This window comes from Bacillus sp. CGMCC 1.16607 (assembly GCF_042683745.1).
Lineage (GTDB): Bacteria > Bacillota > Bacilli > Bacillales > Cytobacillaceae > Pseudoneobacillus.
Window position 1 is genome coordinate 1 of the sequence record NZ_JBHUJX010000016.1, and the last position, 55,321, is coordinate 55,321.

The following is a 55,321-nucleotide window of genomic DNA, read 5'->3' on the forward strand; positions in this document are numbered from 1 at the left end:
TTATAATCATGATAGATATCAAAAACGATTAAACGGCCTTAGCCCTATGGAATATAGAGCTAAAGCCGCTTAAATCATTTTATTATTTCCACTGTCTACTTGACAGGGGGCAGTTCACTAATGGTGGGGATTTTTAATAAAAGGCTTGATAAGTATAAATGGACATTGTAAAATAGGAAATGGTCACTTTTTGTATTTAAAAGATGATGTTAATAAATATCCTATAATAACATTATCACAAAAAGAAATGAATGTCAAACATTTTATCTTAATTTTTCTGGGAGTGTGGTTAGATGAGTAAGAGCATAGAGTGGAAACAAGAGCAACAACAAGTGAATCAATTAATTGCGGTTGTTGAACAAAAAGCGAAAATACTCAAACAAAAAAATAGCCAAGTGAATTCTGATGTAATTGAAATTAAGTCCACTTTCTGGAATGATGTTACCATCAACCTAGACGAACCAGACGATATTATTGAAACCTACTATAGTATTAAGCAACAAGCTCAATTGCTATCAGAGCGAGAAAGAACAAGAGGGTTAATAGATAAACAATTAAAGACATTAGATAAATTGAAAAATTCTCCGTATTTTGGAAGGATTGATTTTCAAGAAGAAGGTGAAAAATCCGCTGAAAAAATTTATATAGGAATTTCTTCACTAATGGATGCAACAGACGAGAACTTTCTTATTTATGATTGGCGCACCCCAATTGCAAGTATGTATTACGATTTTTCACCAGGTCCGGCAAAGTACAATACACCGGGCGGAATCTACGAAGGCGAAATAACATTAAAACGTCAATATATAATTAGAAATTCAGAATTACAAGCGATGTTCGATACAGGAGTAACGATAGGGGACGAGATGCTTCAAGAAGTGCTTGGGAATCAAGCGGATACGCAAATGAAAAGTATTGTAGCAACGATACAGAAGGAACAAAATCAAATTATTCGTAATGAAAAAGCAAAATTACTTATTGTTCAAGGAGTTGCAGGGAGTGGGAAAACGTCTGCAGCATTGCAACGTGTAGCTTATTTATTGTATCGATACAAAGGAACACTCCATTCGGAAAATATTATGCTGTTTTCACCAAACACACTGTTCAATAGTTATGTAGCAACCGTATTACCTGAATTAGGCGAAGAGAATATGAAGCAAACAACATTCCAAGAATATTTAAATAGTCGGATTGATCGTGATTTCTTTCTTGAAGATTCTTATGACCAAATGGAATATTTATTGACAGCTATAGATCAAGAGGATTATGTAACAAGACTTGCAAGTATACGTTACAAAGGAAGTATCGAATTTAAAAACCTAATTGATTCTTATGCGGAATCCCTACAGGAGAATGGAATCATTTTTCATGATATCAAGTTTCAACGAAAAACACTTATTACAAAAGAAGATATTCATCGTTATTATTATAATTTAGATTCACATATTTCGATTCCGAACAAAGTAGAATTAGTGAAAGCTTGGCTTTTAAAAGAGTTAAAAAAATGCATGAAAGCTGAGCAGTCGGAGCCATGGGTCGAAGAAGAAATTCAGTTTTTAGATAAAGAAGATTATTTAGATGCATTCAAAAAATTACAAGAGAAACAACGATTTTCTGCTAATTCATTTGACGATTATGACCGGGAACAAGCATATTTAGTTGAAATGGTCGTCATGAAGCGTTTTAAAAGAATCTTTAATTCGTTGAAAAAACTAAAGTTTGTCAATATGATAAGAATCTATAAGGAACTCTTTAAGATCGAAAATCAATCGTACCAAAGTTGGCAAGATATTAGTTCTTATACAATCGGAAGATTGAATGAAAGGTTTATAAGTTATGAAGATGCAACACCTTTCGTTTATCTTCAGGATTTAATTTTAGGAAGAAAATCCGATACTTCCATTCGACATGTATTTATTGATGAGGCACAGGACTACTCACCTTTTCAATTTGCATTTATAAAACAGCTTTTTCCCTATAGCAAAGTAACATTGCTTGGAGATATCAATCAAGCGATTTATTCGGGAGTAACCCAATCGGAAACAGTTTTATCAAGTTCAGACGATGGGGAAGAGACAGAAACCATTGTCCTTACTAAAACTTACCGTTCAACAAAGGAAATCGTTGAATTTACAAAGGGATTAATTGAAAATGGCGAATTGATTGAGCCTTTTAATCGTGAAGGGAGTAAGCCGACTTTTAAAATCGTTCCGGACAACTTTGAATTAGAAAAGGAAATGATTAAAAAAGTTCATGAGCTCCAACAAATGGGTCATAAAACAATAGCCATCATATGTAAAACGGCGAAAGAAAGCAAAATGGCCTATGATTCATTGCAAAACGAGTTCTCTGTTCGTTTGATTGAAAAGGGGACTCTAAATTATGAAGAAGGCACGTTAATCATCCCTGCTTATTTAGCTAAAGGGATTGAATTTGATTCCGTGGTTATTTATGATGCAGCACAATATACAAGAGAAGAAGACAAAAAACTATTCTATACTTCTTGTACAAGGGCGATGCATGAATTACATTTATTTGCAATTGATAAGTCATGCCCATTGCTTGAACGTATTAAGAAGGGGACATATGAACTAATGTGAGGTAATGAATTATTCAAAGTCAAAAACCCCCAGGCGACCGTCACGATGAGCAGCGCCAAGAGGTTAAGTAGTTGGCATAATTACCAACTTATAAATAGTATACCTTTTTTCTCCAAAGGATTAAAGAGTAGAAAAGATAAAAACAGCTGCCAATGGTTAGCTGTTTTTATTTTGGCAGCACTATAGAAATTTACATTTAAATGTTAGGGCAATAGCGGACAACCATTTTGTTTTCAAGCATAGAATAATATAAAAGGGAATTGGAGGGTTAAAAGTGATCAATTGGAAAGTTCGTTTGAAAAATAAAGGCTGGGTAATGGCTTTTGCATCACAAATTATCATCATGGTGCAAATTATTTTGGCTACCTTAAATTCTTATGGAGTAGTAGATTTTCAAATAACGGATCAAATCAAAGGTGAAATTCTCACTTTAATTAATAGTGCATTCATTATTCTTTCGATGTTAGGTGTTGTGCAAGACCCTACAACAAAAGGTCTTGGAGACAGCAAGAGAGCTTTAGATTACGAAGAACCGCAATAAAAATTTATTTTGGCAATTTGCTGGAGGCAGGGGGCATTGTGGGAACCTCTGCTTATTTTTTTGTAATAGGAAAAATGTGAAATATGCGACTAGCCCCTTAAGGTACTGCCATTTATTTGGTTGTGAAAAGTTAATGTCTTATCCCAAAAGGAAGGAAAAAACTGAAGCAGTGCTTTTATGTTCTCTTAAGATTCGAGGGCACGTTTTATATTTATTAAACGATCACTTTCTTCTTGTATTATGATTTTGGTGATGAACGGTTTGGTGATGAACATGATGATCCCACTTGTTTTTATTTCGCATTGAAAATTAACTAAGGTCCCGTTAGGAATTTCGCTTAGGTGATAATGATAAGTTACTTTTAAACCATTTGCTTCACTTGTTGCGGAAAACGCTTTTAAAGAGGTATATTCTATAACTTCAATAGTCGCCTCTGTATTTCTGCCTCTTATGATTTTCGTTTCTTTAAATTTGGTACCTATCTCAATGGGACCTTCAGTAAGTTTCTCAACTGACAGGATATCCTCATTCATCTTAGACCCATTTCTTAAATCTGAAATAAATTCAAATACTTCTAGTTTCGGAACGTTTATCATAATTTTGTCTGTAAATGCTGGTTTCATAAAAATCTCCTCTAAGTAAATTTTAATTAAGCATCCATTTTGATTATAGCATTGCTAGGATTGATTGTAGATAGGTTCGATTCTTTGTAGAATTCGTAATGCTATAAAAATAATAAATGGCAACTTTCAATAAGAACTACTTTGCCTAATCCTATCGTTAAATCCTCATTCTTGTAACAAAAATTTAATTCGAAAATCAACTGTAATTATATGTTAATATAGAAAAATAGAGCAAATATAGCAAACTTAAACGAACAAGATTTATTCATAAAGAGGTGTAGCATGAACCAAATACCAAGTAATGTTCAAACAATTATAAATGATTATATTCGCCTTTTCGATGAACATCTACCAAATGCACTTGAAGGATTGTATCTTCACGGTTCGATTGCTTTAAATGCTTATGAGGGTGAGTCAAGTGATATTGACTTTATTGCGGTTACAAATAGACGACTAACTGAATATGATTTTGAAAACTTATCTATTATCCATAAAAAGATAGAAATTAAATATAAATCAGAGATGGATGGGGTCTATATCCTTTGGGATGATATAGGAAAATTACATTCTATAAACTCAGTTGAACATTTTCTATTTTATAACGATAACGAATTAAGCTATGGACCTTATTTTAATTTTAACCCAATCACTTGGTTTCTTTTGAAAAACAAAGGGATTAATGTGCTTGGGCCAATGCCTTCAACCTTTCAATACAGTGACAAATCACTGGATATCGTCTCTTATGTAAAAGAAAATATGAATACATATTGGGCAAGTAGAATCACATGGATAGAAAATTCGTATGAGGAACTAATTAAACTTCCTTCTTCCCAAATAGAGGTCGAAATTGAATGGTCTGTATTAGGGATATTACGACAATTTTACACACTTAAGGAAAATGAAATTATTTCTAAAATTAACGCAGGAGAATATGGTTTGCTTCATACGACTGCAGAATCACATAACATCATAAAAGAAGCAATACTAATCCGAAAAGGTGAAAAGAAAACTTTATTCCATTCAAATGAAGAACGCATTCAATCTTTTATAAGATTTTCAAAGAATCTCATAGAATATTGTAACAAGCATTTTTCAGTAAGATTAGAATAGATATGTCTATTAACTTATTATCAATACATAAGTACTATGATTTTAGCTGTCAAAAGGGGTAGCTTTTTATAATAGGGAGCTGAGGAATTTGGAAGATGAGATGCTTAGAATATACGATGAACAAGGAAATCCACTTGGCGAAGCTACACGTGAAGAAGTACATAAATTAGGGCATTGGCATAAAACCTTTCATTGTTGGTTGATAAGTAGGGAAGAAGGAATAGATTACATCTATTTTCAAAAACGGAGTTCATCAAAAAAGGATTATCCTAATCTACTAGACATAACAGCAGCTGGTCATATTTTGTCTCATGAAACCGTTGACGATGGAATAAGGGAAGTAAAGGAAGAATTAGGAATTGACCTATCAATGGAAGAACTTATTCCACTTGGTGTCATCAAGTACTCTGTTAGTCAAGGAGAACTAATTGATAAAGAATTAGCTCATAATTTTCTTCTTGATTATAAACTGGGGATGAATGATTTTAAACCGCAAAAAGAAGAAGTGTCTGGGATTGTAAAAGCACAGTTTACTCATTTTTCTGATCTTTATCTAAACGGTGTTTCTGAAATAAAAGTTGTTGGTTTTGAAATAAATGAAGAAGGAGAAAATATCCAAATTAATAAATATGTAACTAAAAGTGAATTTGTTGCTCATGAACATTCTTATTACGAGGAAGTAATTAAATTAATTGATTCGTATATAAAATGATACATAAAAGATGGCTACTCACGGTGGGAGAGTAGCCATTTTCTCCTACGATAATTGTTTAACCACTTTTGGATGACGCTGCATCGAAACAAATAATACTAATGCACTTAATAACAAGATCGAACTAGTCGTAAAAAATACGGAAGATATTCCGAAATAACCAGCAATCATTCCGCCCATCATAGGACCAATGACATTCCCTAAAAAAGTTAAGCTTGTATTGTAACCTAAAACTTCACCCTGCATCGTGATAGGAGCAGCTTGGCGAATATAAGCAACACGAAGAGGAATGAGTCCACCTAATGAAATGCCAAGTGCAAAACGGATGAACATTAATTGCCAAATATTATTAACAAATGCTCCAGGAAGATAGACGATCCCTCCTACAAGGAGAAGAATGATGAGTACTTTAATATAGCCAAATCGGTCTGCAATGTCTCCCCATTTTCTAGTCATCATTAAGTTTCCAGCCCCAGCAGCCGAAAAAACGATACCTGAAAACAATGCAATATTTTCTGGTCCATGTAACTCTTTCACATAAAGTGAAAGAATCGGTTGAATACTGAAGTGGGCAATTTGAATAAATGTTGAAATGATTAAAACCGTCAACAAAATTGGATTTTTGAAAATATGAAGTAAAACTTCTTTTCGCGAATACATTAACTTTGTATCTTTTTTCATATCAATTCTGAATTCCTTCGTCGTCATGACAAGGATAGCTGATATAAAAATCGTGACAGATGTCCATTGGAAAGTAGTTGAATACCCAAAATGATCAGCAAGAACCCCGCCAAGTAATGGTCCTAGCAACGAACCGGTTATATTTCCTGTTTGTAAAGTACCTAGTACGCGTCCGGCGATTTCTTTCGGTGTTTGGGTGGAAATATAGGCTTGTGACATGGAAATAAATCCAGCGAATATACCCATAAACAATCGTAGGGTAAATAACTGAGGAACAGATGTTACAAATCCCATTAAAAAGATGGAGAAAGCCATTCCTAAACCAGAAAAGATAAGGATTTTTTTCCTACCGATTCGATCACCTAGTCTTCCCCATATCGGAGAGAATAGAAATGCTGTCACAAATGTAATTCCGAATGTTAATCCTGACCAATGTTGTACATAACTTTCTGTATAATTTCCTAGTGTTCCAATGTACAAAGAAATAAAGGGCAGAACCATCGTCATACTTCCGGCAATGAAGAAATTAGCGAACCACATAATCAGTAGGTTTCTCTTTGCCATTTGATGTGAATTCATTTTGATAACACTTCTTTCGCTTTTTTAATATTTCGATTACCTAAATATAATATTACCGAAATTTCACTCTGAAATAAATACTTATTTCCAAAGTGTTGTAATAAAATTCTGAATCCTTGAAAAATTTTCCTTACAAGCCTATAATCCTATTATATTTAAAGAGAAAAGGAGAGCATCTATGATTCGACGTTTTTTTACTTATTATTTACCTCATAAAAAGTTATTCATGCTTGATTTCAGTAGTGCTGTTGTGGTTGCAGTATTGGAATTAGCCTTTCCACTAGCGGTTTCATGGTTTATTGATTCTTTATTGCCTAGCGGAAATTGGTCGATGATTGTTTCAGTAAGTATTGGTTTATTGCTTTTATATGTGATGAGCATGTTTCTTCAATTTATAGTCAATTATTTAGGGCATAAATTAGGGATTAACATTGAAACAGATATGAGGCAGCAGCTTTTCCAACATGTCCAGAAACAATCATTTAGATTTTTTGATAATACAAAAACAGGACATATTATGAGTCGTATCACCAATGACTTGTTTGATCTTGGAGAGTTAGCTCATCATGGTCCAGAAGATTTGTTTATATCTGTCATGACTTTTGTTGGAGCATTTTGGATTATGTTAACGATTAACGTGAAACTAGCATTCGTCACGATAATAATCGTTCCATTTTTAATTTGGTTAATTACCGTTTGCAATTTTAAAATGAACAAAGCTTGGGATCGGATGTATGGGAATATTGCTGATGTAAATGCACGTGTCGAAGACAGTGTTTCGGGCATAAGAGTAGTACAATCCTTTACGAATGAAGAATTTGAGATTTCTAGATTTAAAACAAATAATCAAAAATTTCGTCAGGCAAAGCTTTCAGCCTATAAAGTGATGTCATTTAGTTTGTCAGGAATTTTTATGATGACAAGACTGATGATTTTGGTTGTTCTAGTTTATGGTGCTTGGTTAAGCTTTACCAATCAAATGTCATACGGAGAATTAGTCGGATTTATACTGTACACCAATGTTTTATTTAAACCGATAGATAAAATTAGTGCACTAATGGAGCTTTATCCGAAAGGAATGGCTGGATTTAAAAGATTTACAGAACTAATTGATACGGAACCTGAAGTGGAGGATGTAAAGGATGCTGTTGAAATATCTTCTTTAAAAGGGGATATTATTTTTAAAGATGTAAGCTTCAGTTATGATGATACAAAGCCTGTTTTAAAAGGAATTGATTTGCATATCCCTGCTGGGGAAACAGTTGCTTTTGTAGGACCATCAGGTGCAGGGAAAACAACGATTTGCTCGCTGATTCCGAGATTTTATGATGTAAATGAAGGGTTTATTTCCATTGATGGCATTGATATTCGGCAAATGACGAAAAACTCTCTCCGTTCGCAAATTGGGATTGTCCAGCAAGATGTATTCTTATTTACAGGGACTTTACGAGAAAATATTGCCTATGGAATGTTAAGTGCAACGAATGAACAAATTTTCAAAGCGGCCAAAAGGGCTCATTTGGAAGATTTCATAGCCTCCTTACCAGAAGGCTATGAAACACAAATAGGGGAGAGGGGATTGAAGCTATCTGGTGGTCAGAAGCAACGACTTGCTATTGCTAGAATGTTTTTAAAGAATCCTCCAATCTTAATTTTGGATGAAGCTACTTCGGCATTGGATACAGAAACTGAATCGATTATTCAAGCTGCATTAACAGAGCTTGCAAAAAATCGGACTACACTTGTCATTGCCCATCGTTTAGCAACGATTCGCAATGCTGATCGTATTGTTGTTGTCACCGAGGATGGGATCGCAGAAGAAGGTCGTCATGACGAACTCATTGAGCAAGGTGGAATTTTTGCCAACCTACACAGGGTACAGTATCAGAAGTAAAGGTAAAAAAGAAAACGCTTATAAGCGTTTTCTTTTTTACTTTATGAACATGAAGTTGATATCGAAACGATTACTTTTTTACAGACAGAGAAGCTAAAGCAGATTCGTTAAATCCTTTAACAATAAGCCATACGGCTAAAATCATTTCATTAGCTGCAATTGGAAGTGCAAAAATAGCACCCAAACCAGAAATTTGTTGAACAACATCGAACATAACTAATAAGGCACAAATAAATACGAGAATTGCTCCTGACATTCCCAGAATGGATATAAACCTCGGTACGAGCTTGGATTTATAAAATATATAACTGTACATTATCGTATTAATACCCAACATAAATAGGGGGCCAAGCATAAATGTCCAGTCGTGTATAGCTATTAATATTATACCCGAAGTATGATATGAGGCGATATCTGGGGCTCCTGCTGCTACAAATTCTCGGCTTAAAGTCAGAAGGGACAGTACGCTGATCACACCAACCGTAATGATAATCGCTTCAAGAAACCTGAAGCAAACATGCCAAAGAGCTATGGTTTCATTATATTTTCTTAAAATTGGAAACATGGTAGTTGCTGTACCTACTGCTGAAACAACTAGAATTAACTCCATAAGTGCTCCTAATATCACTTGATTGGCGTGTTCGGAACCTTTGATCAGGTAATTAGGATCCTTTAGGATGGGATCGTATAAAAGAAGTCCGATTATCGCAGTAACGGCTGCAAGAATAAACAGTACTCCCACAATTTTTTCTGCTTTTTTGTTTGAATTCATTTTCATCTCCGCCTTTTAATAAATTCATAAACGGTAAAGCGTAAACAATCCTAGTACTCAGAGTTGGGTATTGTCTCCATAAAAGAATACCTCTTCCAATGGTAAGTTAAAGGCGTGTGCAATGCGAAAAGCCAGTTCTAGAGATGGGGAGTAGTTTCCCTTTTCAAGAGCCACGATTGTTTGTCTTGTTACACCCACCTTGTCAGCTAATTGCTGCTGGGTCATTTCATCATGGTTGAATCGTAATTTACGGATGTGATTGCCGACAAGATTTTTACCCACTCTTACACTCCTCTCCGATAGTGATAAAATTTCGTAATAGAACCAGTCACATCGGAAATGAATCCTGAAGTGATCAGAACAATGAACATCATCTGTGAAGGCTGATAGATTATTAGTGATCCCATTGCTAGGATAAAGCCGATAATAAACACGAAAAATGAATTTCGGAATGCCTTCAATTCAATTAGTTTATCTAGTTCATCCGCAAATTTAGGTTCTTTTTCTCTAGTCATGATTCTAAAGATGATGTTAAAAATAATGCTGATAATAATGTGAGAAACAATTGAAACCAAAGTCAAGATGAGGACGAAGGTACCCCAAAAACGAAAGGTTTCCATTGATTCTAGACCCCCTTCAGGGAACCTTGGGTACATATACAACCAATAAGATCCAAAAATAACTATGGCGCTAATCAACGAAACAATGCTCTTCTTTTCTTGATAAGTCATTGTTTACACCCCCTGTATATTTTGTTTTACACTAGGTAAAGTTTTATATACTTAATGTAATATAAATTTTACATTAAGTCAACTATAGATTACGTAAAAAAGACCGGACATCACCTATAAAGGAAGAGTTCCGGTCAATCATTAGCAATAATTATTCATTGTCAATACAGTATTACTGAAATAGAAAAGGTAAATACTATTGTAAAAGGAAAAGAATAAATACTATTATTTCATGAGGAGATATTATGATAATAACTTTTTATTTATTGAATAGTTGGATCATGGTAGCCCTCATTTTATTTTATCAAAAAAGATCAAAAACATTAGTACGTGATACCTTCTTTCTATTGCTTTTAAGTGTACTTATCAATTCGCATTTCTATCTTGGGATACTCGAAACATTGGAATTGATTAAGACAACTACAAACGCTAAATTGTACGTTTCTTTTCTGTTATATCGGAGTTTAATTGTACCTTTTTTCATTACCTATTGTTTGAACATATTTTATGAGACACAATGGAAAATAGTTGCCCTTGCAGTTTTCATCGCTATTACTCTTTCTTTAGAGAAATTAGGATCACATTTAAAGTTGTATCAATTTATCAAATGGAATATTTTTTATTCGGGGATTTATTATCTTTTTATTTTTATCTTATTGGCTATTTTACTTAAATGGTTTAAGAAGCTTGAAAATATTAGTTGATGGTGGTAAATCAATGAAATTTGTTGAAAATAGTTTCGGATTAAATGATTATTTTATCCTTATTTTAATAGTCGTATTATGGGCAATCTATTTTCTATTGCCTATTAAATTTTCGAAACAAGTATCAATTCTAATTGGACTATATTGTATAACCGTTTCAAGTGTTTTAGATAATACGTTCGGGGCACTTGCATTCGACTATTATGACATCATGGATGGTCCTGACTATACTATTATGGATATAGCAGTCTATCTCATTTATCCACCATTCGGATTGTTCTTTATTTACTTATTTGAAAAATTACGTATTTCACGAAAAACCTATCTTCCCTTTATTTTTGTTTGTTCATTATTTTCGCTTGGGTTTGAATGGTTTTCCCACTTAATGAATGTGTTTGAGTATAAAAATGGATATGGTATTCGATATTCCTTGTTTATCTATATCATTGTTCAATCCTTATTTATTGCATTTTATAAAAAAATACGAAAATTACCAATATAATTGAAATTTTTAAGATAACAAAAAATGCCAAGATATTCGTCTATGGCATTTTTACTTTAATTATGATGTTTTTTTGGTAATTCAATATGAACCGTTGTACCTTTATTTGGCTCGCTATCGAAATGGATCAATCCATTATGTGCTTGGACGATTTTAAAGCTTACTGTTAAACCTAAACCTGTTCCTTTTTCTTTTGAGGAGTAGAAGGGTTCTCCCATTTTTTCTAAACGCTCTTTTGATATTCCACAACCATTGTCGTGGATTGTGATGGAAATATCATTATTTATATTCAGTTCTAAACGAATAGAAACCGTACCACCTTTATCATAAGCTTCAATCGAATTTTTGATGATATTGATAAACAATTGCTTTAATTGATTAGCCTCACATTCCATCCAAATTTCCTTTTCTGAAGAGATGAAATCAATTTGCACATTGTGTAAACTTGCCTCTGTATTTAATAATGAAATCACATCAAATAAAAGTTTATGGATGTCAGCTTTTGAAAATGTCATTTCTTGTGGTTTAGCTAACATGAGTAGTTCTCCAACAATATGATTAATTCGATTCAATTCATCTAACATGATTTGATAATAGAATTGATGTTTCTTATCCTCCATTTGTAAAAGCTGGACAAAGCCTTTAAGTGATGTTAGAGGATTTCTAATTTCATGGGCGACACTGGCAGATAGCTCGCCCACTACAGAGAGTTTTTCTGTTCTTCTTAATCGCTCTTCCGCTTGCCTTAAACTTGACACATCCTTCCCATAGCCGATGACACCAGTAACATTTCCATCGACAATGATAGGGAGAGCATTGCAATAAAGGGTTATCAAGTTCCCGTTTTTATGTTTTATCTCAACTTCATATATTTGCGGTAATTGACTCTCAATTACATTGTCAATATAATCTTTTAGGGGTTCACGATATTTTTCTTCTACGATGTTCAGAACAGAACATCCGATGAAATCATTAATTTTGTGACCAGTAAGTACTTCAAATTGTGGATTTAAGTTAGTGATTTTTCCGTTTAAATCAAAAATATAAACGATATCAGGACTATATTCAAAAAGTGAATTATATTGCTGTCTACTTTCCTCTAATAGTTTTTCAACGATTTTTCTTTCGGTTATATCTCTTCCGATGATCACTAATCCTTGACGACTCCCATCAGGATTGAAGAGGGGAACTTTAATGGTATCGAACGTTTTTTTTGTACCATCTGGTAAAGGAATGACCTCTTCCACTCGACTAATTCCCCTTTGATTCCATGCTTCCTCATCTGAAACCTCACAATATCGAAGAGCATCTGAATAAAAGGATGTATACTCTGCTAGTTCAGAATCCTTTTTCCCTCTATAGTCAACATGATCGATTTGAAAAAGCTTTAAGCCAAATTCATTGGCTTCAATCCATCTTCCTTCGCCATCCTTAAAGTTGACAAAGTCTACCATCGAATTAATCAAGGTAGATAGTCTTTTTTCATCCTCTTTAGTGGCGTTCAATTCGTCAGTTTTGATGATGAAAAAATAAAAAAAGCCACCTGACACAAAAACGTAGACAATTTCTTTAAAACGCTCGACAAAATGAATATAATCATTGGAGATTAATTCCTCAAGTAAATAATTTGTACCATAAATCCAAATGAAACTTGCGATAAAATAAAAGAATAAAAGCTTTTTTTTCCTCATATTTAAAGTAAACTCCTGTTCTGAAGGGAGGATAATATGTAAATATTATACTACATGAGTAATGCTATTTTTGGAACGTTTGAACCGAAAATAGAGAACATGTATTTTAAGGAAGAAAATTTAACAGCAAAGAAACATCCCATTATAAATGAAGGGATGTTTCAAAAGCTATTCGATCTCTTTATTCGGCTTTTTCACCTTTTGAATGAGCTCATCGATCGTTTTACCTAAATCATACATCATTTTATCGAAGGATTCTTTCCATTTAGGTGATTCTTCTTTGATTTTATCCTCTAAAATGCTTGTGTTTTTTTTCAGTTCTTTTTTAAATTTGGCAACCTGATCTTCTAAGGCTTTTTGAGATTTGTCCATCTGCTCATCATCATTAAGTCTCTCTTTTATGGAAGCCACTTCAAACTTTTCAGTTTTCAGAAAGGGCTTTGATTGTTCCATGATTGCCCTAAATATAGGCACAACATTTTCTGAGCTACTATTTGGAAGGTAATGTTCCTGATCCGTTTTATCATAGCCAAGCCAAATCGCACCGACTAAGTTTGGTGTATACCCGACAAACCATTGATCCTTTGTTCCGTTTATATTCTCGTAAGGGAGCTGAGTCGAGCCAGTTTTTCCAGCTATTTGCAAACCAGAAATCCGAGTACCTTTTCCAGTTCCAGATTCAACAACATTTAATAGCATGGAAGTCATTTCCTTTGTGACTGCTTTTGAAGTTACTTTAACGGTCTTTGTCTTATGCTCTGCAATAACGTCACCAGTTGGACCAATGATTTTAGTAATAAGATGGCTATCACGACGTTTTCCACCGTTTGGAAATGTGGAGTAGCTTTCAGCTAATTGAAGTGGTGAGATACCATGATGCATCCCACCTAGAGCTAGCGCCAGATTTTCATCTTCTTTTTCTATCGGAATACCAAAACGTTTAGCTGAATCGATTCCTTTTTTTAAACCAATTTGGTCAAGAAGCCACACAGTTGGAATATTAAGCGATTTTTCAAGTGCTGCATACATTGTGACTTCACCCTCGTACTGTTTTGAAAAATTTTCAGGTTTGTATTCTCCAAACGTGGTAGGTTCATCGACAAGCAAAGAAGTTGGATCGTAGCCTTCTTCTAAAGCAGGTGTATATACGGCGAGTGGCTTCATCGTCGAACCAGGCTGAGCCTTTAAATGGGTTGCTCGGTTAAATCCACGAAATACGTTATCGCCTCGACCGCCAATAAGAGCAAGAACTCCACCAGTTTCAGGATTTAATAATACAGAACCACTTTGGACTATTTCTCCTGATCTTCCTCTTGGGAAAAGGGAGTCTCGCTTATAAACTTTTTCAAGAGAAGTTTGCAAATTTTGGTCCATTTCCGTATAAATCCGATAGCCCCTTGTTAATATGTCTTCTTGTGTTAAGCCGTAAGTGTGAATCGCTTCATCTAGGACGGCATCAACATAATATGGATATTTTCTATCGATAAAGCTGCCGCCTCCATCCTCCAATTTGATTTTTTCAGCTTTGGCTTTCTTATAATCTTCAGTTGTAATCATATGATGTTCCTTCATTTTATCTAATACCATATTTCTGCGGTTCATTGCTCGATCATAGTGTTTGTAAGGGTCAAGAGCACTAGGAGCTTGCAAAAGAGCGGCAAGAGTTGCTGCCTCACTGATCGATATATCGTTAATATCTTTATTAAAGTATTTTTTTGAAGCTTGACTGATTCCCCATGATCCACTACCAAAATACACTTGGTTCAAATACATTTGTAATATTTCATCTTTTTTGTAGACCTTTTCAATTTTAATAGCTAAAAATAGTTCCTCTACTTTACGTGTATACGTTTTTTCGCGTGAAAGGAGGGCATTTTTCGTTAGCTGTTGGGTAATCGTGCTCCCACCACCTGTAATACTTCCCGAAAGTAGATTATGAAAAAATGCTCGGGCAATTCCTTTTATATCAAATCCACGATGCTCACGAAAACGTTCATCTTCAATAGCAATAACAGCATCTGAAACATGTTTAGGTAACTTTTCAATTGTTACACCTTCCGTTCGATTTGTTAAAACATTGCTAGCAATCTTACCATTTTTATCATAAATAACTGTTGGTTGACTAAGTCCTTCCTTCAATGAAGAAATATTGACTCGACTAGCAGTCCAAACAAAATAGAGTAAGATGAGTAAAAATATCGTTAAAAATAATAACATGATGAACTGTGTAATATGTTTCTTTTTCCAAAAACGTCCAATCGCTTCCCAAACTGGCTGCAATCGTTCCATACTATCTCCTAGCTTTCTTTAAGGATTATCGTCCTACTTATTATAGATGATTTAAAGACAAGAGGGGAAATGGAATGAGTTAATTATTGAAGGAATCAGGAGGTTTTTGTCGAAATATAAAAGAGAAATGATAGCAAATTGGAGGATTCATGTGGAAAAAGGTAAAATTGTATTCTTAAATGGAGTGTCTAGTTCTGGAAAATCAACTTTGTCAAAGGAATTGCTAAAGAAGCTTCCAAATTATTTTCATTATAGTATAGATGATTTTGATATGGTGATTGAAAGAATGGAAGATCGAGAAAACGAACGTCTAATACCTGTACCTACAGAGTATTTCTTTCATCGAACAATAGCGATGTTTTCCGAAAAAGGGGTTAATTTGATTATTGATCAAATTCTTCATGATGAAGTTACCATAAACGATTGTTATGAAATCTTATCAGATTACCCGATTCTTTTTATTGGGGTTCATTGCCCCGAAGAAGAATTAGAACGTAGAGAAATATTAAGAGGTGATCGGACAATTGGGCAAGCAAAAAGACAGCTTAGTTTTGTCCACCAACAAAATGAGCAGTATGATTTAGAAATAAACACTTTCCTTGATAGGTCAGAGATGTCTGTTGAAAAAATTATTCAAAAACTAAATAGCAAAGATGAATTTACTGGTTGGAAAAGAACGATTGAAAATAAAAAAAGTAATGAAAGAGTTAACTAATATAATTTTTATTCGTTAAAGCAAAAGTCTGGACAATCCGGACTTTTTTAATTGGAAATAATTAGTTTCTACTTCAAAAATATAAACTACATGACGATATAAAAATAAGACATATTTCGACAACATCTTAGGGAGAGAGCGCAATGTCACTTAAAATGAAAATCATGAGTTTCTTTGGTGTATTCTCATTATTAATTATCATAACTATTTCGACAGTTTTATTTTTTACTAAAACAAACGTAAATAATGATATTCAAGAAGAATCAATCTCGATGAATGAAAGAGCTGAGGAAGAAGTTACCGAAAGCTTGGAAGGTTTATCGTTAAGTATTTCGAATGAAGTTGTGAAGTTAGAAGATTCATATGATCAAAGTATGCTAAATGCATCTTTTGCCATACAGGAGCTTGTACAAAATAAAGATATTACAAATAAAGATTTAATACAATTACTATCTAAATTCAATATGGATAATTTTTATATAACAGATAAGACTGGTAAATTTACTGTTTCGACAGATCCGAAAAGTCTTAATCAAAATTTATTTACTATTGGAGAATATTACAAGAAATTGCTTACTGGTGAAGAAAATGTTATGCAGTCTCCTTTAATTGTGGCTGTAGGTTCAAGTGATATATTCAAGTTTACTGCGATTCCGAAAGCGGATAAATCAGGGATTATTGAAACAGCTTTAAATGCAAATAGTTTTGAAGAGGTGCTTCAAACTTACATTACAAAAGGAAATGGTGTAAAAGTTATCCATTTAATTGATCCTCAAAATATTGTATTGTCTGAATCCACCGGTAAAGGTATTGAACCGAAATGGAAGAAATCTGACAAAGTTAATAATGATAACATAAATGAGGTCGTTAAAAAAACAGAACCAAAAATGATATTGAAAGATCATACCGCGACTATGTATTATCCAGTTATGGCGGGTGGAACACTACGTTATGTATTGTATATGGAAATTGACACGACACCTTATTTTGCAGCTTCAAAACAAGTAGAAAAGTCATTCGATAGTATTGCCGACCACTTTTCGAGAACATCATTATTAGTCATTTTAATTACAATCGGTGTCACGATAATAACACTTGCCTTAATACTTTGGATTCTTCAAAGAAGTATGATGCCATTAACGGAGCTTACCGAAACGGCTAAAGTTCTTTCAACAGGTGATTTAACTGTAAAATTAGTTGAGACAAAGAAAAATGATGAAATTGGAAAGCTTACGAATTCTTTTTATCAAATGGTTACAAATATTAAGGAATTAGTAAGAGACTCAAGTCAGATTTCTTCTACTGTCGAAGAAACAACTAGTATTTTAAAAGAAATGCTGAATCAAACAACCGCTTCAATCGAACAGGTTTCACATGCTGTCAGTGAAATTGCTTCAGGGACCACAGACCAAGCCCATCAAGCGAATGAAGGTGTTGCAAAATCTGAAGAGTTAAAAATGAGTATAGAAACCGTGAAACAAAATGCCGATAAAATGCTTAACATGACAGTGGAAATGCAAGAAAATAATCAAAATGGGAAGTTAAGTATTGACTCATTATTAGTACATCAGCAAACAAGTAAGAAATCTGTAGATGAAATCTATCAGATGGTTCAAAATCTAGGTGAAAAAATACAAAATGTACGAGAATTTACGACTATTATTTCAGGAATAGCAGATCAAACGAATCTATTAGCTTTAAATGCTTCTATTGAAGCAGCACGCGCAGGGGAATCGGGTAAGGGGTTTGCGGTTGTTGCTAGTCAGGTTAGAAAACTTGCTGAGGAATCACAGAAATCATCATTAAATATTCAAGAGATCATTGAAGCAATTGCAAATGTTGCTCAATTAACGATATCGGTAGCGAAAGAATTAACAGGTAACTTTATCGTTCAAAATCAGTCAGTTGAAACAACAAGTGAAGTCTTTAGCAAAATTGGCGATTCTATCAATAGTTCAGTAGAACGAATAAATGAGGTTCATAAACATATTCAAGTACTAGATCATTCTAAAGGTCAGGTATTGAGTGCCTTAACTGAAATAAGTTCTGTTACAGAAGAAACAGCTGCCTCGACTGAAGAGGTGTCTGCTTCTATTGAAGAGCAAACAGCCTCAATGTTAGAAATTAATAATCGGATGATGGAACTATCTAAAGCAACAGAAGAACTTAAAAACAATATTGCTCGTTTTAAATTGTCATAAATAAAAATGATTGTTAATGTATAAAGGTAAAATAAGCTTCCAGGATAACTTGGATGCTTATTTTTTTGAATTTGAAGATTGTTAGTGTTAAATTATTTCGGATAGAATGTAAATATATTATATTAGGGAAAGAGGCCTATGGATGAAAGAGCATATCCTTGAAATCCTAAAACAAATTGAAGTAGATTATCAGGTGAAAATATTATATGCATGTGAATCTGGAAGTAGAGCATGGGGGTTTCCTTCAAAAGACAGCGATTATGATGTAAGATTTATTTATGTTCATCAAAGAGATTGGTATTTGTCAATTGATGACAATCAAAGGGATGTCCTTGAAATTCCTAAACATGATTCTATTTCCATTCCAATTCATGAACTTTTAGATGTTAGCGGGTGGGAGTTAACAAAGACGTTAAAGCTATTTAGAAAATCTAATCCACCTTTATTAGAGTGGCTTAACTCTAGTATTATTTACTATCAAGAGTTTTCAACCGTAGATAAAATGCGAACGATCGCATCGAATATTTTTACACCTAATTCTTGTTTACATCACTACTTTAATATGGCCAAAAGGAATTACCGAGATTATATCCAAGGATATGAGGTAAAAATAAAAAAATATTTTTATGTATTGCGCCCCATTCTAGCTGCAAAATGGATTGAAAAATATGAATCAATTCCTCCTATTGAATTCCATAAGTTGCTTGAAAATATTATCACAGATGATATTCTGAAAGAATCTATTCAAAATTTACTGAGTCGGAAAATGGCAGGGGAGGAATTAGAATTAGAACCAAAAATAGTGGAAATTAATGAATATTTGAATAACGAGATCGAACATTTGGAGTTATACGCTAAAAATCTAACTATTAACATAAACAATCCAACTGAACTACTAAATCAACTATTTAGAGCGACTTTAGAAGAAGTTTGGACTTAGATTAAATAGTTTATTGCACAAATTTTCTTGTCGTTTAGGAATCTGGTTTATGTTTAGATTTTTGAAAATTGAAAGTGAGTAGATAAAATGGGGAAAGTGATTGCCATTGGTGGTGGCTATAATGGTGGAGACTTTGATATAGAGTTAGAGAAGAAGATTAGGCATTTCGTATTAAAAGACAAGCCAAAAGTGGTTTTTATACCGTATGCCTCGGACGAGTTTTATGACAACTATCATGATTTTAAAGATATTTATGAATCTTTAAGCTGTGAGGTAGATTTGCTCCAACAAGGAAATGAAAAGATCATGCTTCATGCGGATTTAATCTATATCGGTAGAGGTCAGACAATACCATTAATGGAAAAGCTAAATGAGACATATACTCGTTCAATATTATTACAAGCACTCGAAACTGGTGCGATTGTAGCTGGATTTAGTGCAGGGGCACATAGCTTATTTACTATTGCGGGAAGTAACGAAGAGGAGATTGGTTATACACTGGTTGAAGGTTTGGGTCTTATTAATGAATGCATGATTTCTCATTATAATTATGAAGATAGAGCTGAGGCCTTCCATCAACTACTGCTTAAAAGAAACTTGGCGGGTATTGGCTTAGAGGATCATACGATGTTAGTCTACAATAATGGTCAAGCTACTGTTTACTCGTCAAAGGTAGATTCCCATGCTTATTTGATCAAACCAGGTGCATCTAGTCATTACATTCAGCCTTTTGAAAATAATGTGGAATTCCCACTTTCTTTAGGAAAGTGAAAGAATCGTTTATAATGATTCGATATGTTACAATAGTAAGGTTCTTTTCCTGATATTTAGATGGTAAATTGGACAATAATGTAATATGGATTATTAATTAGAAATAGGATGTGTATGTTTATGATAAAAATTGAAATACCATCTCCCGATTTAGAGATTACTAAAAGTAATCAAGTTGGAGACGAAAGTGAAGGCGATTTAAGTAGTGTATATGGTTTTACGAATTACCGTGAAATTCCAAGGGATAAAGGCGGTATATTCTTATTTTTTGACAGGAATGAACAATTGCTATATGTAGGCAAGGCGAGGAAGCTTAGACAAAGAATCAAGAAAAGTTTTGAGGATAATTTGTCTCCGATCAGAAAATATCGTGACGAAGTTTATAAGATTACAGTATTCGTTGTCGATAATCCGATGGATAGAGAAATTTATGAAACATACATCATTAATACTCTTGAAGCTAAATACAATATTGACAAAGTATTTTATAAGTAAAATTCATTAAACATCAACACGGCAGTCTTTCATAAGATTGCCGTGTTTTAGTGAAGAATCATTATTTGGGTAATCCATCATGATCAACTAATTGATCATACCAAGCTTTTACTACTTCAGAATCTTTGGAGTTTATAAAAATTTTCTTTTTCTCCATTTCAATATATAAAATAGGAGAATATCCTCTTCGAACAAATAGTAAACTACTGCCATATCCCTTTACTTTGAAAGCACCTTTAGCCATTGTCGATGTACCAAACCCATTTTGTTTGCTTGTCACTTCGGGCATTTTCTCAAGCAATTTAATCTCTTTAATGTCTTCAAGCTTCCATTTATCTCCGTACATTCCCGTAATTTCAAAACGATTGTCAGTAATTTTCAAATCATAATTTCCATACCCAAGAAATGTTGTATATCCGATAATTCCAATTAAGACAACAAAGATACTGATTGAAATTGTATAGCTACGTTTTCGTTTTTGTGGGATTTCATATTTAGACAAATAAATTAAACCTGACATTAAAAAGACAAGCATAAACGCGAATTGAATCTCGACTGCATATTGGAAAGGTGTAAACACCAATGGTAAAAGTAGCAGCATACCAATAGCAGTGGCAATAAATAAAGCACCCGTTTTTTGTGGAGACCCGTTTTTGATTAACTCTTCTTGTTCCACCTTCGGTCTTGTCATGAACCCAGAGATTAGCCAGTATGCCTGCTTTTTCCGGATGGCCCAGCCAAAAATAAGAAGAATAATCGCGATAATTATTTGTGTAAAGATAATGATTGACATAAATACCCCCTGTTTAAAAAAACTTTCACTATTTTTCTAAATGACTAGTTTTCAATAATACTATTATAGCCTAAATATTCCTATTTCTGAAAGTTTGTGAACATTTCGTGAACAAAATCTGTCAATTCTGAAAAGTATACAGTATAATAGAAAATACATCAGAGTGATCGGAGGGATTGATGTTGGGTAAATGGCTTATGTATCTTTACTTAGCAATCGCCACTTATTGTATTGTGTTTGTTTTTATATCGTTGAAGGAGGAAGCCTACCAACTTTCGGTATTATTACTCTTTTTAGCCTTATTCAATTTAGCGCTTTTTACAATATTCCGAAAAGAAGTGAAGCGTCGAAAAATGAAATCGATAATGGGATAACGTTAAAATAGCAAGAAAAGCGGTCAACTTAGTTGACCGCTTCAGATTGTCGACAAAAGACATCGAGAGGACTCCCTCTCGATGTCTTTTGTCATTTTGAATGGAATGGTGGCTAATAAACGTTGATTTCCGCTCCAGGTGCTTGCTTTCCGGGGGGCGTGCGCCGAGCCTCCTCCTCGCTAATCGCTCGTGCGGGGTCTCGCCTGTCACGCTACTCCCCCAGGAGTCAAACACCTTCCGCTCCAATCAACTAGATTGGCTCATTCAAGCAGACTTCCACGTCCAAGTTGCCATTTGATTTATATTGCCGAAATCCTTCCTTCGATGTCGTCACGTACTTTAAGACCTGTCCTTGCGGGCAGAGATAACAATCATAATCCTCATCATACACATAATCATGCTTTTTGAAGAAACCATCTTTCGTTTTTTGGACGCGTGTAAGGAGGACAGGTAACATTTGATTCTCTAGTCGAAATTTTGCGATCGCTGGTTTTTTATAAGCTGCATCTGCAGCGATGGCAAGTGGCCTCTTTACTTTTTCGACAATCTTCTCGACAAGAGGTTGTAACATATGACTATCATGTACATTTCCCGGAGTCACTAGCGTGCCTAATACAAATCCTTTTTCATCTGTAGTTGCATGGAATGAATAGGCAAACTGCTTGGTTCGTTCATCCTTCACATAGTAGCCACTTTCAGGGTCTGTCGTACTTTCCTTAATTTCTTTCCACTCATCTTTCTCGAATTTCTCAGGAGGAAATAGCTTTTTCCCATGTTCTTCTCGGTCTAAATTGAGTTCCAGTTGAAGTTTCTCTTCATAGGCACGAGTTTCCTTACGAACAACTTTCTTATCATACTTGCGTTTATTAGCACTGGCTTTTACATGTGTGGAATCTAAGAATAAATGGTCAGCAGACAACAACCCTTTATCCATAATTTCTTTCAAAATATGATAGAAGATGTCCTCAAACACATCGGTATCGTGAAAGTGGCGCACATAATTTTTACCGAAGGTAGAGAAGTGAGGAACTTCTGTGTAGAAACCAAACCCTAGAAACCACCGATAGGCCATGTTTGTTTCAATTTCTTTAATGGTTTGGCGCATGGAACGGATGCCAAATATGTATTGTATGAATACCATCTTAAACAAAACGACTGGATCGATACTTGGACGACCGATCCCTGAGTAAAGGTTTTCAACCAAGGGATAAATGAATGAAAAATCAATGGCAGACTCTAGTTTACGTACTAGGTGATCTTTAGGAACTAATTGATCGATAGTCAACATTTCTAATTGTTCACGTTCTATGGATTGATTTTTCGTCATCATGGTAGGACACCTCTTAATTATTTCTGGTTACTTAGTTGATTGGAGCGGAGGGCGACGACTCCTGCGGGAAATAGTGTGAGTCTTAAGACCCCGCAAGGAGCAAAGCGACTGAGGAGGCTAAAAGCTCACACCCCGCGGAAAGCGCTCGCCCGTAGCGGAAATCAACGGTTATTTAGTATAAACTAATTTTAATAGTAAAAAGACTGTAGGCATACTCGAAATTCTTCGAGTATGTCTACAGTCTGAAGCGGTCAACTTAGTTGACCGCTTTTCTTATAAATGAGAATGCCCCGAAGACATTACCCATATAGATCCTGCCACAATCACGACGGCAGTAAAGATCGCATAGATGATATTGATTGATTGTATCTTACCGTCTTTGCCTTCATTCATATGCATGAACATATAAAGTTGAAGACTAGCTTGAATGATGGCCAATCCACCGATAATGATGAGAATCGTGTTAAAAGTAAGATTAGTCTTTAATGCGACCCAAACTGCGAAGAATGTTAAGGCCAAGGATGAAAGAAACCCGATAACATGACTAATAGGAAACTTATTTGTATTTGTATGATTCGCCATTTATGACACCATCCCTGCTAAATACACAAAGGTAAATACAAAGATCCAAACGACATCTAAGAAATGCCAGTATAGACCTATGATAAATGTTTTGCGAGCTGTTACAGGTGTTAAGCCACGTGTAAGGAGCTGAATAATGATCAAGGTCGCCCAACCAATTCCCATTGTAACGTGGAGCCCGTGAGTACCAACTAGGACAAAAAAGCTAGAGAGAAAGGCGCTTGTCTGAAGTGTGGCTCCTTCATGAACATAATGGGTAAATTCATTTATTTCTAAGAAAAGAAAGCTAGCACCAAGTAAGAGAGTAACCACGAGCCAGGTGAGAAGACCTTTTAAATTTTGACGACGCATTTCAAAGATAGCCAACCCGCAAGTAAAGCTACTCGATAATAAAATGACGGTCATAATCATTGCATCTTTAAAAACAAACAAATCTTGTTGCGTTGGTCCACCTGCATGACGATGACCTAAAACACCATAAACGGCAAACAAGGTAGCAAATAAAATCACTTCCGCCCCAAGGAAAATCCAGAAACCAAGAATGTTTAATCGGTTTTGTTCTGTCTGATATTCTAATGGTAAAGTGGTATCTACATTAGCTGACATGATTATTCACTCCTTTCTTTGAGGTTCTCCATTTATTTTCCGTTTCTCTAATTTCATCGATTTTCACATGATAGCCGTCATTGTAATCAAAGGAGCGAACAATTAGACCGGCAATAATTCCGATTGTTGCAACGAGAGCTGCGCTTTTCCATTCAAACACAAGGAAGAATCCAGCCACGCCAAAGACGATTGCCATTATAAAAGGAAGTCCAGAATTACTTGGCATATGAATTTCTTCCAATTCATTTTCTTTCAAACTTAAATCTTTATTTTGCTTCTTTAAATTCCAAAATGCATCAAGCGACTTGATTTCAGGCACTTTGGCAAAGTTATAATGTTGTACTGGTGTAGCTGTCATCCATTCTAGAGTTCTAGCATCCCATGGATCATGAGAAACTTTACGATCAGCATAGCGTGCACTCCAATATATGTTATAGCAAAATAATGCAAAACCGATTGCTAGGATGACTGACCCGATTGCTGAAAGCATGAACAAAGGCGCAAATCCTGACTCGGCTGAATAGGTATAGGCACGTCGAACCGCTCCTTTTAAGCCTAAGAAGAACATCGGCATAAATGTTAAGTTAAAACCAATGACAAAGAACCAGAAATGTAGTTTACCAATTTTTTCGTTTAATAGATGTCCAAACATCTTAGGCCACCAATAATAGAGTCCAGCAAAAACTGCGAATACAACCGCAGGAATTAATACATAGTGGAAATGGGCTACAAGGAAAAGGGTGTTATGGTATTGAAAATCTGCTGCCCCCATCGCAAGCATTACACCTGTTACGCCACCAATTACAAAGCATGGTACGAAGGCTAAAGCCCACAACATTGCAGTCGTAAACTTGATTCGGCCTTTACGCATAGTAAACAACCAGTTAAATATTTTTATACCTGTAGGAACAGCAATCATCATGGTAGTAATAGAAAATACTGAATTCACTGCTGGTCCAGAGCCCATCGTATAGAAATGGTGAACCCAAACGAGCATACTTAAAAAGGCAATACCAACAATCGACACAACCATTGATTTATATCCGTAAAGCGTTTTACGAGAAAAGGTTGAAATGACCTCGGAAAATATTCCAAATGCAGGCAAGGCAACGATATATACCTCAGGGTGTCCCCAAAGCCAGAACAAATTCGCCCAGAGCATATCCATTCCGCCACCAGCTACAGTAAAGAAATGACTTCCGAAAATTCGATCAAATGTCATTAATGCTAAAGCTACTGTAAAAATAGGGAAGGCAGCCACAATGATAATAGAGGTAATGAATACCGTCCATGTGAACATTGGCATTCTCATTAATGTCATGCCTTTCGTACGCATTTTCAAAATCGTTACGATAAAATTAATCCCAGTCATCAATGTACCAATTCCGGCAATCTGTAAGGCTACCGCATAATAATTATTACCGATTCCCGGAGTAAATTCTTTCCCAGCAAGAGGGAAGTAAGAAGTCCAACCAGCATCAGGTGATCCACCAATGACAAATGAAATATTAAATAACATCGCACCACTAAAGAATAACCAAAAACTTAAAGCATTTAATTGTGGGAAAGCTACATCCCTTGCACCAATTTGCAGCGGAATTATTACGTTCATTAATCCAATTAACATCGGCATTGCCATGAATAGGATCATAATTACGCCGTGTGTGGTGAAAATTTCGTTATAATGCTGGGCATTCAGAAATTCCATTTCTGGTCGAGATGTTTGAGCTTTCATTAAGAGCCCATCCATGCCACCACGGAAAAACATAAGAACAGCTGCAAGGATGTACATGATGCCAATTTTTTTATGGTCAACGGTCGTGATCCATTCTGTCCATAACCATTTCCATTTTTTAAAATAAGTGAGTCCGGCGACTATTCCTAACATCGTCATGAGAATCGCTATTTGTGAACCAAGAATAAGAGGGTCACCAGTAATAAAGAATTCATCCCATTTAATGCCCACTATGTCCACCTCCATTTGAATCTTCGTCGTTCATACTGTGACCATCATGATTGCTATTGTTATCTTCTATTTGAGCTGGTTCGTCAAAAATTTCTCCCTGATAGCCATGTCCTCGATAGCTCTCTGGACTTGTATAATTCTTCGAGTTTAATTCTGCATGGTTGACCCAGTCCAGATGTGTATTTGAAAATGTCATACGCCCGAGATGGGTCGGTTTTAACAGTTTTTCATATTCTTTTTCTGTTAGTTTAGGAGAGGTTTTCTTTACGTCTTTTACCCATTGATCAAAATCTTCTTGCGTTTGGGCTAGGACTTCAAATTCCATTTCGGTATAACCTTTTCCGTTAAAATTAGAGTTTCGTCCAAGGTAAGAACCTGGATTGTCAGCAACTAAAATTAATTCTGTTTCCATTTTGTTCATCGCATATTTTTGTCCACCGAGGGCTGGAACCCAAAAGGACTGCATAGTACCGGCAGATGTTAGCTTGAAATGAACAGGTCGATCTTCAGGAATATTCACGTAATTAATCGTTTCAACATTTTGTTCAGGATAGCTGAAAATCCATTTCCAATCTGCCGCAGTAACATTAATAGTGATTGGTTCTTTCTTTTCATATCCTTTAGGTACTTCTTCTAATGCATATAAGGTTTTAACAGTTGGAATGGTTAAAGCAATTAAAATTAATATCGGGATAGCTGTCCAAATAATCTCTAAAACAATACTTCCATGTTCTTCGGGAGGCTCGTAATCTTTATTTTCTGGTTTTTCACGATATTTCCAAACGATAAAACCAAACATGACAAACACAACGACAACGACAAGAAGCATCCAAATTAGAGACCAATTAATTAAGTCCATAATACTTCTTGCAGCTGGACCTTGTGGTTCAAATACAACCATATTGGTTTCACAACCACTAAGCAGCACGAGAGAAAAGATTCCCACAAGTGAAGCAATCATACCTTTAAACTTCATGTTGACAACTCCTTTCAATGGAACAAAAACATTTTAATAGATTTGCATATTTGTTCAAAAAATGTTCAAAAACAAATTTTGTTTGTTCATTTCTTCACAATCTTGAACAAAATATAAGAGTGAAAACCGCGGTATATTGAGTTATCACTACACCTATGATGATAACACACCTATTCAATTTTATTTGTGACAATATTAGCAAGGAAATAAATGGAAGTTTACTCAAGAGGTTATTTTATGTTAGGGGGGAATTTCATGCGAAATATATATTTAAATAAACGAAACCGTCATGAATTTTTCAAAAAAATAATGTAAAATAAGCTGAAGCATTGATCGTAATAGAAGGGGTGTTGTAGATGGATCTGGAACACGTATTTTCTAAATTGCAAAATCATACTCCCATTATTCTTGGCAGTGAGAATTTTTCTAAATATGCCGTATTATTACCGCTCATTCATAAAGATAATGAAATTCATGTCCTATTTGAAGTTCGCTCACATCAATTAAGAAGACAGCCTGGAGAAATTTGTTTTCCCGGTGGAAGAATAGATGCAATGGATGCAGATGGGCAAAGTGCAGCTATACGTGAGACGAATGAGGAATTAGGGATTGAAAAAGAAGATATATCAAATGTACATCCGTTGAATTTTTTATTTTCTCCATTTGGAATGATTGTTTATCCATATGTTGGTTACATTACTAGACCCGATAAGATAAATCCAAATGGTGACGAGGTGGAAGAGACTTTTTCTGTTCCACTTACTTTTTTTATTAACACAAAGCCAAAAATCTATCGAGTGAATTTCAAAGCAGATCCTGAGGAAGACTTTCCGATTGAGAATTATAATTGGCGAGCAAGACAAATCGAAGAGTACTTTTATCATTATGAAAATAGGGTGATTTGGGGGCTAACAGCTAGAATTCTCGCTCACTTTATTGATTTCTTATATTAAACGAATTCCTTCAATAAAAGGGATTCTTTTTTTTGACAATATATGATAGATTAAGAATAATAGATTTAAAAAATTACAAAAAATCTGAAAATGTGATAAGAATTGATAAAAGGGGTAATGTGAATGAAAAATAGCACCTTTTCGGTTAGAAAAAAATTATATTTTGGTTTTCTAGCTGTTCTAGTACTCATGGGGATTCTGGGGGGAGTATCCAACTGGAGTATGAGTCAAATGGACAAAAAAACAGATCAAATTACGGAAAAATGGTTACCGAGTGTGGGATCTATTAACCAAGTTAGTACATTAATGGAACATGTCAACACGCTAGAATACTCTTATATTTTACAATCCAGTGACCAAAAACTGAATTCTATTGAAAAAGAAATAAATGCTACAATGAAAGAAATTGACAAAACATTTAAGGAATATGAAAAGACGATCAATTCTAAAGAGGAAAAGAAATCTTTTCAACAACTTCAAGACAGATGGAAATCATACCAATCCCTTCACCAAATTTTTATGGATGAAGGAAGAAAAATGGGTATTTTAAATGGAGCTGGAGAAGGAGATGGAATTACCCTTCTGGAAAATTTAGATTATGCCGAAATGGCATACGCTGAAATGCAAACTGATATTGATGCTCTTATAAAACTAAACAATAATGGTGCAAAGAAAGCTAGTAATGACGTTCAATCTTTTTTTAGTATTGGCAGAATTTTGAATATATCTCTTCTTATCGTGGCAATCGTTTTAGGTCTTGGCATTGCTTTTATTATTGGGCAAACAATTTCACGACCACTTTCGTGGGTAACGAAGAACATCAAACAAGCAGCAGAAGGCGATCTTTCAATGGATCGTATTTCTATTAAAAACAAGGACGAAATTGGGGTTCTGGCAGATAGTTTTAATATAATGGGTACAAATTTAGCTAACTTGATTCGACAAATTCGTTCTAGTACAGGAATGGTAGCATCATCTACAGAACAATTACTTGCAAGTTCGGAACAAAATAGTCGAGCAACTGAACAAATTTCTTTAGCCATTCAAGAAGTAGCAATTGGTTCTGAAAAACAAGCTCAACATTCATCTCAAGCGAACCAAGTGGTTGTAGAAATATCAAAAGGGATGGAATTAGTTGCCTCCTCAATACAAAAAGTTGTCGATTTAAGCTTGTCTGCTAATCAAAAAGCTGAATCTGGAACGGTCATTGCAAAAGAGACAGTTAGACAAATTAATCAGGTACAAGAGTATGTTGGGAATACTTCTGAAATTGTAAATGAATTAGGTGAAAGATCGAAAGAAATTGGACAAATCGTAGATGTTATTTCGCAAATTTCCTCTCAAACCAACTTATTAGCTCTCAATGCAGCAATTGAAGCTGCTAGAGCAGGTGAACATGGAAAAGGCTTTGCGGTTGTTGCTGATGAAGTTCGAAAGTTAGCAGAACAGTCAAACGCGGCATCAAATTCGATTAGAGAAATCATTATACAAATTCAAAATGAAATTAAACATGTCGTGGAATCAATGAATGACGGAAAGGAATCTGTGAAAACGGGTATCCAGAACGTTTATGAAACGGAAAAAGCCTTTACTGAAATTCTAGCCATGATTACAGGGATTTCCGCTCAGACTGAAGAAGTTTCTTCAGTTGTAGAAGAAGTAAATGCAGGAGCAGAAGATATGGTTACGGTGATGGGTGAAATATCGACTATTTCCATTCAATCTTTAGGAAATACCCAAAATGTAGCAGCAGCGGCGGAAGAACAGGATGCATCAATGGTAGAAATCGCTGCATCGATTCAGTCTTTAAGAGAACTTACAAAATCATTACAAAAAGAAATTGAAAACTTTAAGGTTTCCTAATAGGTATAAAAGTTTTGAATAGCAGAAAGGACTTCCAAAAGCGGAGGTCCTTTTCTTATAGCTTACTCTTTAAGTTGTTTCATAAATCGTTTAAAATGTTATAATCATAGTACATTTGATTTAAAATTTTCGTAGAAGGAAGATTTTTAAAAAGGAGTGAGGAAGTGCGACTTATTAAATCCATCCCCAATATGCTAACACTTGGGAACTTATATTGCGGCTTTTTATCTATCGGCTTTGCTGCAAATGGTCAATTCAAGAACGCTGCTATCCTTGTATTAATTGGAATGATGTTGGATAGTATGGATGGTCGGGCAGCTCGAATGTTAAAGGTTGATAGTACTTTAGGAAAAGAGCTAGATTCACTTGCTGATGTTGTAACATTTGGCGTTGCACCATCGTTTTTAGTTTACTATACATATTTTTATCAATTTGGTCTTTTAGGTTTAGCTGTAGCTGGTTTATTCCCATTATTTGGTGCTTATCGCTTAGCCAGGTTTAATATAAGCACGGATAAATCTTCATTAAATTATTTTATTGGTGTTCCAATCACAGCTGCAGGTGGGATATTAGCTTTATTAACGCTTTTTGGTGATAAGATTCCAAATATCATTACTACTGTAGTCTTCACAGGCTTATGTTTCTTAATGGTAAGTAGAATACGAATTCCTAGTTTTAAAGAAATACCTTTGCCGAAATATGGAACGATTGTCACTCTATTTCTTGGTTCGTTATTATTTGTCATATATAAAAAAGGAACACATGGACAATTCCCGTATTTAATTTATATCGCAACTCCATTGTATATAGCCTATTTGCTTTATCGATTTGTAAAAGGCAAAAATAAGAAACAAATTGATTAAAGTTTTTTTTGAATCGATTTGCTTATTCTAACTATTACTGTTATGATAAGAAAGAATTATTTTTGTTCAGTTTGTAAGGAAAGAACAAGTTTCCAAACTTTTCACCTGAAATAACATTGAGCAAGGATAGTAATAACAATGTGCAAGTAGCACTAGGAGGCAACACAAATGGAACAAGGTAAAGTAAAATGGTTTAATGCAGAAAAAGGTTTCGGATTCATCGAGCGCGAAGGTGGAGAAGATGTATTCGTACATTTCTCAGCTATCCAATCTGAAGGATTCAAAACTTTAGATGAAGGTCAAGCAGTGACTTTCGAAGTTGAACAAGGCCAACGTGGACCACAAGCAACTAACGTGCGTAAAGCATAATTAATATAGCATTAAACGGCAGACCCTCTTGTAGGGTCTGTTTTTTTTGTGGTAAATAAATTATAATTAGAATATTAAAAAATTTAGAGGTAGTAATAAATATGAAAATTCAATTTAATGAAATCTTAAGAGAAGAACTGACTATAAATGAAATTCAAGTGGCAATGGAGAAAGGTGAAATAACTTCAAGGGAATTGGTTTTATACTATCTTTCAAGAATAGCTAACATTGATCAAGATAGTCCAAAAATTAATTCCATTTTAGAAATAAACCCTCATGCGATTTTTATTGCAGAAGGATTAGATCAAGAAAGAAAGACAAAGGGTGTGAGGGGGCCGCTTCATGGTATACCCGTCCTTCTTAAAGACAATATTGAAACATGTGATTCCATGCATACAAGTGCAGGAACGATATTCTTGGAAAACTATTTAAGCAGTAAAGACGCTTTTCTCGTGAAGAAACTACGAGCTGCAGGAGCCATTATATTAGGAAAAACAAATATGACAGAATTAGCGAATGGGATGTCATCGGAAATGTGGGCTGGTTATAGTTCTAGAGGAGGACAAACATTAAACCCTTATGGCCCTGGTGAATTTTTTGTCGGAGGATCAAGCTCTGGTTCAGCAACATCTGTAGCAGCGAACTTGACAGTATTATCTATTGGAACAGAGACCGACGCGTCCATTTTAAGCCCTGCTGTACAAAATTCAGTGGTAGGGATTAAGCCTACTGTAGGTTTAATAAGTCGTTCGGGGATCATACCATTTACCTACTCACAAGATACTGCAGGACCTATTGCAAGAAGCGTTACAGATGCAGCCATCTTATTGGGAGCTCTAACAGGTGTGGATCCGCAAGATCCAGCCACTTTTAAAAGTGAAGGTATTGCAGAAATGGATTATACAAAATATTTACAAAAAGATGGATTAAAAGGCGCTCGAATTGGTGTGTTCAAAGATGTACCAGAGAGTTATTTTATGCCTGGAGAGTATGATAAGCGTCTCTTCAATGAGGTCATACAAACCTTCCGAAAAGAAGGGGCAGAAGTCATCGAAGAAATTGAAATCCCTTCGTTTCATAGAGAATGGAGCTGGGGAGTGAACTTTTATGAATTGAAACATAGCTTTGAAAACTTTTTAACAGGCTTACCATCCCATTATCCGATACATAGCTTTTCTGAGTTGATTCAATTTAACCAAATGCATGAAGAAAAAGCATTAAAATATGGACAGGATAAACTTGAACATCGAGACGGGCTTTCAAATACTTTAAGAGATTCTGATTATTTAATAGCAAAAATAGAAGATTTATATTTTTCACAGGAACAGGGGCTCGATTTTGCATTAAAGAAATATAATCTTGATGCCATTCTTTTCCCAGCTTATATCGGGTCTACAATTAGTGCAAAAGCAGGGTATCCAACAATCGCTCTTCCCGCAGGGTATATGGAAAATGGTAGACCTTTTGGAATAACTCTTGCATCTGGAGCTTTTAGTGAAGGGGTATTAATCAAACTAGGTTTCTCGTTTGAACAAGCCACAAAGCATAGAAAACGTCCTAAGCTAACTTAATTGAAAGTACGAATTGAAAAATTAAAAAACTAATAGAAATAGACCTATTCATGTTTCAAGGATAGGTCTATTTCTCGTTTCAAATAAAGACACCTATTTTCAAAGAAAATTACATTCTCAGTATGTTTGCCTTCATGAATAATCTCAAACACTATTTAGAATAATAAAGAATATCTGGTATTTAAAGGTAGCTTTTGCAATAGGAGGATATAGGATTGGCTCGCCAAATAAAAAGTTTGATGAAAAACAGCATAGTTAAAAACCATAAGACGAAATTTACAGAACAGTGTTCAGATTCACCAATACCTCTTTCGAAACAGCTTCATGAAAATATAGATTTTTTTAAATCCATATATGAAAATTGTTCAGATGTTGTATTTCATTCGATGGTAATGGACTCCAAAATTCAAACTTATTTTATTTATATAGAAGGGCTAACAAACGTTGAAGAAGCTAATTTACAAGTTATCACAAAAATGTGTGAAGAAAGGTTTGAATCACCGTGTGAAATAATAAATTATTTTGATAACAAACCTCCAGTTTCGAATATAAAAAAATTAATGAATTTTAAGGATTGTGTTGAGTCTATAGCTAATGGTAAACCTATTTTGATATGTGCCGGGCTAAATATAGGATTTTCTTTCAGTTTAGCCAAATGGGAGAAGCGTGGGATTGAAGAACCTACAGCTGAAGTAGGAATAAAAGGGCCAAGAGAAGGCTTTACGGAATCGATTGGAGTTAATACATCTCAAATACGACGTATTATCAAAAGCACAGCACTAAAAATGATGTCAATGAATATAGGAGAATATACGAAAACAAAGGTCATTATTTCCTATATTGAAGGTCTTGCGAATAAGTCATTAATTGATGAAGTTATGAATCGACTAAATCGAATAGAAATTGATGGTATTTTAGAGAGTGGCTATATCGAGGAATTAATTGAGGACAATCCCTATTCACCCTTTCCGCAAATATTAAGTACAGAACGCCCAGATGTAGTTTGTTCTAACTTACTTGAAGGTAGAGTGGCTATTTTAGTGGATGGGTCCCCTTTTGTTATTGTTATTCCAGCCACTTTTTTTTCATTGCTACAGTCTCATGAAGATTACTACCAGCGTTTTCTAATTAGTACTATGATTCGCTGGTTAAGGTATTTATTTTTTTTACTTTCTCTATTATTGCCGTCTTTATATGTGGCGGTTTTAACGTTTCATCAAGAAATGGTGCCAACTGATCTTCTTCTTAGTATGGCAGCTTCTCGAGAATCTGTCCCATTTCCTGCATTAATTGAGGCATTAATGATGGAAATTACTTTTGAAGCATTAAGGGAGGCTGGAGTTCGTTTACCTAAACAGGTAGGTGCAGCAGTTAGTATTGTAGGGGCATTAGTAATAGGACAAGCAGCTGTTTCGGCAGGTTTAGTTTCTGCACCTATGGTAATTGTTGTAGCCATAACAGGTATTGCTTCATTTATGATACCTAGATACGCAATGGGAATGGGGATTCGATTACTGCGCTTCCCGATTATTTTTTTAGCAGGTGCATTGGGATTATTAGGCATTATGTTAGGGATTATTGCGATGGTTATTCACTTGTCTTCACTTCGTACCTTCGGTGTTCCTTATTTAACTCCATTAGCTCCACTAAAGGGAAATGAATTAAAGGATACTTTATATAGAGCCCCTTGGTGGAAACTGAACACTCGTCCCCATCTAACTGGACATAATGAACCGTTTCGTCAGTCACCGGGAATGAAGCCTAGTCCTGAAAACGATAGTGGTGGAGGATGATGATAAATCCCTACTTAAGTATTTAAACTGATTAACCATGGAGTTGAGAAAAGTATGCTTGAAAAAGGGAGAATTTCCTCATTTCAAATGGCAATGATGTTATTTCCAGCAATCTCCGCTACTGCTGTTTTAATTGTCCCAGGTGTTACGGGAAGATATGCTGAAAATGATATGTGGCTTTCACCAATTATCGCCTCAATTCTTGGCTTTATTACAGTTTATATCGCTTGGAAGCTACATAATCTTTATCCAAACCAAACAGTTATACAATATAGTGAGAAGATTTTTGGGAAAATATGTGGAAAAATGGTGGGTTTTCTATATGTATTATTCTGTATACAAATTAGTGGGATAATTGTTCGAGAGTATTCCGAATTTATTAAATTCAATATTCTCTTCAATACACCAACTTTAGTTGTAAGTTCTTCGATTATTTTTTTAGGTGCATTTGCAGTCCGCGGGGGAATTGAAGTCATTGCAAGAATCGCTACTGTTTTTACACCTTTATTTATCTTTCCTTTTATTTTATTATTGCTTTTAATCCCAGATTTAGATATGAAAAATTTCCTCCCTTTTTTAGAAAATGGGATGTTACCTGTAATAAAAGGAGCAGTTGTTCCACAATCATGGTTTAGTGAATTTTTTCTTATGTCTTTTATTATTCCCTTTGTATCAAACAAAGGAAAGTTACTAAAAACAGGAATGGTCACAACAATCATGGTTTTACTTTGTTTTGTGTATATGAATTTTATTATTTTAACATTATTGGGAGGATCACGTATTACGAATATTTATCCTGTATTAACGGCTTTTCGTTATATCGAAGTAGTGGAATTTTTCGAAAATTTCGAAGCGGCTATAATTGCAATTTGGGTACTTGGTAATTTTGTGAAACTTTCTGTTTTTTTATATGTCTCTTCGTTAGCATTTAGTCAATGGATAAACCTCTCTACTTATAGACCAATGGTATTCGTGATTAGCATTTTAATTATATTATTCAGTTATTGGGGAATACCAAATTACTCTGAATTGGAACACTTTATTATCTTTGCTGATTCGTTTTTTCTTACATTGGTTCAAACATTTATTCCTCTTATCTTACTAATAATTGCACTTATTCGAAAATCAAAAGGAGAAAATACATAATGAAGAAAATTTTTCTAGTTATTATTTTATGTATTTTAACCTTACTTTTAAGTAGTTGCTGGGACCGATTCGAAATTAATGATATGGCAATTGTGACAGCTGCTGCAATCGATCTTACAGAGGATAATCGAGTAAAACTATCTGTCCAAGTGTTTATCCCACGAACAATTGGTGGGGGTGGTGAAGTGAGTGGGGGTGGGGAATCCTCTACTTTAGTTCGAACGGGTACAGGTATGAACTTAGCAGATGCTGTTTCTAAGCTTCAAATGAAATTGCCTAGAAAAATCTTTTGGGGGCAATGCAAAGTATTTATTTTCGGTATGGATATGGCAAAAATGGGAATACAAAAACAGCTCGATTTTCTACTCAGACACCCACAGCCAAGAGAAAGGGCCAATATGTTTGTTAGTAGGGATGATGCAGAAAAAGTGATTCAATTACTTCCCCCTTTAGAAAAGTATTCAGGAGAAGTACTTAGAAAATTAGCTGATTTGAAAATTGGATTAAAGGTATCGATGAAAGATTTGGATATTATGCTTACCAATGAAGCGCAAGCAACAGGCCTACCCTTGATTGAGATTTTACCACCTGAAAAAGGAAATAAGGAGACAGAAACTATTCCATATATTAAAGGCTCAGCGGTATTCAAGGAAGATAAAATGATTGGCATTATTGATGAAAGAATAACACGTGGAATATTATGGCTGAAAAACGAGATGAAAGAATATACGGTTTCCTTTAAACCTAAGAATGAAAATGGGGAGATATCGCTGAATCCGGTTAAAGCTGATGTGAAATTAGTCCCTACAATTGAAAAAGGACAGTGGAATATGTTTGTTAAGGTAAGAACCGAAGGCGATATCGTCCAAAATGAGACAAAGCTTATTGTAATGGATGTAAAGGTTATTAAGAGACTTGAGGCTGATTTTGAAAAAAATATCCAATCTAGAATTGAAGAAACGGTAAAACTCCTTCAAGAAAAATTCAATGCTGATATAATCGGCTTTGCAACAGAATACCACCGGCACTTTCCAAAGGAATGGCAAAAAGCCAAAGATAATTGGGATGTATTGTTTCCGAAAATAAATGTAAAGGTAGATGTGGAAGCTATAATAAAACGACCTGGATATATTAATGAGCCAAGTGGTTTGCCTGAGGGAAAGGTGGAAAAGGATTGAAATGGTCAGTATTTTTAAGTGTATTGCTAATTAGCGTAGTGATTGTATTATTCGAGTGGAAAAAATTAAAAAGCTATCCAAAAAAAGATAAGATATCTTTCTTTACATTATTAACGATAGCATGTGTACTTTCAATTTTTGATCTTCAAAATATGTCTGGACCAGTAACATTGCTTGAATATATTTTTAAACCACTTGGTAAGTTCATGGAAAAATAAAATTTATTTGTTTGGATATATTTCATATTCTCAAATAAGAGGAGGGGGAAATTGTGGAGAAGGGAAAAATTTCTGCATTGCAAATGAGCATGATGATGTTTCCAACCATTATGGCTACCGCTATTCTAACAGTTCCAGGATTTACAGCTAAATACGCTAAGCAAGATTTATGGATTTCTCCACTATGGGCTTCTTTAGTAGGATTTATGACCGTATACATCTCAGTAAGATTAAACAATTTATATCCAAATTACTCTTTCTTTCAAAAATGTGAAAAAATACTTGGCAAATTACTTGGCAAATTATTAGGCAGTATTTATGTTCTATTGTTTATTTTAGTCTCTGGCCAAATAACTAGATCTTATGCTGAATTTATTACCGGTGTCTTTTTTCCAAGAACCCCAATTAGTGTTATCATTATTTCAATGATTATACTCTCGGCTTTCACGGTAATCGGAGGAATTGAAGTAGTAGGCAGGGTTTCCCAGATTTTTTTCCCCATTTTTTTTATTTCTGTCTTATTTATTTTCATGATGTTGATACCACAATTAAAACCAGAAAATATCTTTCCCATCATGGAATTCGGTGTACTTCCATCTATCAAGGGTGCTATTGTTTCCCAAGCATGGTTTGGTGAGTTTTTTTTAATCTCATTTTTGCTACCTTTACTTTCAGATGTCAAAAAGGGAATGAAATGGGGGATGATCACCGTTTTTTTGGTACTGCTAACATTCATAACCTCTAATCTCTTGGTACTCTTCATCTTAGGACATCAAACACAAGTGAAAATATATCCTTTTCTAGTAGCTGCAAGATTTGCTAATATTGGAAACTTTATTGAAAACTTGGATCCCTTGATCATAGCTTTTTGGATATTGGGAGCGTTTGTAAAAATTACTGTATTTTTATATGTTACGGTATTTGGAACTGCACAATGGCTAAATCTATCTGATTATAGGCCAATCGTTTGGCCATTAGGAATATTAATTATAGAATTTAGTTTTTGGTCGTTCCCAAATTTAATGGCAGCCAGTCGTTTTGATACAACCATTTGGCCTTTTTGGGGAATTCTTATGCAGACTCTCATTCCATTCGTATTATTAATTTTAATAAGCTTAAAAAATAAGTTTAAAAAACCATAACAACTATTCCAATTTGTCATTTCATATTTGGTAGTTGATATATAGATAAGAAATTCAAATAGAGGATTTTTTTACCTTTTTAGAATATAATGAAGTTTACTATTGTTCGATAAACAAACAAGGAGTAAACCTCAATGTATCAGACATTTACATTAAAGGAAAAAATTAAGCAATTATTATTTTTATTAGTACCAATCCTAATTACTCAACTTGGAATGTTTTCTATGGTGCTTTTTAACACGATTATGTCCGGTAAATACAATGCATCCGAGTTAGCAGGTGTGGCAATTGGTTCAGCTATTTGGAATCCGATTTTTACAGGTTTAAGCGGGATTCTCCTAGCTGTATCTCCAATTGCAGCCCAGCGGATAGGAGAGAAGAAGAATAGGGAAGTTTCATCTGTTTTGACTCATGGTGTTTATATTGGATTCCTTATTGCCATATTAATTATTTTTCTCGGCTTTTTCTTGTTGGATCCTTTACTTGTTCAAATGAATCTACCAATTCATGTTCAAAAAACAGCCCATGATTATTTAGTTGGCTTGAGCTTTGGTATCATTCCGTTATTTATTTATAATGTTTTAAGATCTTTTATTTATGCTCTAGGAAAAACAAGAATTGTGATGGTCATTTTACTTTGCTCGCTACCGTTTAATTTCTTTTTAAATTATGTTCTCATCTATGGAAAAGTAGGTTTTCCAGAACTAGGTGGAGCAGGGGCAGGATATGCAACGTCTATTACTTATTGGGTTATCGCATTGATTACAGCCATAATTATTAAAAAACAACAGCCTTTTTCCTCCTATGTGAAATTTTCTTATTTTAAAGAGTTTTCGCTCGATGAAAGTAAAGAAATATTAAAAATTGGAGTTCCGATGGGATTGTCGATATTTTTTGAGACGAGTATGTTTGCTGTAGTAACGATATTAATTAGTAAATTTAATATCACTACGATAGCTGCATATCAATCTGCTCTTAATATTGTGTCTTTTTTGTACATGATTCCAATTAGTATTTCGATGGCCCAGACTGTCTTGGTTGGATTTGAAGTCGGTGCGGGAAGATACAAAGACGCAAAAGCCTATAGTTGGTTAGGAATATACTTATCAATTCTGATTGCTCTCTTTACCGGTTTGTTAGTTGTTCTATTCAGATATGAAGTAGCTGGATTTTATTCTAATGAAACAGCTGTCATAAATCTAACTGCTCACTTTTTAATTTATGCTCTGTTCTTCCAAATATCTGATGCGATTCAGGCAACTGCACAGGCGGCATTAAGGGGATATAAAGATGTGAACATTGCCTTTATTATGACTTTGATCGCTTATTGGCTCATTTGTTTACCAGTCGGCTATTTATTAGCACACTTTACAAAACTCGGAGCACCAGGATATTGGATTGGTTTAACCGTCGGCTTGCTCGCTGCAGGAGTCTGTTTAGCTGGAAGACTTATTTTTATTCAAAAACGAAGATTTGTAAGTGAAGCATCTTAAGAGTAGAACACCTTCTTGACAGAAGGTGTTCTTATTTTCCTTTTAAAGGTCATTTAAGTTAATCTGAAGGTTACGTAATAAAACATCTGTGTTTCCACCTTTAAAAGTAAAAAAAAGCGGATGGTTCTTATCGTCAAATACCATTAAATAAGGCTTTTCATCTTTGGTGAAAACTAAAATGATTTGGTCTGAATTGGTATTTATCCATTGATTTTGAATATGAACTTTTGGATTTAATGGAATTTTAATCATATATCCTTTTTTGGGAATTGGGTTAATTTTTACATAGATATGATCTATTCCAGCAATGTATTTTTTTACTTCTGCTTGAAACTCGTCTTGCAGTGGAACTGCTTTAATAACTTTCCCTTTTTGAATGTCAAACACTTCAATATTTTTATCTATCTCAGCAAAGCCAACGGGTGAATGAATTAGCAGTATAGATATAACTAATAGGATAATTTTTCGAAACTTCATTAATACACCCCTTTATTATTGTGCATAAAAGAAGGGTGAAAATGAGCACCAGATTATTCAATATATGGTTATTTTAAGATTAAAGAGGGATCAAGAATTTTTGGATCCGAACGAGTTAACATCTCTGAAACGGTTACACATCTATAGCCATCTTTATATAAAGTTTCTAAAATATTTTCGAGTGCTTTAACGGTTTGTGAGCGATCTCCGCCAGCATCATGAAAGATAATTATATCTCCTGGTCGTTTATCTGAAACCATATTCCTAACAATTGTTTGAATTCCTGGCTTTTTCCAATCTTTAGTATCTTGATGCCAGGACCACAATATAACCTTATACCCACTCTCTACAGCAGTATTAACAATTTGTTCATCATAATATCCCGCTATAGGGCGAAAAGTTGCTGGGCTATATCCAGATATTTTTTTTAATACATTTGATGTGTGTTTTAATTCATTTTTAAGCTTTGTCTTATTAAAATTATCTTTGAAATAATGACGATATGTATGATACCCTAACTCATGTCCTTCTAACACTTCTCTTTTAATAATATCTGGGAATCTTTCGGCCTCAGCGCCTATAACATAAAAAGTTGCTTTTGCGTCATATTTTTTCAAAGTATTTAATATTTGAGGTGTATAAATAGGATCTGGTCCATCATCAAATGTAATTGCAATTAGTTTCTCTTTCGTTTTAACATCCCATATGACATTTCCAGTTTTTTCAAACTTCCCACGTTTATATGTATTCGCATGTACGGAATGTAAATGAAAAATACAAGAAAATAGGGTAATGAAAATAATAAGTAAGTTTTTTTTCATAAATAGTAACTCCCTAATATTTATCAATGTTTTTTATTAATAAGTAATAATTTGTTATGCCATTTTGACAAAAGCAGAAGGGAAATTATTGAACCAAGTAGTAAAAAGGACATATCCCACTGAGCATCCCATTTATCTCCTTGAGCCCCTAAAAAATCTTTCACCGCATGTCCACTCTTAAATATTTTGGTACTAGACCATTCAATTAGTTCATAAAAAGCCCCAATGGCAAGTGTGATGCTTAAAACAATAAAAGTTAATAATTTTCCAATAATTAATGGAGATTTTCTAATTAGCAATTCTCTTATTACAATAACAATCAGACCTTTAAGAAAATGCCCAAATCGATCATAATGATTTCGTGATAGATCAAAATAGTCCTTTATCCAATTAAAAAGTGGCACTTTAGAATAGGAGTAATGACCACCAATAAAGGTTAAGATCGTAAGTAGAGCAATAATGAAATAGGATAAAGTTGTGAGTTGGAATTTTCGATAAATAGCAATGAAAAATATCAAAACAACGACAGATGGAGCAACTTCCATCATCCAAACTAAATATCCTTCTTTTGTATGAATAAAAGACCAAACAAATACTGCCAATATAACTAAAAATAATAGAATATGTACGATTGTCTTCTTATCATTAGACAATGAGTTCACTCCTAAAAAATTCTGTTTTGAATAGTATTTGTATTATTCAATTCATCATTCAAAGATCAAGTTATCAAAATGTAAAAAAGCCTTCAAGCTTGAGCTTGAAGACTTTTCGCAAAAAATAATGATAATCAATCACCATCGAATAAATTGAATAAACCTTTAGTAATACTTCCTTCATCTTTGGCTCCACCAGCCGAAGGCATAGCAGCGAATACACGGCTAGCCAAACGGCTAAATGGAAGGGATTGAATCCAAACCGTTCCTGGTCCACTTAATGTAGCGAAAAATAAACCTTCTCCTCCAAATAATGCCGTTTTAATTCCTTTAACCATTTCGATATTATAGTTTACACTGCTTGTCATTGCCACTAAACAACCAGTATCAACTCTTAATAAATCACCAGGGGCAAGGTCTTTTTGAATAATTGTTCCCCCAGCATGAACAAATGCCATACCGTCTCCTTCTAGCTTTTGCATGATAAAGCCTTCGCCACCGAAGAACCCAGCGCCAATTTTTCTTTGGAATTCGATCCCAACATTTACCCCCTTGGCAGCAGCGAGAAAGGCATCTTTTTGACAAATAATTTTTCCTCCATGCTCACTTAAATCCATTGGAATTATTTTTCCAGGATAAGGGGAGGCGAAGGAAACTTGTTTTTTTCCAACTGCTTGATTTGTAAAGGTAGTCATAAATAAACTTTCACCAGTGAGAACCCGTTTACCTGCACTAAATAATTTACCCATAAATCCAGTACTCTCGGAACCATCTCCAAAGATGGTTTCCATGTGAATGCCATCTGCCATCATCATTAAACTGCCAGCTTCGGCAACGACAGTTTCACCAGGATCTAACTCGACCTCAACAAACTGCATATCATCACCATAAATTTTGTAATCAATTTCATGATTTTTCATGCTTTTCCTCCATATGTAAGACTTGTACGATTTAATTTTAAGGGAAACGAGAATTTGCTTCAAATTTTATATTTGAAGAACGAATGATTTTCTATTATGTGTATTACCTAAGTAAGAGTCGCTCATTTTGAAGCTTTATCTATGAGACTTTAATCGCTTAAATAAAAAGATAGAGGGGAAGTATTTTCCTCTCTATCCCTGTGACCATTTATTTGCAGTACAATTCAACCATATGTGCAGGGTTTAGTTTTTCCCCTGTTACACGACGTATTTTTTCGTTCCAATCATAAAGTGCAGCAGGTTTGAAAAATTCATTGAGAAGCATTTCCCCAGCCTCTTTTGTGAAAAATTCAGGTGAAATTGTGGTTTCGATATAGCGAAGAAGTTGGGCTGCCATCAATTCGCCAAGTAAATAATTTTGATAATAAACTGGTGCAAGTGTAAAATGAATTTTCGCTGCCCAATCTGGATTGTCAGTTGAATCAGGTGGGGTTACTAACTGAATTTCATTGACTGTTTTCCACCATAATGCATTTAGATCTTGGTCAGGATTTTCATATAGTTCTTTTTCAAAGAAGACAAAAGTAATAATCCATCTAGCAGAAATCAACATTTGAAGCTGTTGGTATTTTTGTAATTCAGGAGTCAGTTCGTTTACAATTTCTTCGTCCACTTTTAAAAATCTCTTCAGCCAGCGAGGATCTTTCCCCATTTTTCCAAACAACATAGCGATGGCTTCCGTTGTTAATGTATGACTAACTGTTCGTAGGCTAAATGGTAAATCGGAATCTACAAATTTAAAATAGGCAGCATGGCCAAATTCATGTAGATTTGTTTCCATCCAGTAAGCACTATCAGTGATATTACAAAGAACACGAACGTCACCTTCGCGATCTATATCAGTGCAAAACGCAGTTGGATTTTTCTTTTCCCGAGGGAAAAGGTCGCTCTTTTCATATAGGTCAGAAATTTCAATTCCCATCGAATCAAACGTGTCCGTTGTAAGCTGAACGATATCTTTTCCTTTATAAAAAGGATCTAAATTTGTAGCATCAGATGGTGGCGCCTCTTGGAAAAAAGGATCAACATAATGCCATGGACGAATTTCACTTGCTTCAATACCAAATTTTTTAGCTAAACGCTCATCTAACTCTTGTTTCATGGAGCGATAAGTTTCTTCTGACTGGATTAATAAATCTTTAAAGATCGTAAATACTTCGTCACGATTTAGTTCTTGCAAAGCAAAGCTCATTTGATGATGGTTTTCATAGCCTAGAAGCTTAGCTGCCTCATTACGTTTTTTGACTAGCTCAAGTAATCCTTTTTCGACTACTTTACCAACCTCTTTACTTGCAAACCAAACTTTTTTACGTAATTCTTGGTCATCGCTATTGATAAGAATCTCACGAATTTCATTTGCAGAGTAATGCTTCCCGTCAACCTCTGGTGAAAAAGTATTAAATAATAAATTTAATTCTGAAGAACGTTTGGCTAAATCAGCTAGAACCTCTTCAGGAAGTTGATTTTCTTTCATACTATCAAGCAAAATTTTAAGCTGGCGTTTCTGAACATCTGTTAAAGATTCACTTTCCAAATACTGTTGTGTTTTTTCGTATGTATCTTTATGCGAGAATAGTAGGTTTAATTTTGTTTGTGCATCACTAAGTTTTTCAGACCAAAGTGGATCGCCCGTTGTTTGTGCCATCCAGCTAGATTCTGTTACATCTTTAGCAAGTTTCTGTGTTTGATCATTCATTTCTTGCAGAAATTTCTCAACTGTTTCCAATATCATCACTACTTTCTATTGTTATATTCCTAATAGTAACACTTTTGTGAATTTGATGTCTATTTACAACTACCTTAAGCAGGACCATATAATTAAATTTTTGAATTTGAAACTAAGTCCAATATTTAACGTAAAAATATTAGATTATTTCAGCTGGAATCTATTATAATGTTAATAATGTTGCTACTTGAAGGGAAGACAAATGATGTTGAAGAAAAAGAATAAGATTGTTAGCGAATTAATGAGCTGGGGAAGGGCAATTGTATTTGGAATTTCCATTACCTTGTTTATTAGTATTTTTATCTTTCAACCATTCAAAGTTGAAGGAAGTTCGATGGAACCTACTTTCAATGGGGCTGATCCTTTTGATAAGAACAAGGTTGGGGACCATGTAATGGTGTATAAAAGCTCATATTTGCTAGGAAGTGAACCAAAATTTGGTGATTTAGTCATTATCGATAGTCGCGTTAATAGAAATCGAACATTTAAGGATGAATTGCTAGAAAATCCGATTGTTGAGCTATTTAGAAACGGTGAAAAGGGAAATAAATGGATCAAACGAGTCATTGGTGAAGCGGGGGATACATTAGAGATTAAAAATGGTAAAGTATATCGAAACGGAAAATTATTGACTGAAGATTATATTAAAGAAGAAATGAATGTGTATGATGATGTTACATTTGTAGTTCCTAATGATCATGTTTTTGTCATGGGAGATAATCGTAACCATAGCGGTGATAGTCGTGAAATCGGACCTGTTCCATTTGATAATGTCATTGGAAAAGTAGTTGCTCGTTTTTATCCTTTTAGTAAAATGAGTCATTTTGAATAGGTAGGTCATATTGATGAAAATAGGATTAGCTCAAACTAGATTTCCTAATTCCGCAAATGAAGGTAAAGAGATTGTAAAGAATATGATGAGGACAGCCAAAAGTAATGGATGTGAACTGATTTGCTTCCCTGAATCCATTATTCCTGGTTTACGAGGTGTTGGTTATCTTGTCGAAGATTACGATCATCGTACCCAAATAGCGGCTTTGGATGAAATAAGTGCTTTAGCAAATGAACTTCAGATATCAGTCATTTTACCAATGGAGTGGGAAGATGAATTAGGGCTACATTTAGTTGCTTTTGTCATTGATGAAAAGGGACTACTTGTAGGGTACCAGACAAAAAATCAAATAGACCCTGATGAAGATGGGTTTGGTTACCAACCAGGAGAAGGACGTCAGATTTTCGAAATAAATGGTGTGAAATTTGGTATTGTCATTTGTCATGAAGGCTGGAGATATCCAGAGACAGTGAGATGGGCTGCATTACACGAAGCTAGTATTGTTTTTCATCCGCAGTTTACAGGTGAGGTCAATAATCCTGATTTCTTTCATCATGCGATGGTATGTCGAAGTTTAGAAAACAATATTTATTTTGCGAGTGTTAATTACGCTCTTCTAAATCAGGGAACAGCAACAACATTAATCTCACCAACTGGTGAACGATTAATTGAAGCAGATAAAAATGTGGAGGAGTTAATTGCCTACGAAATTGATCCGCAAAAATCTACAAGATTACTTGCGAATCGGTTTAACCCTAAGCTTTTAAAATAAAACAAATGGCTATCCAACCTCGTTGGATAGCCATTCATTTAGGTGTACTATTTTATAAAAGGTTGTATTTTCGGGAAAACCTTTAAGGCGGTTTCGTAAAAGACTTGTTGATGAAATTCGTCAGGTATTAAATCTTTAATAAATTCAATGTAAGGTCCGATTGGGATCAATGGCCAGTCGGTTCCAAAAATTAATTTATCATAGGAATCTGCAAAAACTAATGCGTGACGTAAATGATCTAAAAAACGTCCTTCACTGCGTTTGTCTAATTCTTCTTTCGTTCCCACAATTAAACCAGACAGATCTGCATAAACATTGGAATTCTTATAAATGATTTCCGCACCAGTGATCGTCCAGGGATCACCAAAATGCGCCATCATAAAATTAATCTTTCGATGCTTGACGGCAACCTCGTCTATGGCAAGTGGGTGGGAGTATTTTAAAAATCCACGTTCCGAATAAGTGTCCCCAGTATGAAAAACGACAGGAAGCTCGTATTTTTCCGCTAACTGATAAACGGGTTCATATACATCATCATAGGCATAGAAAGGATAATATCCAAGATAGATCTTGATCCCGACGACATGAGGCTCTTGTAGTTCAGTTTCTAAACGTAAGAGAGCATCATCTCCAAGATCGTAAGGATTTACTCCTACACAGTAAACAATATTAGCAGGAAGATCTATATCCAAATCTAGTCCCATTGGCGTTTTAGCTTCATAATCTGGAAAGCCCATCTGTTCCGTTTCGGTAAGACCCATTCCGATACCGAGAACAACATTAGCTTCTTTGAATTCTTTTATAATTCCTGCTTTTGAATAATCAACAAATGACAAAGTTTCTGCTGTTTCATGAAATGATTTAATGTTTGAGAAATGGATATGTGCGTCAATGATTTTCATAACAATCTCCTGTTGATTAAAATTGAATTCTTCTTAGTTTTTCAAGAAGTTGCGCTGAAAGGTTTCTTTCGTCAAACAACATAAATAATGGAGCTGTTTGATGACCATCTTTGCCAGGCTTAGCTGTTTGACTATAAAGAACGTGTAATGCGTCTTTATTTGTGTAGCTTTCTGCGTTTGCGGTATAGAGACTTGGGACAATATAAAGCTTTTCTTTTTTTGACACGGATGTAAAATAGTGATCTTGATCTAAATGAATTGGAAACTCTTGTATTCCAGCTTTATATTGCTTTGTTTGATTGTAGTTATTCGTTTCTACCGAAAGATTGGATAAATCCTCTCCACCTAAAAAGAAATCTGTATTCCAATTGACCGATTTAAGATTTTTTCCACCGGTATTTTCTACTTCAAGAATTGTTGCGATAACTGGAATCCCAGGCAACATTAAATAATATTGAACATATTGAACACCTTTCCATTCAGGATGTTCGTTAATTTCAGTTCGAATAGCGACGCCACTCCATTTATTACCTTGAAGATCTAATTTATCAACTGGGCTAGCTGTATGTTTTTCCTTCATGAGTGAGAAGGTATTTAAATCGTTAGGAGCTGTTTTCATTCCACCAGCCCAAGGATTCCACCAGCCTTTTGCTGTTACTTCAGGGAATGAATAATCAAGCCACTCATAACCATTCACTTTGATGGAATATAGACCTGGATAGAAATCTGGTGCTGTTTGAATCGTGATACAGCCATTATTTACTTCAAAAGAAGTGAGTGAATGTATTGTTTCCGAATGCTGGTAAACAAGCTGTTTGGTTGGTAACAAAATCAATTCTTCGAGCTGAGTCGTCATACTATTTGTTTTAAATTCACCCTGTATAATAGAGACATTTGTCAATTTGTCAGATTGGAAATCGAAAGAATGTGAGGTTTTCTCCTCATCTTTATCCAATTGGCCTTGATATTCATTCGAATCATTTACAGTTACTTGTATTTTCCCATCTAAGTAACTATTACGGTATGTGTTTAATGTAATAGAAAGCTTCGAGTCTTGAATAATGAAGTTATTAACTTCAAAATCGGTTTCATGAAATACTTCGAATTTTTCAGTATATTGGGATTGTGAAACAAAGGCTCTAAAATCTTCCCATTTTCCAAATGCACCAACAGAAACAATCACTTTTTCTGTTGACGCTTTGCAGCCAGGTTCTATGATTCCGAGGTCATCCTCAATAACAAATTGCCAACCTTCTGGACTAGCTTTACATCTATTTGACCAAGCAACTCCAATCGGTTCAGGATTATTTTCAGAAAAATACCAATTTCCAGTGATGCTAGATGGTTTTAAATCGCCATATTCCAATATTCTATTTTCCGAAAAGTAGATGACTTTCTCCTCGATAGGGAAATATGTTTTGTCCATTTCGTGATAAAGAGAAGAACTAATCGCAACGTGTTGTCTTGATTTCTTTCCTTTATTTTCAATCTCTATCCATTTGTAGACAATTCCATCACCAAATAATTGTAGGTTTTGAGATAAGTGAACATCTTCCATATCATCTGACTCAAGAGCTATTTTTAAAATAATTGAACTCGCATTTAATTCCCAAGTAACAGCATTAGGTTTTTTCTTCGTAAATTCATTTGTATAAGGTTTTCCTAGTTTAGGTGGTAAGAATGCAAACGGCTGTTTTTTATCACTGTTTTTCGCAACCGTGATAAGCAAATCTCTCTTTCTGACATTTATTTGGCTTAGTCCATTATAAATATGCCAATAATCCTTCGATTCGCCGCCAAATTTCTCTCCTAATCCTTTTAAAGCAACATTTATCTCTTGCTCGAATTGGAATTCAGTACTATTCATCATTTTAGCTATGACCGAAATATTTGGTTTGTAAAAGCCATAGTTTTTGACAATGAAAGGAATAGAAATCGTATTTCGACTATTTTTAGGTAAAATAACCTTAAAAGAAGAATTTTCTAATTCGACTAGTTCACTTTCAGGGAAGTGAAGAGTATACTCGATCTCTTCTTGCAAATTATTTTTGATCTCTAAGTCAAAAAAGTTCTCTTTGTTTAAGTAACAAAGATTTCCTTGGAATGTAGTAGAAAGTTTCGCTGGTGGCTTAGGGAAAACCCCAAGCTTCAGTTCGCATTCATGACCATTAATGGTTACGTTTACTGATAAAGTAGGATGTGTCCTCCATGGACTAGGTTCATCACCTTGTTTGGCGGTTACTAATCCTAATAGAATGGCTTCATCTTGAACAATCATTTCGGATTTGATTTGATATTTAAGTCGGTCATTACCAGATCCATTTACTTGTAAAGTAGCAGGTGTAGTTGATTTATTAATAAAAGTAATCTGGAATTTTTGTTCCTGCTGCTCAATGATTTCATGTTCTGCTAGCTGAATTTTTAATAAGAATTCATTTGTTTCAATAAGATTCATTCCGCGACTTGTTCTTTCAAATTGTACACGTACAAATTGGCTGTTATTTTTCCAACTATATTCATAAAAAGTAAAACCATTTTCCTTTGTTCCATCTGGTTTTACCTCGATGAGCCTCTCACTTGATTCGTACCAATCTAATTCCTGAAAGACTGGTTTTAATAGTGATGTTTGTAGAACTTGTGGGATAAAGTTCATTAAATGAGTTGTATCATCACGGTCCTCCCAAAAGAATCCACATTTTTTATATAGTGGTACCGCTTTTGTATTACCTGGCCATGTATATAAGTCTAAACGTGGCCAACCTAGTTCGATTGTTTTTTCTAATGCTTTTAAAAGTAGCTTCTTGCCAATTTTTTGGCTTTGATAGTCTGGTCGGACGTTAAGTAGCGGGATATACAATGAACCTGTATCTTCTTTGTATTCAGATAATCCACAATAACCAACGACTTCTTCTCCATCAATCGCGAGATAAAGCTCAATATTATCCGAGTTTGCTTCCTTCTGTTTCACTTGATCTTCAGTCATGACACGAGTATCTCCACCCCAACCATCACGACTTAAATTCCACATTTTTGCAACTTCCTTTGCCCATCCTTCATGGTATTGGACAATTTCAATTCCTTTTTTAACAATTGCCATTTCTGATTTCCTCCAATTACGTTTCTATTTTCCTTTTAATAAAAGTGATTCGATTTTTCATAGTTTCCATTCTGCACTACCTCCTTTATTATTTTAGGAATGTTTTACCAATCCATTTATAATGGTAAATGCTACTGGATTCGTTGTAAAGAATATTGCGAATTTTAGTGTAATTTTGGGAATAAAAAAATACTTTACACAATGAAAACATGGGAGTATGATAATTTTCAGTTCATATTTCTAAATCGCTTAATCCGGTAGGAACGGGGAAACCAAATTTCGTGATGGCTATGGCGGCATCACTTGGGGTGAATCCTTATGAAAAGACTGGCATTTGCTAAGACCTTTTCATAAAAGGTAGGGCAACTCAACTGTCCGAACCCGACAGCTAACCTCGTCAGCGTTCATTGGGAGGAAGGTGCAGCTAAAATAGACGTGTGCATACATGTCCATAAGGCTTATTAACTTTGCCTTGTGGGCATTTTTGTTTTTAAAAAGGGGAATATAAAGTTAACATACAAATTGAATGAGGTGCGACCCTTCATGTTATCATCGTTTAAGAGGCTTTTAATTGGCAGACCGCTAAAGTCAACCGAATTAGGGGAGCATAAATTAACGAAATTGAAAGCATTAGCTATTCTTTCTTCAGATGCATTATCATCTGTTGCTTATGGACCCGAACAAATTTTACTTGTATTAATAACTGTAAGTACTATTGCCTATTGGTATTCGATTCCGATTGCAATGGGAGTGTTAATTTTATTAGCGGCACTTATTTTATCCTATAGACAGATCATATTTTCTTATCCACACGGTGGTGGTGCCTATGTCGTTTCAAAGGAAAATCTTGGGGTAAACTCTGGATTAATTGCTGGTGGTTCTTTATTGGTCGATTACATTTTAACGGTTGCTGTAAGTGTTTCAGCAGGAACCGATGCCATTACGTCAGCGATTCCAAGTTTACATCATCATAATGTGATGATTGCGATTATTTTTATCATCTTTATAACGATTTTAAACTTAAGAGGAGTTACCGAGTCTGCCTCCTTTTTAGCCTATCCAGTATATTTATTTGTTTTGGCATTATTTATTTTAATCGGAGTGGGGATATTTAAAATCTTTACTGGGGATATACCATCTGATTTACATGCGCCACTTGGCACTCCTGTAGCTGGAATCTCATTGTTCCTTTTATTAAAAGCTTTCGCATCAGGAAGTTCTGCATTAACGGGTGTGGAGGCTATATCAAATGCGATTCCTAATTTTAAAGATCCTGCTCCGAAAAATGCAGCGAAAACGCTGCTCGCAATGGGGTCCTTGCTGGCACTGTTATTTACTGGGATTATTTTTTTAGCTTATTATTATGGGGTTTCACCAAAAGTAGAGGAAACGGTTGTCTCACAAATTGCATCACAAACATTTGGGCGAAATTTCTTATATTTCTTTATTCAAGGGACTACTGCTCTCATTTTAATTCTTGCAGCGAATACTGGTTATTCTGCTTTTCCAATGTTAGCGTTCAGCTTAGCAAAGGATAAGTATATTCCACGTATGTATACAATGAGGGGAGATCGATTAGGGTATTCGAACGGAATTATTACACTTGGAATTGCGTCCATATTATTGATTATTATTTTTAGAGGACATACAGAACAGCTGATTCCTCTTTATGCAGTAGGGGTATTTATTCCGTTTACCCTTTCACAAACAGGGATGTCACTCAAATGGATGCGTGAAAAACCAAAAGGCTGGGTAACAAAGCTAATCATCAACTCAGTTGGAGCCATTATAAGCTTTGTTGTTGCGATGATGTTCTTTTTAACAAAATTCGCGCAAGTATGGTCCATTTTGATTTTCGTTCCGTTTATGGTTTATGTCTTTCATCGGATAAGAAAGCATTATGAGTTAGTTGGAGAACAATTACGGATTTGTACAGATGAGCCGATAAAGCCAATTGAAGGAAATGTGATTATTGTTCCTGTTGCAGGAATCACACAAGTGGTTGAACACTCAATCAATTACGCTAAATCTTTAACAGATCAAGTCATCGCTGTATATGTTGCTTTTGAAAGAGAAGATGAGAAAATATTTGAAGAGAAATGGAATAAGTTTCACCCAGATGTTCGGCTGGTAACTTTACATTCTCGTTACCGAAGTATCATACATCCATTAACTAAATTCATTGATACGGTGGAACATAAAGCAGCAGAATCCAATTATTGGGTGACGGTCTTGATCCCTCAATTTATTCCTAAGAAAAGCTGGCATAACACACTCCATAATCAATCTAGTCTAATGATTCGTACCTATTTGCTATTTAAACGAAATGTCGTTGTAGCTACTGTGCCGTTTCATTTTAAAAAATAAAGACAAGGACTAAAAGGGTCAAATAGTTGCAATTAAAAGAAAGACTCCATGGGTAATTTAATTCATCATGGGAGTCTTTTTTTTGCAAGTATATTAAAATTACTTATTGATCTTAGTTAATCCCATGGCAGTATGATTCCATAAAATATTTTGAACTGAATCCCATTGATCGTCATTGCATCGAACCATAAGGATGATTTCTGAAGAAATTTTTTTGTTTCCCTTTTTATTTTTTTTAATTAACCATAATTTCAGGCTTACCCCGAGGGAAATTCCAAATACCGCCCCAATGATTCCCCAAATGATTGGTCCCCAATTTAGAATGTAGCCATAAATGGATCCTAGCAGCATGAAACAAGTTCCTAAAATAGCACCAAGATCGAATAAACTAAAGCCATCTGCATGATGAATCGTGTCAAATATTTGCCTGGGTTCGGTTCGTTTATCGAGCGGGGCTGCAAATATCTTTTCCTTTGGTATTCCATTATGCTCAAGTGATGAAATGGCTAATTCAATAAAGAGGGAATTTTCAAATGTTGCAATAACTAGCATGGTACATCACTCCTTGTATTAAACAGGGAACTTATAATCAGTGTTTTGATAGTTTAGACGAAGATATTTTGACATTTCTTTCTCGAATAATTTATTGTACTCAACTGAAGAAGAATACGCATCATAGAGGATGAACAAATAGATGGATGGAAGGTATAACAACCATTGTTTATCCATTACATCCTTCGCCATTTCAAATTCACCTAACATCGTATGTTTAATTCCTAACGGGATATGACCGAAATACAAAATAGCAATGGTATACCCAAAAATAAAAAAGCCTGTAATGACTTTATGTAGATAAAGATGTCCAAGTCCAGGAACTAATGCGGACCAGGCAACAGCAACCCAAGGATGACGTTTATCCAAATAATTAATTCCCCATGCTCCTATTTTTATTGGTAAAATCGGCGCATCTTCTCTATCCGCCAATATATATTGTTTATTCATATCCACAGTTGATCGATAACTATCCCAAATACCTAGCATATAAATTCCAACATACAAAATTAACCATCTTTCTTTAAGTACCTCTTTCGCTGTATCGAACTCACCTATTAAAGAATAAAAAATCCCTAGATTCACATTTGCCATATTATTGATAAACAGTTCCCATATAATAAGAACAAATGCGGGTAAAAATCGATGTTGCATTAAATGACCAAACCCAGGGTATGAAAAAGAAAAAAAAGCTACAACATAGGGATTTCTTAAGTGAAGCTGAGATGTTGAAAATGTAGACATATAGGCTCTACATCTGCGATAAGTTGGAGGCTCGTTCATTTTAAATACAACTCCTAAAACACTTAACATTTCTGAAAAATAATTCCATAAATAATTCCCTCTTATTATTTTCCATATTTCCATTTTCATACATGTTATTGGTATAAGTGATTATGTTAGCTAATTATTTATAGAATGAAATCAATATTGTAAAATATATATAAGTCAATAAAAGGAAAGGGTTGATTCACTTGTTAAAGAAGTTGATAAAAGCACTTCTCAAAGGGAAAGTACACTCTAAGCATCATTATTCGAGTAGCGATTATAAAAAAAGACATTATGGGCACAAGTCATCTAAATATGGACACCAATTTTATAAAAAGAAGCACCGATCAAGTGGTTTTTTCAAATCATACAGCAGTAGTTAACTGAGCATGTTTAACTTATTTTATGATTTAATCGAAAGACCGTTGAAGGAGGGGCATATTCTTCAAAATCGATATCAAATTATTCAATTTATTGGAAAAGGCGGCTACGGAATTGCATATAAAGCAGAAGATCAATTGACAGGTCAATTTGTAGTTGTAAAACAATTAAGAAAACGGAAACGTAAATCAAGGAATGGTCAGCTTGAGCGAGAGGCAAAAATACTAACAATTTTTAGTCATTCTTCGATACCTAGTTTTATTGATTTTTTTCAAGAAGACAATAAAATCTTCCTTATTATGGAGCATATGAACGGTAAAAATGTCGAGGACCTAATCTTTTTATATGGCCATAAATATAATGAAGAGAATAGTTTTCGCTTTTTATTAAAAGTGTTACAGGTAGTAAAGTATTTGCATGATAATGAGATTATTCATCGGGATTTGCGCCTCCCTAATATTTTGATTGATGATCAACACATTTCCATTATTGATTTTGGCCTCGCGGCTTGGATTCATGAGAAGGATTTAGATCATCTTTCCTCTATGCCAATGGAAAAAAGATTGTTGCGGGAAGTTTCCTTTCAAAGTGACTTCTATGCTTTAGGACATTTTGTTCTTTTCTTATTGTATTCAACGTATGAAACGTTCTCTAAGCAAGAGAATAGTTGGGAAGAAGAGTTAGTGATTAAAGATGGTTCTAGAAGAGTGATTCGTAAACTGCTCAATTTGGAAACTGGTTATGAAAATGTAACTGAAATTATTAATGATGTTGAAAAGGAACTTCTGGATTTTAAAAATGAATTAGTGTTTTAATAGGAGGCAAGTAAAAGTTATGGAAGCATCAGTAATCATCTATACCACAAATGATTGTATTGAATGTACAATGGTCAAACAGGTGCTGACACAAGAAGGTATACCATTTGAAATTAGAGACATTTCTGTCAACCCAGAATATCAAAGGGAAGTAGAAAAGTATGGTTTTTTAGGAGTGCCTGTCACAGTCGTAGGTGATATGGCAGTAAAAGGGTTTAACAATGAATTGCAGAAAGTATTAGAAAAGTTAAAAGAAGACAAATAGAAAACACCCTTCCATTCGAATTTCTTTCGTGAACTGCCCCCTGTCAAGTAGACAGTGGAAATAATAAAATGATTTAAGCGGCTTTAGCTCTATATTCCATAGGGCTAAGGCCGTTTAATCGTTTTTGATATCTATCATGATTATAA

The 55,321-nt window shown here is 34.6% G+C and carries 49 protein-coding genes, 4 pseudogenes and 1 riboswitch; of the genes and pseudogenes, 31 read left to right on the plus strand and 22 right to left on the minus strand.

Annotation, left to right across the window (positions count from 1 at the left end; all coding sequences use genetic code 11):
* Positions 1–293 precede the first annotated feature (293 nt).
* Entirely contained in the window at positions 294–2,600 is a 2,307-nt protein-coding gene (gene helD, locus ACFSO7_RS09635; RefSeq protein WP_377877090.1) for an RNA polymerase recycling motor HelD, read from the plus strand.
* 274 nt (positions 2,601–2,874) lie between these two features.
* Complete coding sequence (locus ACFSO7_RS09640) at positions 2,875–3,141, plus strand: phage holin (protein WP_377877091.1); 267 nt, start codon at positions 2,875–2,877, stop codon at positions 3,139–3,141.
* A 185-nt stretch (positions 3,142–3,326) separates the two neighbouring features.
* Here ACFSO7_RS09640 and ACFSO7_RS09645 read toward each other — a convergent pair whose 3' ends face one another.
* Positions 3,327–3,764 carry an SRPBCC family protein gene (locus ACFSO7_RS09645; RefSeq protein WP_377877092.1) on the minus strand — a complete coding sequence of 146 codons (438 nt, stop codon included), beginning with the start codon at positions 3,762–3,764 and terminating at the stop codon, positions 3,327–3,329.
* A gap of 282 nt (positions 3,765–4,046) precedes the next feature.
* Between ACFSO7_RS09645 and ACFSO7_RS09650 the strand changes: the two genes are divergently transcribed.
* Together ACFSO7_RS09650 and ACFSO7_RS09655 are read left to right on the plus strand one after the other, a co-directional pair.
* The gene (locus tag ACFSO7_RS09650; protein ID WP_377877093.1) at positions 4,047–4,874 is read left to right on the plus strand and encodes an aminoglycoside adenylyltransferase domain-containing protein; all 828 of its coding nucleotides are present in this window, start codon (positions 4,047–4,049) and stop codon (positions 4,872–4,874) included.
* Positions 4,875–4,962: 88 nt separating this feature from the next.
* Positions 4,963–5,586 (plus strand): NUDIX hydrolase, encoded by a 624-nt coding sequence (locus ACFSO7_RS09655; protein WP_377877094.1) that lies wholly within the window; start codon positions 4,963–4,965, stop codon positions 5,584–5,586.
* A gap of 45 nt (positions 5,587–5,631) precedes the next feature.
* On the opposite strand, the gene ACFSO7_RS09660 is transcribed toward ACFSO7_RS09655, so the two are convergent.
* Positions 5,632–6,846, minus strand: coding sequence for an MFS transporter (locus ACFSO7_RS09660; protein ID WP_377877095.1), 1,215 nt, complete (start codon positions 6,844–6,846; stop codon positions 5,632–5,634).
* A gap of 178 nt (positions 6,847–7,024) precedes the next feature.
* On the opposite strand from ACFSO7_RS09660, the gene ACFSO7_RS09665 reads away from it, so the two are divergent.
* A complete protein-coding gene (locus ACFSO7_RS09665; protein ID WP_377877096.1) occupies positions 7,025–8,740 on the plus strand; it encodes an ABC transporter ATP-binding protein in 1,716 nt (571 codons plus the stop codon).
* 70 nt (positions 8,741–8,810) lie between these two features.
* On the opposite strand, the gene ACFSO7_RS09670 is transcribed toward ACFSO7_RS09665, so the two are convergent.
* Genes ACFSO7_RS09670 through ACFSO7_RS09680 form a run of 3 tightly spaced genes read right to left on the minus strand, consistent with a single transcriptional unit; the run spans position 8,811 to position 10,243 of the window.
* A complete protein-coding gene (locus ACFSO7_RS09670) occupies positions 8,811–9,512 on the minus strand; it encodes a DUF4386 domain-containing protein (RefSeq protein ID WP_377877097.1) in 702 nt (233 codons plus the stop codon).
* A gap of 57 nt (positions 9,513–9,569) precedes the next feature.
* On the minus strand, positions 9,570–9,794 hold the full coding sequence (locus ACFSO7_RS09675) for a helix-turn-helix transcriptional regulator (protein WP_377877098.1): 225 nt from the start codon (positions 9,792–9,794) through the stop codon (positions 9,570–9,572).
* Between the two features lie 2 nt (positions 9,795–9,796).
* Complete coding sequence (locus tag ACFSO7_RS09680; RefSeq protein ID WP_377877099.1) at positions 9,797–10,243, minus strand: hypothetical protein; 447 nt, start codon at positions 10,241–10,243, stop codon at positions 9,797–9,799.
* Positions 10,244–10,488: 245 nt separating this feature from the next.
* Between ACFSO7_RS09680 and ACFSO7_RS09685 the strand changes: the two genes are divergently transcribed.
* Both ACFSO7_RS09685 and ACFSO7_RS09690 read left to right on the plus strand, forming a co-directional pair.
* Positions 10,489–10,947: a hypothetical protein gene (locus tag ACFSO7_RS09685; RefSeq protein WP_377877100.1), complete on the plus strand. Its 459-nt coding sequence runs from the start codon at positions 10,489–10,491 to the stop codon at positions 10,945–10,947.
* A 13-nt stretch (positions 10,948–10,960) separates the two neighbouring features.
* The gene (locus ACFSO7_RS09690) at positions 10,961–11,449 is read left to right on the plus strand and encodes a hypothetical protein (RefSeq protein ID WP_377877101.1); all 489 of its coding nucleotides are present in this window, start codon (positions 10,961–10,963) and stop codon (positions 11,447–11,449) included.
* Positions 11,450–11,505: 56 nt separating this feature from the next.
* Here ACFSO7_RS09690 and ACFSO7_RS09695 read toward each other — a convergent pair whose 3' ends face one another.
* Entirely contained in the window at positions 11,506–13,140 is a 1,635-nt protein-coding gene (locus ACFSO7_RS09695; protein WP_377877102.1) for a PAS domain S-box protein, read from the minus strand.
* A 168-nt stretch (positions 13,141–13,308) separates the two neighbouring features.
* Positions 13,309–15,429 (minus strand): PBP1A family penicillin-binding protein, encoded by a 2,121-nt coding sequence (locus tag ACFSO7_RS09700; protein WP_377877103.1) that lies wholly within the window; start codon positions 15,427–15,429, stop codon positions 13,309–13,311.
* A 151-nt stretch (positions 15,430–15,580) separates the two neighbouring features.
* Between ACFSO7_RS09700 and ACFSO7_RS09705 the strand changes: the two genes are divergently transcribed.
* The 6 genes and pseudogenes from ACFSO7_RS09705 (at position 15,581) to ACFSO7_RS09730 (ending at position 20,551) form a co-directional block, all read left to right on the plus strand.
* Positions 15,581–16,144, plus strand: a complete 564-nt coding sequence (locus tag ACFSO7_RS09705) for a phosphotransferase-like protein (RefSeq protein ID WP_377877104.1) — start codon at positions 15,581–15,583, stop codon at positions 16,142–16,144.
* 1,130 nt (positions 16,145–17,274) lie between these two features.
* Positions 17,275–17,400, plus strand: a pseudogene (locus tag ACFSO7_RS09710) (HAMP domain-containing protein); the annotation flags it as partial.
* 78 nt (positions 17,401–17,478) lie between these two features.
* Positions 17,479–18,345 (plus strand): methyl-accepting chemotaxis protein, encoded by an 867-nt coding sequence (locus ACFSO7_RS09715; protein ID WP_377877137.1) that lies wholly within the window; start codon positions 17,479–17,481, stop codon positions 18,343–18,345.
* 142 nt (positions 18,346–18,487) lie between these two features.
* Positions 18,488–19,285 carry a nucleotidyltransferase domain-containing protein gene (locus ACFSO7_RS09720; protein WP_377877105.1) on the plus strand — a complete coding sequence of 266 codons (798 nt, stop codon included), beginning with the start codon at positions 18,488–18,490 and terminating at the stop codon, positions 19,283–19,285.
* 87 nt (positions 19,286–19,372) lie between these two features.
* Positions 19,373–20,056, plus strand: a complete 684-nt coding sequence (locus ACFSO7_RS09725) for a Type 1 glutamine amidotransferase-like domain-containing protein (RefSeq protein WP_377877106.1) — start codon at positions 19,373–19,375, stop codon at positions 20,054–20,056.
* Between the two features lie 120 nt (positions 20,057–20,176).
* Complete coding sequence (locus ACFSO7_RS09730) at positions 20,177–20,551, plus strand: nucleotide excision repair endonuclease (protein ID WP_377877107.1); 375 nt, start codon at positions 20,177–20,179, stop codon at positions 20,549–20,551.
* A 61-nt stretch (positions 20,552–20,612) separates the two neighbouring features.
* Here the strand turns inward: ACFSO7_RS09730 and ACFSO7_RS09735 are convergent, their stop codons facing one another.
* Entirely contained in the window at positions 20,613–21,344 is a 732-nt protein-coding gene (locus tag ACFSO7_RS09735; protein WP_377877108.1) for a DUF3784 domain-containing protein, read from the minus strand.
* A gap of 182 nt (positions 21,345–21,526) precedes the next feature.
* Here ACFSO7_RS09735 and ACFSO7_RS09740 point away from each other — a divergent pair, with 182 nt between their 5' ends.
* On the plus strand, positions 21,527–21,718 hold the full coding sequence (locus ACFSO7_RS09740; RefSeq protein WP_377877109.1) for a hypothetical protein: 192 nt from the start codon (positions 21,527–21,529) through the stop codon (positions 21,716–21,718).
* Between the two features lie 292 nt (positions 21,719–22,010).
* On the opposite strand, the pseudogene ACFSO7_RS09745 reads toward ACFSO7_RS09740, so the two are convergent.
* The 5 genes and pseudogenes from ACFSO7_RS09745 to qoxA all read right to left on the minus strand — a co-directional run.
* Positions 22,011–23,048: pseudogene (locus tag ACFSO7_RS09745) on the minus strand (IS1182 family transposase); the annotation flags it as partial.
* Positions 23,049–23,321: 273 nt separating this feature from the next.
* Positions 23,322–23,630, minus strand: a complete 309-nt coding sequence (gene qoxD / locus ACFSO7_RS09750; RefSeq protein ID WP_377877110.1) for a cytochrome aa3 quinol oxidase subunit IV — start codon at positions 23,628–23,630, stop codon at positions 23,322–23,324.
* On the minus strand, positions 23,631–24,236 hold the full coding sequence (gene qoxC / locus ACFSO7_RS09755) for a cytochrome aa3 quinol oxidase subunit III (protein WP_377877111.1): 606 nt from the start codon (positions 24,234–24,236) through the stop codon (positions 23,631–23,633). It abuts the gene before it with no gap.
* On the minus strand, positions 24,226–26,202 hold the full coding sequence (gene qoxB, locus ACFSO7_RS09760; RefSeq protein WP_377877112.1) for a cytochrome aa3 quinol oxidase subunit I: 1,977 nt from the start codon (positions 26,200–26,202) through the stop codon (positions 24,226–24,228). The genes qoxC and qoxB overlap by 11 nt, the downstream gene beginning before the upstream one ends.
* Positions 26,192–27,178 (minus strand): cytochrome aa3 quinol oxidase subunit II, encoded by a 987-nt coding sequence (qoxA, locus tag ACFSO7_RS09765; protein WP_377877113.1) that lies wholly within the window; start codon positions 27,176–27,178, stop codon positions 26,192–26,194. The genes qoxB and qoxA overlap by 11 nt, the downstream gene beginning before the upstream one ends.
* Positions 27,179–27,534: 356 nt before the next feature.
* Between qoxA and ACFSO7_RS09770 the strand changes: the two genes are divergently transcribed.
* The 12 genes and pseudogenes from ACFSO7_RS09770 (at position 27,535) to ACFSO7_RS09825 (ending at position 39,767) form a co-directional block, all read left to right on the plus strand.
* Entirely contained in the window at positions 27,535–28,131 is a 597-nt protein-coding gene (locus ACFSO7_RS09770; RefSeq protein WP_377877114.1) for an NUDIX hydrolase, read from the plus strand.
* 123 nt (positions 28,132–28,254) lie between these two features.
* Positions 28,255–29,046, plus strand: a pseudogene (locus ACFSO7_RS09775) (MCP four helix bundle domain-containing protein); the annotation flags it as partial.
* Between the two features lie 306 nt (positions 29,047–29,352).
* Positions 29,353–29,994 (plus strand): annotated as a pseudogene (locus ACFSO7_RS09780) (methyl-accepting chemotaxis protein); the annotation flags it as partial.
* A gap of 164 nt (positions 29,995–30,158) precedes the next feature.
* Entirely contained in the window at positions 30,159–30,857 is a 699-nt protein-coding gene (gene pssA / locus ACFSO7_RS09785) for a CDP-diacylglycerol--serine O-phosphatidyltransferase (RefSeq protein WP_377877115.1), read from the plus strand.
* Positions 30,858–31,025: 168 nt separating this feature from the next.
* A complete protein-coding gene (locus ACFSO7_RS09790) occupies positions 31,026–31,226 on the plus strand; it encodes a cold-shock protein (RefSeq protein ID WP_377877116.1) in 201 nt (66 codons plus the stop codon).
* Between the two features lie 101 nt (positions 31,227–31,327).
* Positions 31,328–32,797 (plus strand): amidase family protein, encoded by a 1,470-nt coding sequence (locus tag ACFSO7_RS09795; RefSeq protein ID WP_377877117.1) that lies wholly within the window; start codon positions 31,328–31,330, stop codon positions 32,795–32,797.
* A 239-nt stretch (positions 32,798–33,036) separates the two neighbouring features.
* Positions 33,037–34,590: a spore germination protein gene (locus ACFSO7_RS09800; RefSeq protein WP_377877138.1), complete on the plus strand. Its 1,554-nt coding sequence runs from the start codon at positions 33,037–33,039 to the stop codon at positions 34,588–34,590.
* Between the two features lie 54 nt (positions 34,591–34,644).
* The gene (locus ACFSO7_RS09805) at positions 34,645–35,736 is read left to right on the plus strand and encodes a GerAB/ArcD/ProY family transporter (RefSeq protein ID WP_377877118.1); all 1,092 of its coding nucleotides are present in this window, start codon (positions 34,645–34,647) and stop codon (positions 35,734–35,736) included.
* On the plus strand, positions 35,736–36,914 hold the full coding sequence (locus tag ACFSO7_RS09810) for a Ger(x)C family spore germination protein (protein WP_377877119.1): 1,179 nt from the start codon (positions 35,736–35,738) through the stop codon (positions 36,912–36,914). Before ACFSO7_RS09805 ends, ACFSO7_RS09810 begins: the two co-directional genes overlap by 1 nt.
* Positions 36,911–37,132, plus strand: coding sequence for a hypothetical protein (locus ACFSO7_RS09815; protein WP_377877120.1), 222 nt, complete (start codon positions 36,911–36,913; stop codon positions 37,130–37,132). The genes ACFSO7_RS09810 and ACFSO7_RS09815 overlap by 4 nt, the downstream gene beginning before the upstream one ends.
* A gap of 53 nt (positions 37,133–37,185) precedes the next feature.
* Positions 37,186–38,274 carry a GerAB/ArcD/ProY family transporter gene (locus ACFSO7_RS09820; RefSeq protein ID WP_377877121.1) on the plus strand — a complete coding sequence of 363 codons (1,089 nt, stop codon included), beginning with the start codon at positions 37,186–37,188 and terminating at the stop codon, positions 38,272–38,274.
* Positions 38,275–38,408: 134 nt separating this feature from the next.
* A complete protein-coding gene (locus ACFSO7_RS09825; protein WP_377877122.1) occupies positions 38,409–39,767 on the plus strand; it encodes an MATE family efflux transporter in 1,359 nt (452 codons plus the stop codon).
* Between the two features lie 42 nt (positions 39,768–39,809).
* Here the strand turns inward: ACFSO7_RS09825 and ACFSO7_RS09830 are convergent, their stop codons facing one another.
* The 5 genes from ACFSO7_RS09830 to ACFSO7_RS09850 form a co-directional block, all read right to left on the minus strand.
* A complete protein-coding gene (locus ACFSO7_RS09830; protein ID WP_377877123.1) occupies positions 39,810–40,244 on the minus strand; it encodes a hypothetical protein in 435 nt (144 codons plus the stop codon).
* A 68-nt stretch (positions 40,245–40,312) separates the two neighbouring features.
* Complete coding sequence (locus ACFSO7_RS09835; RefSeq protein ID WP_377877124.1) at positions 40,313–41,065, minus strand: polysaccharide deacetylase family protein; 753 nt, start codon at positions 41,063–41,065, stop codon at positions 40,313–40,315.
* A 23-nt stretch (positions 41,066–41,088) separates the two neighbouring features.
* Positions 41,089–41,718, minus strand: a complete 630-nt coding sequence (locus ACFSO7_RS09840) for a DUF2238 domain-containing protein (protein ID WP_377877125.1) — start codon at positions 41,716–41,718, stop codon at positions 41,089–41,091.
* Between the two features lie 134 nt (positions 41,719–41,852).
* The gene (locus ACFSO7_RS09845; RefSeq protein ID WP_377877126.1) at positions 41,853–42,638 is read right to left on the minus strand and encodes a TIGR00266 family protein; all 786 of its coding nucleotides are present in this window, start codon (positions 42,636–42,638) and stop codon (positions 41,853–41,855) included.
* 208 nt (positions 42,639–42,846) lie between these two features.
* Positions 42,847–44,424, minus strand: a complete 1,578-nt coding sequence (locus ACFSO7_RS09850) for a M2 family metallopeptidase (RefSeq protein ID WP_377877127.1) — start codon at positions 44,422–44,424, stop codon at positions 42,847–42,849.
* Between the two features lie 205 nt (positions 44,425–44,629).
* On the opposite strand from ACFSO7_RS09850, the gene lepB reads away from it, so the two are divergent.
* Together lepB and ACFSO7_RS09860 are read left to right on the plus strand one after the other, a co-directional pair.
* On the plus strand, positions 44,630–45,256 hold the full coding sequence (lepB, locus tag ACFSO7_RS09855) for a signal peptidase I (RefSeq protein ID WP_377877128.1): 627 nt from the start codon (positions 44,630–44,632) through the stop codon (positions 45,254–45,256).
* Positions 45,257–45,269: 13 nt separating this feature from the next.
* Positions 45,270–46,028 carry a carbon-nitrogen hydrolase family protein gene (locus ACFSO7_RS09860; RefSeq protein WP_377877129.1) on the plus strand — a complete coding sequence of 253 codons (759 nt, stop codon included), beginning with the start codon at positions 45,270–45,272 and terminating at the stop codon, positions 46,026–46,028.
* Positions 46,029–46,075: 47 nt separating this feature from the next.
* Here ACFSO7_RS09860 and ACFSO7_RS09865 read toward each other — a convergent pair whose 3' ends face one another.
* A complete protein-coding gene (locus tag ACFSO7_RS09865) occupies positions 46,076–46,930 on the minus strand; it encodes an amidohydrolase family protein (protein WP_377877130.1) in 855 nt (284 codons plus the stop codon).
* A 16-nt stretch (positions 46,931–46,946) separates the two neighbouring features.
* Complete coding sequence (locus ACFSO7_RS09870) at positions 46,947–50,027, minus strand: GNAT family N-acetyltransferase (protein WP_377877131.1); 3,081 nt, start codon at positions 50,025–50,027, stop codon at positions 46,947–46,949.
* 236 nt (positions 50,028–50,263) lie between these two features.
* A riboswitch (cyclic di-AMP (ydaO/yuaA leader) is annotated at positions 50,264–50,446 on the plus strand.
* Between the two features lie 124 nt (positions 50,447–50,570).
* Here ACFSO7_RS09870 and ACFSO7_RS09875 point away from each other — a divergent pair.
* The gene (locus ACFSO7_RS09875) at positions 50,571–52,394 is read left to right on the plus strand and encodes an APC family permease (RefSeq protein WP_377877132.1); all 1,824 of its coding nucleotides are present in this window, start codon (positions 50,571–50,573) and stop codon (positions 52,392–52,394) included.
* A 99-nt stretch (positions 52,395–52,493) separates the two neighbouring features.
* On the opposite strand, the gene ACFSO7_RS09880 is transcribed toward ACFSO7_RS09875, so the two are convergent.
* Together ACFSO7_RS09880 and ACFSO7_RS09885 are read right to left on the minus strand one after the other, a co-directional pair.
* Positions 52,494–52,946, minus strand: a complete 453-nt coding sequence (locus tag ACFSO7_RS09880; protein WP_377877133.1) for a hypothetical protein — start codon at positions 52,944–52,946, stop codon at positions 52,494–52,496.
* Positions 52,947–52,964: 18 nt separating this feature from the next.
* Positions 52,965–53,729: a hypothetical protein gene (locus tag ACFSO7_RS09885; RefSeq protein WP_377877134.1), complete on the minus strand. Its 765-nt coding sequence runs from the start codon at positions 53,727–53,729 to the stop codon at positions 52,965–52,967.
* Positions 53,730–54,103: 374 nt separating this feature from the next.
* Here ACFSO7_RS09885 and ACFSO7_RS09890 point away from each other — a divergent pair, with 374 nt between their 5' ends.
* The gene (locus tag ACFSO7_RS09890) at positions 54,104–54,910 is read left to right on the plus strand and encodes a serine/threonine protein kinase (RefSeq protein ID WP_377877135.1); all 807 of its coding nucleotides are present in this window, start codon (positions 54,104–54,106) and stop codon (positions 54,908–54,910) included.
* A 19-nt stretch (positions 54,911–54,929) separates the two neighbouring features.
* Positions 54,930–55,175 carry a glutaredoxin family protein gene (locus ACFSO7_RS09895; protein ID WP_377877136.1) on the plus strand — a complete coding sequence of 82 codons (246 nt, stop codon included), beginning with the start codon at positions 54,930–54,932 and terminating at the stop codon, positions 55,173–55,175.
* Positions 55,176–55,321: the final 146 nt, after the last annotated feature.

Coding starts and splice junctions, on each gene's coding strand:
- ACFSO7_RS09890 (WP_377877135.1), top strand. CDS start 54,104: ATGTTTAACTTATTTTATGATTTAATCGAAAGACCGTTGAAGGAGGGG.
- ACFSO7_RS09800 (WP_377877138.1), top strand. CDS start 33,037: ATGAAAAACAGCATAGTTAAAAACCATAAGACGAAATTTACAGAACAG.
- ACFSO7_RS09700 (WP_377877103.1), bottom strand. CDS start 15,429: ATGGAACGATTGCAGCCAGTTTGGGAAGCGATTGGACGTTTTTGGAAA.
- ACFSO7_RS09875 (WP_377877132.1), top strand. CDS start 50,571: ATGTTATCATCGTTTAAGAGGCTTTTAATTGGCAGACCGCTAAAGTCA.
- ACFSO7_RS09790 (WP_377877116.1), top strand. CDS start 31,026: ATGGAACAAGGTAAAGTAAAATGGTTTAATGCAGAAAAAGGTTTCGGA.
- ACFSO7_RS09870 (WP_377877131.1), bottom strand. CDS start 50,027: ATGGCAATTGTTAAAAAAGGAATTGAAATTGTCCAATACCATGAAGGA.
- ACFSO7_RS09735 (WP_377877108.1), bottom strand. CDS start 21,344: ATGTCAATCATTATCTTTACACAAATAATTATCGCGATTATTCTTCTT.
- ACFSO7_RS09650 (WP_377877093.1), top strand. CDS start 4,047: ATGAACCAAATACCAAGTAATGTTCAAACAATTATAAATGATTATATT.
- ACFSO7_RS09865 (WP_377877130.1), bottom strand. CDS start 46,930: ATGAAAATCATTGACGCACATATCCATTTCTCAAACATTAAATCATTT.
- ACFSO7_RS09685 (WP_377877100.1), top strand. CDS start 10,489: ATGATAATAACTTTTTATTTATTGAATAGTTGGATCATGGTAGCCCTC.
- ACFSO7_RS09660 (WP_377877095.1), bottom strand. CDS start 6,846: ATGAATTCACATCAAATGGCAAAGAGAAACCTACTGATTATGTGGTTC.
- lepB (WP_377877128.1), top strand. CDS start 44,630: ATGTTGAAGAAAAAGAATAAGATTGTTAGCGAATTAATGAGCTGGGGA.
- ACFSO7_RS09770 (WP_377877114.1), top strand. CDS start 27,535: ATGGATCTGGAACACGTATTTTCTAAATTGCAAAATCATACTCCCATT.
- ACFSO7_RS09725 (WP_377877106.1), top strand. CDS start 19,373: ATGGGGAAAGTGATTGCCATTGGTGGTGGCTATAATGGTGGAGACTTT.
- ACFSO7_RS09830 (WP_377877123.1), bottom strand. CDS start 40,244: ATGAAGTTTCGAAAAATTATCCTATTAGTTATATCTATACTGCTAATT.
- ACFSO7_RS09690 (WP_377877101.1), top strand. CDS start 10,961: ATGAAATTTGTTGAAAATAGTTTCGGATTAAATGATTATTTTATCCTT.
- ACFSO7_RS09695 (WP_377877102.1), bottom strand. CDS start 13,140: ATGAGGAAAAAAAAGCTTTTATTCTTTTATTTTATCGCAAGTTTCATT.
- ACFSO7_RS09795 (WP_377877117.1), top strand. CDS start 31,328: ATGAAAATTCAATTTAATGAAATCTTAAGAGAAGAACTGACTATAAAT.
- qoxD (WP_377877110.1), bottom strand. CDS start 23,630: ATGGCGAATCATACAAATACAAATAAGTTTCCTATTAGTCATGTTATC.
- ACFSO7_RS09730 (WP_377877107.1), top strand. CDS start 20,177: ATGATAAAAATTGAAATACCATCTCCCGATTTAGAGATTACTAAAAGT.
- ACFSO7_RS09645 (WP_377877092.1), bottom strand. CDS start 3,764: ATGAAACCAGCATTTACAGACAAAATTATGATAAACGTTCCGAAACTA.
- ACFSO7_RS09670 (WP_377877097.1), bottom strand. CDS start 9,512: ATGAATTCAAACAAAAAAGCAGAAAAAATTGTGGGAGTACTGTTTATT.
- qoxA (WP_377877113.1), bottom strand. CDS start 27,178: ATGAAGTTTAAAGGTATGATTGCTTCACTTGTGGGAATCTTTTCTCTC.
- ACFSO7_RS09845 (WP_377877126.1), bottom strand. CDS start 42,638: ATGAAAAATCATGAAATTGATTACAAAATTTATGGTGATGATATGCAG.
- ACFSO7_RS09885 (WP_377877134.1), bottom strand. CDS start 53,729: ATGAACGAGCCTCCAACTTATCGCAGATGTAGAGCCTATATGTCTACA.
- ACFSO7_RS09720 (WP_377877105.1), top strand. CDS start 18,488: ATGAAAGAGCATATCCTTGAAATCCTAAAACAAATTGAAGTAGATTAT.
- ACFSO7_RS09825 (WP_377877122.1), top strand. CDS start 38,409: ATGTATCAGACATTTACATTAAAGGAAAAAATTAAGCAATTATTATTT.
- helD (WP_377877090.1), top strand. CDS start 294: ATGAGTAAGAGCATAGAGTGGAAACAAGAGCAACAACAAGTGAATCAA.
- ACFSO7_RS09805 (WP_377877118.1), top strand. CDS start 34,645: ATGCTTGAAAAAGGGAGAATTTCCTCATTTCAAATGGCAATGATGTTA.
- ACFSO7_RS09680 (WP_377877099.1), bottom strand. CDS start 10,243: ATGACTTATCAAGAAAAGAAGAGCATTGTTTCGTTGATTAGCGCCATA.
- ACFSO7_RS09835 (WP_377877124.1), bottom strand. CDS start 41,065: ATGAAAAAAAACTTACTTATTATTTTCATTACCCTATTTTCTTGTATT.
- ACFSO7_RS09810 (WP_377877119.1), top strand. CDS start 35,736: ATGAAGAAAATTTTTCTAGTTATTATTTTATGTATTTTAACCTTACTT.
- ACFSO7_RS09665 (WP_377877096.1), top strand. CDS start 7,025: ATGATTCGACGTTTTTTTACTTATTATTTACCTCATAAAAAGTTATTC.
- qoxC (WP_377877111.1), bottom strand. CDS start 24,236: ATGTCAGCTAATGTAGATACCACTTTACCATTAGAATATCAGACAGAA.
- ACFSO7_RS09880 (WP_377877133.1), bottom strand. CDS start 52,946: ATGCTAGTTATTGCAACATTTGAAAATTCCCTCTTTATTGAATTAGCC.
- ACFSO7_RS09860 (WP_377877129.1), top strand. CDS start 45,270: ATGAAAATAGGATTAGCTCAAACTAGATTTCCTAATTCCGCAAATGAA.
- ACFSO7_RS09895 (WP_377877136.1), top strand. CDS start 54,930: ATGGAAGCATCAGTAATCATCTATACCACAAATGATTGTATTGAATGT.
- ACFSO7_RS09715 (WP_377877137.1), top strand. CDS start 17,479: ATGCTGAATCAAACAACCGCTTCAATCGAACAGGTTTCACATGCTGTC.